Origin of the sequence: Vallitalea pronyensis (assembly GCF_018141445.1) — a bacterium.
Lineage (GTDB): Bacteria > Bacillota > Clostridia > Lachnospirales > Vallitaleaceae > Vallitalea > Vallitalea pronyensis.
The window spans coordinates 3,088,573-3,146,243 of sequence record NZ_CP058649.1 but is presented as its reverse complement, the minus strand read 5'-3'; the positions used below and the strand labels follow the sequence as shown (position 1 = coordinate 3,146,243).

Genomic DNA, 57,671 nt, shown 5'->3' with positions numbered 1-57,671 from the left:
TTCTCTATCACCTGTAATGGTTATGTCAGAAGTTGGAGGGCGGTTATTGGTAGTAGCTAGGGTATACAGCACTTTCTTTGGCATGCTCACACCTACTTCTGCATCATCCAGAAGGGTATCTCCTAAATATCGGAATATCCCTCGCTTCATCTCTGTAGCAGCTTCCTCTTCTCTATCTGTAATATAAAAATTAATTTTAAAATCCATGTCGCCAGCTTTTCTACCATCAACCCGAATACTTAATAAGTTTAATACATTTGCTAATGGAATATTGTCTAAAGTGTCCTCACTAATGGTTGTTACCGATAAGGGTAACTTTCCATACCTAAGTTCAAAAGCTCCCATGAGAAAGATGTTTCGCCATGGTCCTGACTCCGCGACATAACCCAGTTGCTCAAGAGCATCAGCACATAACATCTTAGCATCGTCATTATATGGATTAGCAAATATAACTTGTTTCATCACCTGAGCTACCCATTGGTATTCGCCTTCATCAAAAGATTTTTTAGCCTTCTCAATGACACGCTCTTCTCCGCCCATGTAGGTTACATATCGAGAGGCAGAATCTTGTGGCAATAATGGATTAAGGTCAACTGGATTACCATTAAACCATCCCATATATTTCTGATAGATTGCTTTAACATTATGATTAATCGTGCCGTAAAAAGGGCTATTATACCATTCATCTGATAAACTCTCTGGGAATTCAAGCAATCTGCCCACCTCATCAATGGTGTAGCCTTTATTGATTAGACGTAGTGTTTGATCATTCATATATTGATAGAGGTCTCTTTGCTTTGACATATAGTCAATGCAATAATCATGACCAAATCTTGGCCAATTATGTACTGAAAATACTGTTGTTAAGTCATTACCAAATAAGTCAATGGCTTCTTGGATGTGGTCTGCCCATGCAACAGGATCTCTTACTTCTGCTCCTCTTAAGGTATAAACATTATGCAGACTTGCAGTACACATCTCAGCGATACATAAGGTGGTCTCAGAAGGAATATAAAAGCTCATTTCAGAGGGTGCTTCTGAATTAGGCGATAGATGAAATTGAATGGTGATACCATCAATTATTTTTTCACAGTATTTTTCATTATTGCCTCTTCTAATGGTTTTTAAATTATCCCATAATGTAATGGTCCCAATGGATGCATATTTCCCTATGCCGCAATCAATCTGCCCTTTTTCGTCACGTAACAGTATTTCACCGTACATATAGTCACTTCGTCTAGACATAGCAACACCAGCATTAACATTTTCATCAATGACAGCGTCTGTAAACCCTTGTGGTACGTATACTTTAAGATGATTAACTGGGTTATAATTCAAGACACCTAATACACCACCGTAGTGATCCACATGAGAATGGGTAATAATAATAGCGCTAATGGGCCAATCTGGAAATTTTTTATGAACCAAGTCAAGTGCAGCTTCTGCTGTTTCCTGGCATGTTAAGCAATCAATAACAATCCACCCTGTTTTTCCTCTAACAAGACTCATATTGGCTAAGTCATAGCCACGTACTTGATAGATGTTTTCTGTTACTTGAAATAGCCCTGTGGTAATATTCATTTTTCCTTGTTCCCATAACTTAGGATGTACAGTATCTGCCATTTGGTCCTTTAGGAGAAATGCATACCTTTTTAAATCCCATACGGGAATAAAGGAGTTGGCATTTCCTACGACTGGTAAACCACCATCAATGATGCGATTTTTGTTTGCCAACTGCTTTTCCTCTTCTAGTTTAGTCCAATTAATCTGGTCATAGGCTTCCTTATTCATTAATTTTGTTTTTACTGTAGCATCTTTTCTCAAATAATTTTCCATGAAACCACCTCCAACTATACTAATTTATTCTAGCAGGTGGCTAAATATGTTCTATTTTAAAACGCCTAGCAAGTCCATTCAACTTACTAGGCGTTTATATTCATGCATATGGTTTATTATATAGACTAAATCATGCCGTCTCCTCAGCATCTAATTTTTCAAAAGGCTCTGCTCGAACACCATCTTCGTCTTTATCTTTTGGTAAGATAAGGTTCATTAGGAAGGCTACAAGACCTGTTGCAAATATCTTATCTTGGAAGATAAATTTAAATACTTCTGGGTAAGACTCAAAGATGTCTTTGTGAAGACCAATAGCTGTCGCTAGTCCAAATCCTATACCTAATGATACGGCAAGGATAATAGCGTTTCTACCTGTTAGATTGGTACGGGCAATCATACGGATACCCGTCACTGTAATCAGGGCGAATACCACAATTACAGCTCCACCAAGTACACTGGCTGGCATAACAGATACAACTGCTGCAAGCTTAGGTACAAAGGATAATAGCATTAATACAGCAATACCTATAGCAACAGTAAAACGGTTAACACATTTTGTAAGGGCCACGATACCTACATTCTGGCTAAAGGATGTATTAGGAAGTAAACCAAAAATAGCCGCAAGAGAACTTCCAAGACCATCTGCAAACAAAGAACCTCTTACCTCTTCAGGTGTTGCTGGACGGTCAAGACCACCGACTGTCACACCATGGGTATCACCAATGGTCTCCACTGCCGTTATTAAGAACAGTGCTACAAAAAGTATAATGGCTTCCCACTCAAAAGCTATACCCATTTTGAACGGAATAGCTGGAAATGCAAACCACGCAGCTTCCTTAACAGGTGTGAAATCAATAATACCCATAATAGCCGCTACTATGTAGCCAATCACTAAAGAAATTAAAATGGCTGAAGACTTAAGCATGCCTTTACCAAAGGCTGTAAGCAGGATAAATAGGGCAAATACTGAGGTTCCTAATAACATATTTTGTACGGAACCATAATTCTCTGAACCTGCACCACCTGCAAAATAATCGGCCCCCACACCGATTAGCGTTAGTCCAATACCCATCACGACAATACCCGATACAATTGGTGGAAAGAACTTCTTAACACGCACGAAAACAGTACCTACAAGCATTTCAAAAATACCACCTATTAGACAGGCACCTATAACGGCTTCATAACCATATTTTCCCCCCATGGCTATAGCCGCACCTAAAAATGTAAAGCTTGTCCCCATAACAATAGGTAAGCCAGAACCAATAGGACCTAATTTGAAAAGTTGAATCAATGTAACAACACCAGCGATAAACATAGCTGCTTGAACAAGATAAATCCTATCCTCGCTTTGAAAGCCTAGTGCAAGCGAAACAATAATAATTGGAGCTAGATTTCCAGTAAACATTGCCAATACATGTTGCAACCCTAAGGGTACTGCTTTACTTAGAGGGGGTTTACCTTCTAAGCTGTATAACATTGATTTTTCTTGCATACGTTCTCCTCCCTTTCTGAGTTATCAGATTATACGTACATGTTTAATTATATATGAATTATGAACTTATGACAACATGCTTCATGGTGTTAATTATTTTCATATAGTTAATAATATTATAATTAATTCCCCACTATATACAACCATTTATTGTTAGTCAATAACCCCAATATATTATTTATAATAACCCATTAGCATGGTATTCTCCTAGTAGTTAAAGTTTCTTTCCATGAATAGTAATGTTTCCACAAAAAAACAAACAATAACATGAAGTTTTCACTCAAAACTTATGTACTGTTTGTCGTACTACTAATGTAATATTATTAATATCTACAGAAAAACAACCTAATACATCTGACGTTCCGTTTCCATATATTACTTAATTAAAGGAAACTGAATGGTGAATACAGACCCCTTCTTAAGCTGACTGTCTACTGTAATCATACCTTCATGTACTTTAACTAATTCTTTAACAATGGACAATCCAATCCCTGCACCACCAGTCTTACGACTTCTGGAATCATCACTTCGATAAAACCGTTGGAAAACATAAGGCAATTCTTCTTCTTTTATACCAATGCCTGAGTCTTTAAACCGAATCATTGCTTTATCATTTTCTTGACATAGTTGGACCCATACTTGGCCACCCTCATTGGTGTATTTATAGGCATTTGTTAGCAGGTTTGTAAAAATCTGTTTTAGCCGGTCTTTGTCACCCATAATGGTTAACGGACTATCCAAATCTCGGTGAAGGGTGATCTGTTTACTATCCATCAAGGGTACAAAGTTATCTAAAACCGGATTTAATATGTCTTTTATATGAACCCTTTCCATGTGAAGGGGCAAGTTTTCGCTTTCCACAACCACTAATTCATTTAAATCATTAATCAATTTTGTCATGCGCAATATCTCATCATGAAGTTTACTTAATCGTTCATGAGTAGGCTCTAAGACCCCATCCATGATGGCTTCAATTTGACTCCTAAGCACTGCAATAGGACTTCTTAATTCATGGGATATATCATTACTTAACCGTTTTCTTAACTGTTCTTGTTCATTCAGTTGTCTGGCTAATTCTTGTATAGACGTGGCTAAAGCATGCACTTCCAATGTATCTGTATGAACATGTTTTACATTGTCATAATGCCCTTTTGCAATGTGATGCGTGCTATTCTTAATAGCAATAATAGGCCTGGTTAAACGCTTTGAAAATAAGATACTGAGTATAACAGCAACAATAACTGCTATCATAAAGGAAACGGCATACAAGACGTTAATGGCGTAGATAAAATCATTGTCAGCCTTACTATCAATGACTGATTTACTGTGGCCAATCTCCAAATACCCAATGACTTCATCCTCATAAAAAATGGACTGTGTGGCATACGTATAATCGTCTCGATAGATGTTACGAGCCATATGATGTCCCTTACCGCTATTCATACCCATCCCCATAGAACTGTTAAATATAATCTCTTGATCTGTATCCCGTAGAAGAACTTCTACATTTTTAAATCTGGCCTGTTGTCTTAAATAAGATAATTCTCTTTGATCCAATAGACCATCTGTTTCGATACTGTTGTTCACATAACTGATGATTTCTTTATCGCTTTTTGCATATTGCTTTTGTATATAATCTATAAAGTAATAGCGTATGCCAATATTGGATAACACGGTAATAACCACCACTGTCATGATGGATATACCAATATAATTTCGCATTATTCTCTTACCTAGACTAATCATCCATAAGCACATCCATTCTAATCTTGTTTGCCTTTAAACTTATAACCCACGCCATATACCGTTACAATATATTGGGGGTCTTTTATATCATCTTCTACTTTCCTGCGCAAGTTCTTAATATGGGCATCAATGGTTCGATCATACCCTACGAATGCATAACCAAGTGCCACATCAATAATCTGTCCTCTTGTAAAAACTTTATGAGGATGTTTGACAAGAAGCATTAGAATGTCATATTCATTGGGTGTAATACCAATAATCTCCCCGGATTTCATCACCGTATGCTCCTCTTGATTAATCACAAGATCGCCATCATTGTAGGAGATTATACTGGAATCTAAAGGGTCTTCTTTCTGGGTTCGTCGCAGTATAGCTTTAACCCTAAGCACCAGCTCTCTTGGGCTAAATGGTTTCGTCAAATAATCATCAGCCCCTAGTGAGAGACCATGTATACGGTCTTCTTCCAAAGTCTTAGCTGTCAACATCAATATGGGTACATCAGAGCCTTCCCGTATATTCTCACATATTTTTTCGCCGGATAAATCCGGCAGCATTAAGTCCAGTATCACCATATCTGGCTTTTCTTTTAAAAATAAGGCATAACCTTCTAATCCATTATCTGAGGTTATAACATCATAATTTTCTTTTTTTAGATAAGCTTCTACAACTTCAAGTAAACCATGTTCATCATCTATAACAAGAAGTTTTGTGGGCATGATCAACCTCCTATCTTCCTTCATATCCTTACGTTAATCCTAATGATTAAACTTAAGGGAATGGCTCATGTAAGCAATAACCCATGATTCAAGTCACATATGATTTCCATACATCACATCACCATCATTATGCTCCATGAGACATCCCCCTCATTAACTACTTACAGCCTAATCCAAGTCCTCGTTGACCTCTTCCATAACCGTTTCCTCTGTTACCACCACATGTTCCATTACCATAACCCTTTCCATTGCCTTGACGTAAATGATATTGACGTCCAAGTCTCTGAGGATTACTTGGGTCACAGTTACCCATGTTTTCTTTTAAGGCAGCGATAAATGCATCTGCATCTTCTCTCGTCATTAACCCTTCTTCAACACGTTGTTCAATTAACGCAATCTTTTCTTCCTGCATCTTTTGGATAAATTCTTCGTAAACATCTGCTTCTTGAGCAAGTTCACCATAGGTTTTGCCTTCTTGTCTTTGTTGAATGGCTTCCTCTTCTGTAACACCTGCCAGTTCTGAATAGATATCAACTGGTGATGCCGCATAAGCCACCACACCAAGAAGCATTGTGGCTAAAATACCAATCACGACTATTTTTGATAGTTTCTTCATATTGTTTCCTCCTTTTGATTTGATAATCCTATTATAAGAAAAGAATATGAAAAAGTTATGAAGGTTAAAAAATATTTTATTGGTCAACACCTTATGTTAATAAGCTAATGGATTCACCATTGATAATTCATGCATAAACATAGGTGATAGATTTTCTTTTTCCATGCGCTTTGTCATCATGGCACATTTGCACAAAAACAAATAGAAGATATTATACCCACTGCCACATAAGGACTCAAAATTACCTTGACCTTTCGCAATAATGACGTCTGCTTGATTAAACTTATCTTTAAAAGCATGAGATACTTCATTAAGGTCTGTTCCTGGAATATCTGTCCCATTATTGATGATTGTTGCATATTCTTGTATCCCTACATCATAGGCATCTTTTTCAGTCGCATCATTAAGGGCGGGCTTACCTCTAGTTGCTAGATAGATATCAAGGCTAGGGTACTTCTTTTTAATCTCTGCTAGAAACAATTTGTCAAATACAATTTCACCGGTATTGTCGGATAAATAGACAAGGGTACGTGCATCTTGTAAAGCTGTTAATAACTTTTCATATGTATCATGCTCAATAGAGCTGTCGATGGTCTTTTCCATAATGGCTTTTACTCTGTCGATGGTCATATGACTATAAGCACCAAAATCCACAACATTACCTGCCATAGCTAGTTTAAGGGTATCTAGGAAACAATCATCAGCCTTAGATAGTATACGTTTAATATCTTCCTCCATATCCAGCATCTGATGGTTAAATAACTGCTTTTCTTCTGCATAAAAATCAGATATACCTGTTATATCCGTTAATAGTCGCATCACCCTTGATATAACGTATGGTGCCATCTTTTCCTCATCTGTCTGAGCGATCTCTAACAATACCTTATTAATAAAACTATATTTATCCCTTTTACGGGTTATGTACTTGTCAGCTAATTCATTGGCTTTGTTCACAATGCATGCAATGCAATCCACATGTGAGTTCATATAATCCCTTCCTTTCTACGAAAAAACTGTCTTATCATAAACACTGTAAAATGTTTTGACAAGACAGCCTTTATTTATTCTTGAACAAATTTAACAGCTGTTCCATAGACAATAACTTCTGCTGCACCTTGCATAATCGCACTGGATGCATAACGAATATTAATAACACCATCTGCATCTAAGTTTTGCGCTTCTGTTACCATACGCTTTGTAGCAAGAGCACGGGCTTCGTTCATCATTTCATTGTAAGCCTTTAACTCACCACCAACCAATGTTTTGAAAGAACTCATGATATCTTTACCTGCATGTTTTGATTGAATGGTAGAGCCTTTTACAATGGTTAATGTCTCTAATTTTTTGCCGGATATAAAATCAGTATTGACTAAGATCATTATCCTTATCCTCCTTATTAATTTCCTGATATCGTCTAACTAAATTTATGATAAGCGCTGTCACAACGCCTATTACACATATGCCAAAAATAAGTCCGAATATGATAACAATCCACTCACCAGTTAAAATACTCATAACGGCTATTGGTCCAAAAAAAGCTAAACAAATGATACAAGCAATAATCGTAATTAATGTAGGTGCAAACTTTTTATTCATACCATATGCCCCTCCTTACTATGCCCATTACATGACAGACTATTTATAAAAATATTCACCATCAATCTTTTTGTAAAAATCTTTTGCTTTGGACTTAAACGGTCTGTTATTAAAGAATAAACATGCTGAAATATTATTCGTACCTTCTAATGCCATTTTAGCTGCAATGATACTGTCTTTTGATGGTACTTTTGAAGCAAAACTGGTTTTATGGGCTGGTGGAAATTGTATGCAATAGTTTTTATCATAGATAACATCTTTTATGGTATTAGGAAATTCTGGACTTTTCTTACGGTTAATGACAACATTTGCAACGGCTATTTTTGCATCAAAATTTATATTACCTGCTTCAACGGTTACAATTCTAGCTAATAAAAGCAAATCATCATCTGTATACCCTCGGTTAATAATGCTTACAGCTGGTACAACAAGATCTTCTTTCGTAATTTCAACAGTATACGTGTTTGCATTCCAATTGACTTGACAATTCATATGTTCTGCAATGAAACGAATAGGTACCAAGGTTCGATTATCAACCACAGGAGGTGCTGTTGGCAATGAGTGAGGCTCATCGTTAACAGTTGCCATATCTGAGTCATGGTTTAGTACGATTGTTGTCTCACCATCAATGATGGTAATGGTCCGTGTAGCTTCCTCCCAGCTAATATCGGCACATAGTGCATTCGCAACAAAACGAATGGGCACATAAGCAGTATCATCCATCATAACAGGCTTGGTATCCATCATAATATACTGTGCATTGACACTAATGGATATTGGTGGGTCTTTTTCAATAGCCATAACAGGTCGATTAAATACGGTGACAAAGATACATATACTGATTAGTAAGCTGCATAATTTTTTCATAACAATTCCTTTCCGAGTGTTACACTTAACATCTTATATGATTTGTTGTTTATTATTATGCTCTTCCCCTATTACTTATTCTTCGTCTTTTGTATCCACTTCTTCAGCTGTTCTTTTTTCAGTTTTATTTTCTTTTTTCTTTAAACCAAAACGGTCCATAAGATTCGGTACCATATCAATGAGTTTAGAAATGCCATCGGTGTTTTTGGCATCCACTAATTTTGTTTGACCATTTTGAATGACCAAGACAGCACTTGGACTAATCTTAGCACCTAAAGCACCACCGCCTACACCTTTTGGTTTTTCCTTACCTTCTTCTGATGCACCAGCTCCTACGCCGAAGCTAACATCCACAAGTGGTAATATAATCGTATCCCCAATATGAATAGCTTCTCCTACAACGGTTTTCGTTGATACAAAGTTTTCCATACCATTAAATAATGACTCAACTGTTTTTTTGAAATTAGATTCCATATCTTTTTCCTCCTTATTATATAAACCAATGCAGTTCTATGATTTTATAGTTTTATATAATTGTCTGACACGTTTATTAAGTATAATACGTAGAGCGTGCCCTACAAGTATGATCAAATAGATTCTTCCTTTTACGTAAATATCACCTTGTATGGTTGATTCACTGAAATGAGGCACAACCTGCAATTTATCACCTGTTACTGTATATAGTATGCTTGCTGCTCCTACAATGTATCCTGTTGTGGCAGGATCACCTGTACCAATGATTACTTTAGCATGAAACTTACGCGGCAGGATATGTTTCAACATAAGTAGTATTCGTTTTTTTACAAACTTTATGACTTTTTTATTATTTTCATCTTGCCAGAAGGAGCGAATACGTTTAAATTTATCCCATATACTCCCTTGATTAGCTTTATCTTTCTTGTTGTCCTTCTTCCTTTTTTTTGACTGTTTTTGCTCTTTGCGCCTTCTATGCTCTTTAATCTTAGCATCAGTCTCTTCAGAATGGACAGACTGGGCATTCCCTTGTTTTGTGACATTGTCATCTGCTTGCTTAACATCAACAATTGTCTCTTCTGTGACGATTTTATCGTCTTTTACAACGGTACCTTCTTTTGCTTTATCTTCTTCTATCTTTTCTTCCGTATTTTCCTGTCGTATAGGTGTTTCACTGACCACTTCATTGGATAAAGCATTATTTTTAAGCTTATTATCTTTCTTGCTTTTTGACGGGTGTTTACGCTTATTATTGTTTGCACTTCTTCTTCTTTTTACTTTCTTTTTTTTCTCTTTCTTTTCACCGTTTATAATTTTCCCAAAAACCTTAACGGTAACCTTGCCCCCATTTTCTAAGCTATATCGCACTGAAATAATATGGCACAACCATGTGACAACTACATTAAGCTTCATGTCCTCATACTTTTCTCCAGATACTTTATAGCGAATAGGTGCACATAAAATAAACGTCAATAAGCCTAATATCAGCAGAATGAGACTAAGTATAATCCACAATATGATTTTTATGATGAACCAAACCACTGACATATAACCACCTGTAATCTATCTATTTGACAAAGCTTCTTAGACTTGGGTAATTGACAGACCTTTTTTTGAATACTTCAATAAGTACCAATATAATGGTCACACTCATAACAAATATGCCTAAGATAATCATCGCTGTTTGGAAAAAGAATACCTCTGGTACCATATTAATCAATATACTGGTATCGGGATCCAATAGCCACAAATCATTATTAAAGAATATCTCATGAAAGATCGTAAAATACTTATTAAAATCTATAAGCAAGAGAGCGCTTAATATTAATATTAACATAATAATACATGCAAATACATATTTTACCATAAAAAGTGTATTTAAAAAGAGCTTTTTGTGGCGGTAGAATAAAACACCTAATAGAAGCACCATCAATATAAAGCAAATATTACGAATATATGTACCCTTAACAAATAAATCTTGTACGTCAACCATATGCTCTTTATCCTGCTGGTCAAAAACCTCTCTCACCTGACCAGCAATGGTTGCCTGCATATCTAGGGATTCTCTTCTTCCCTTGAGATAATCAATCATATGGTCTGTAACCACAACCAAATCATCTAAGGACATTTTGGTTGCTTCCATCACTTCATGCCTTTTGTACTGCCACTTATAATAAGAAGCATTGTATGCAACAACTTGAACAGCAGTAAATAATAGAACAAAAAACAAGCATATACCGACGATAATACCTGTAGTAGTTGATAATATTTTCATACATTTCACCATGACCTTTTACAATTAATAAGAACAGCTATGACGACGACCTAGGGTACATATATGATTTTGGTACGCATGAAGTCCCTTATTGTCATGAAAAATAGCTGTTAAGATTCACATCTAATGTGGCTTGATACACATCATCAATTAACACTCTTACAAGCTCAACAGCTTCACCCATATCCTCTGCCAAACCAACCAAACGAATGTTTTCATTTCGATTCATCATGCGACCAAGTTCATGAATATCGACTATTTCAAGTGGATTTTTACTGGAGCTTCTCTGGATAAGAAAATGATATAATCCATCATATTTGCCTTTATTAACCTTTTTAATAATTCCCCGAGCTTTTTTATCTGTAATGCCCTGACTTAGATAGAGCTCTTTAACAACATCCATAAAATACACCTTATTTCATATTTTGGTAATAAAAACTTATTATCTATAGTATAGCAAAAAAACAAGATATTACAATATATTTTTAACAACGTTCCGGGCTATTCTATGAATAGCTTTAAATGATTCAAAAAGAAGCTGTCACAAGACAGCCACTTAAAGTGATGGATACATATTATCTAAGAGCTTTTTCAAGTTGAGGTATTTTATTCACTGGAAATACCCTTAACATTTGCATGTATTGATTCTCCGATAAATCTTGTGTGGAACAATAAAGTTCAATTTTTTTATCCACATCGGCGTTTTTATAATCCTGAAAAAATCGGTTAAATTGTTTTTGATCCATAATAGTCTACCTTTCTAAAATATGCTCCTATACGATTTTATAAGCACATATTTTCCTTAATCTTATCCGTTAATAGCAAAATAATGCGTTGTAAAACCTAGATTAAACTTATACCATGAAGTATATAAGACTATTATGCCCATAATTAGCCATTCTATTTCTGTTATGGCATTAAATTAGAAGCTATGAGAAGCACCCTACGCATAGGTGTCCATAAAATCCAGTAAAATTTCTATAGCGGCATTCTTTTCCACCTTATTGGTACATTGATGAAGGGACTGCAACATGTAATCGTGTATATCCTTTGGGGTAGTGAAACTAACAGGTAACAAATAGAACAATTTACTCATGATACTCCGTCGATAAACTGCTGACTTATCACCCATGGCTTTGTCAATAAGCATTAACAGCTTTTCTTTTTTAAGGGCTAACACCTGATCATCTACCCGTTCTTCTTTTATATCTTCTTCCTGATTAAGCACATCAATAAAATAACTGGTAGACGTTGCCATATATGCTAGTCGTTCCACATGATGATAGCTCTTCGTTAAGTCATACGTTGTTAGTTGATTTTGATACTTATCCATTGCCTGCTGTATAAGGCCATTAAACCTAACAGCCTGTTCCAAGTTTTCTTCAATGACCCCTTCTAAGCCTTCTAGAGCCTTAGCCATTAACTCATCCAGTTCAAACTGTTCCACCCTATTGCTCATACGGTTAATCATATCCTGTGCAAGAACGATATCTTGATCCTCTTGGTAATATTCTGTAAAATCACATAAGGATAATTCAATGAAATTATTAATAATATTCACGGCCAATGTATACACTGCTGCCAAACAATTAAGCTTATCTGACAATTCACATTTCAAAGCATACATGGATTCAAAGGTCTTTTGATCCATATCTTTATAGGAGGTATGTCCAAGGGCTTCTAATGTTTTCTGTATGGTCTTAAAATTACCTTGATAAGCTTTGGAATCATCCGGCATAATAGCATCCTTCACCATAGCCACATATTGATCAATATCATGCACACTTGACCCTTTAAATAGCTCCATGGCTTCATCCACATAAGCAAAAAACTTATTTTTTGTCATACGTATGGGCAGCTGACTAAGAACAGTTTTCATTTTTTCGCTGATAATAAAATTGTTTTCTTCTGAGAAAATAAAACCTACCAGATCCCCTGCTAATGTCTCATCATCTACTATCTGTTCTTGCTGCTCCATATAGGCACCTTCCATACGATTAATGATATACTCGTACTGGTCAAGGGCATCCGTATAGCTTGTGATAGCTGTCATTTTAATTTCCAATGTCTTTCTAAAAGCCAGTAATTCCTCTGTGTTGAATGTCAAACTTGATAAATCTTGGTATGATTTTAATGGTTCAAGCATAAAACGCAAAAATGTATCAGATTCTTCATCCAGTTGTAAATCTTCCATGATGGATGCATCGTGGATTGTTTCTAAAAAGGTTATATAATGAAACAGCATATTATATAACGCTACTTTATAATAATGACTTTGCCCTTTAATGGCTAATTGCTTAAGGGTTTTTTCAAGGTTCTTTCCTTTTTTTAAGTCTTCTTTTATTGCACCATAAGTCATTGTTTCCATTTTAATACCACCTTTTATGTAGATTCATTATTTTACTTTTCTTCACATGATTCAGTATACATGTAACAACAAGTAGTATGGCAGAATACAGCAGACAGTATCCAATATATTCGCCTGGAACAACTGCCTCATTTCCTAACGCTAAGTTATCGATTAGGGCATTCATGGTTAAGTAATGCGGTATCATGTAGGCTATATTCTTTAAGCCACTTGTAATCACATCTATGCTAAAAAAGCTGCCACTCATCACACCCATTATTAAAATAATAATGGATAAAATCAACATATGGTTACCTACTGTAGGAACCACATGGGCAAAGAATAGAACCATGGCAGATATACTCATGACAAATAGCAAGAGTATCAGCGTGGTCTGGATAAAGTTTTCTCCTTGCATGAAACTTAGTATACCAAATAAAATGCTTACCAATCCACCGGATAGCATTAAACTAAGATATTGACCCAGTAAAATCCCTATAGGATGGGTAGACGTAACCCTTAATCGACTTTCCAAGTGGGTCTCTCTATCCTTTACAATACCAATTGACGCAAATAAAATATAAAACGCAATAAAAGAAAGAATCATGCCCAAAATCATTTTTTTGTATAGAATGCTTTTATCGATGTTCTCACTTTCTATGTTCATGTTATCTTTTATAAATTCTACCTGGACATAATACTGATGATCACTATAATCTTGCATACTTAAACCTGTTTGGAAGGCTTTTTTCAACACCATGTCTTTATTGTGATCACCCATTTGATGTTGATCCATAGCTCTATCCAATAAGTGAACACTTTTAATTAAACTCAAATCTCTCAATACTTTTTCTGCAAATAAATCACCAATAAACTTCGAAATGGTATTTCCCTTTAGGTAGTATACATCAATGATGTCCTCGTCCTTTTCCATCTTAACGTGTTCTTCAAGCCCATCCTTTAATACATATACAGCCTGTACTTTATCTTGTTTTAGAAGTGCCATGGCTTCTGATTCAGACATTTCCATGCTATGAAGAATGGTATCATTTTCTAGGTGCTTAAGAATTCTACCTGTCATAGCTGTTTGATCTTGATCCACAACAGCAACTGTAATTCTTCTGTCCTCATCTGCTTCGCTATATAAAGTGCTCATAAGCACAGCAAAAAGACCAATGACAATAACTGTTAAACCCATCATGGTTTTGCTCTTATACATAATGATTAATCGATATTTTACAATGTTTAGAAACCCACTCATCTCCATCACCTATTTCCCATGATTACTATCGATTTAACTTTAATAGCTAAATAGCACTTTCATGTTGATAACTTCTATATGCAATAAATATAAATACCATACTCATGATGAAGAAGCTGCCTGCAATCTGCATACCATATGCAATATTGTAACCACTTTCTATGTAGAGCATGCCTTTAATCATCCAGTAATTCGGTGTAAAAACTGCCAGCCTTTGCAGGATGTTAGGCATATAGTGCAACGGGATAATACTTCCCCCTATAATGGCATTAACAAATATAAAGACATGACTAACCAAAACGACACCTTCATCCCGTTTGAACAGACCCGATATGCATATAGCTAAACTTACTGCAAGCATGATACAACTCAGTAAATAGAGCACAATATAGAGCGTATTTCCCGAGAGATTAAGGGGTGTAAGAAAGGATAGCAACACAAACCAACTTAATACAAATAGACCTATAAATATAGTCGACATGAAGAGTTTACTCATCAGGTATTCGTAGATAGAAACCCGAGCAATTTTCAAACGTCTAAAACACATATTTTCACGTTCACGTATCAGGTCTATTGCTATAAAAACAGATATATACAAAAGAAACATCATCATGATGGCTATAAAAAAATAGTTAACAGATGTGGTGGATGGGATATTCACCCATTCATGATACTGAAAGAATCGGTTTCTGCCAAGTGCAGTCATGATTAAATCATAAGAGATTTCAATATTATATATTGAAATCTCTCTATCTGACATATTAAGGGCTTCCATTTCATTATACAGAAGTTCAACACCTACTTGAACAGAGGTGATGAACTTCTCATAGCTTTCCATAACATGCTTAAACAACACTGCTTTTAATGGATCTGAGTAAGCTACTTTTACCTGAACAGGTACTTTTTCAAAATGCATAAGATGTTCAGCAAAGTTTTGGGGAATTTCAATCAAAGCATCGTATTGACCAGCATTAAAATCATGAATGATTTCATCCTTACCCACCGTGATTTCAATAAAATCAGTAAACGATTCGTTATTCTTGTAATTCTCTACTAATGCATTACTATAGAAACTCTTATCCTGATCAACAACACCTATCTTTATGGGTTGTAGGAATGATTTTTCCACATCACTGCCAGCAAAGAACATTAAAATCACAATAATAATGGTAAGTGGTAATATAAACATAAGGCTATTACGTTTTTTTTGCTTTAACAAATCGCGGATGTTCTTGTGACATAGTCCCCAAAAAGTTTTACTCATTAATATTAAAATCCTCCCATTAATCCTTGTAGATAAGGATTTTCTAAGGCATTCTTTTGTATTGTTTCTTCAATTTGCATCTCAAGCTCTAATAATTCCTCTTCACTCATTTTAAGTGGATTAATGCTATTTTCTTTGTCAATCCCTTTAAAATCTATCTTCTTGTCGAAGGAATTAATCACTGTGGAAACCTTAAGTTCAAGGTCAACACCCATTTCACGCATATCAAAACCTTGCATAACATCCATTTTTCGAATCTTGTTATTCTTATCTAAATAGATATCCATATCAATATTAAGTCGAGTAAGCATAAGCTCCATGGCCATTTTCATCTGAGCATATTCCATGTCAGCATTTGCCTGGGCAAATATATCCTCAAGGGTCATGCCTTCTTTACCAAAATCATTAATCATTTCTTTGACTTTATCCATGCCTGCTTTGAATTCTTCTTCCGTCATATCAAACTCATCGTATGCATTTTCATTGGCTATACCTTCTGCAAAACCGTCAATGACTTCAAGGAGAAGTGCTCTTGACTTCTCATCCTTTAAGAAGTTCTCAATCACTTCAATGCCAAGCTCCATGGCTTCACTACCAGTGAAAGAAATAGGATATTTCGTACATTTTACACTGGTATCACCAATTTTTATAGCTTCTTTTGAAACTGTTTTCAGATTCTCTTTGATAAATGCTTTAACTGGTTTATTCATGATATTTTCATCTAGATCCTTAAATGACTCATATGTACTTAAGTCAAAAAGATCTAAATTGGTTAAAAATGCCATATTATCAGCATCATCTGGTATCTGTCCCTTGATATCATCCATGGTTACATAGAAACCTTTTTCATGAATAAATGGTACATGAAGACCTAATTCTTGGTTATCTAAATAATAATCAGCACGAAGCAATTCGTTTTCTTGTACATCAATAACCAATGCGCCTTCAAAGGTCTTAGAGGTCATATCTGAACGCATATCGATTTTTAGCACAAAATCTTTTAAAATTTGATCAGCTAACGCTGACGCCATTGGGTCAATTTGAGCATCCATCATAAACTCCGTAATGGAGATTTCCATGGATATATCTTTTGTTGGTGCAGCATAATATTGATTATAAGCTTCAACAATGATATCTTCTGGTTCACCGCTTTTAAAAAGCTGCTTACCAAAAGCTAAAACAGAAGCTAAAGCAAGTAGTGCAACGATACCTGTTATAACTAATCCTACAACTAACTTGTTTCCCTTTTTATTGTTGCCCTCTCCCCCATGCTCTCCTTGTAAAGAAGTATCGTCATCTGTCATGGTATCCTCTGTTACTTCATACACATGATCTGTCTGAGCTTCATCAGAGATTGGTGCTTCATCTTTTACTTCTTCATTCTGAAAACCTGCTGGTTCCTCATTCATTATTTCTGGCTGTGTGGTTTCTTCCATAAAATCAAAGCCACAGCTATCACAAATTTTCTGGTCGTCTAAACAATTCGCGTTACATTTTGGACATTTTTTCATACTTCACCTCGTCATCTAATTATTGGAGAATTATATTGGCTATGTCATTTAAATCTCTCCAATAGACTAAAGGGAATCAATTGGTCAACCCTTTGTAGTCTATCGTTAAATAATTATGACATAAATCATAAGTATTTTCAATAGATATTTAGATATCTTTGGTTTTCATCAAGGGTTAAATGGATGACAAATTAGGGCTAACATTTTAACTAATGGACTTAAGAAATGCCTTAGTTATAGCCTTTATCGTCATTTATTATGTGCAAGCCATTTGGCAATATTGACAAAAAGTGTATTATAACATGACCAATTAACAAATTTTGGCGAACCCCAATGGGGTGCTATGTCACTTGCAAATGCAAATGTTCTTCCTTTTCCATATGTCCCAGCAGCCATAAATACATGGTCGCCACATTTGGCTATGACTTGTGACCCCTCTTTTTCTCTAAGAATATTATAGCCAAGAAAATGCGGCCATTCTTTTGAAACCCCTTCAAGTATAGGATGTGCATCCATCATAATCTCAGGTATAACCCCTTCTGGAGCTTCTAATCGATCATCAGTCTCCATCATATGAACAGGTAGAATCTCTTCAATGGGTGATTGGGCATATTTAGCTTTTCCATCAATACCTTGGAATGAGAAGTACCCTCCCATCATGGCAAAACTGCCACCTTTTTCTACATATTCTTGTACAATTTTTAATCGGTTTGGTGTTATCTTTCCTTTTGAGAACGTATCCTGGTGTAACAAGAATGTATTACTTCCAATATCACTAAATACCACCACATCATAGACTGCTAATTTTTCTACTGTATCTGGAAATGATGAAGCCGCTATATGGGCAGGCATATAGTCCACTTCAATACCACCGCTTTCAAAGGCATCCTTCAAAGATTTTCCACCCTCTTCATAAGTAGTCGTTGTAAAAGCGTCAAATCCTTTCATATGAACAGAATGGATAACCCAAGATTCGCCAACATATAATAATTTCATCGTATGCATCTCCTTTATAGGTATATTTTTAGTTATTTACTTCTCATTTCATTGAGGATTATGGGTAAAAATTTCTGCGTACTCACATCAACTAAACCCATATCCGTTAACCGTACATGTGGTATGACGGGTAAAGAAAAGGATGCTACCTGTAATAGTGGGCAAGCACTTTGAATGCCTAACATGCGAATTTTCTCCTTAAGCTTTGCTGTTTTGGGGGCCAGTTCTTCAATGGTTTCATGTGACATAAGACCTGCTATTGGTAACTCTACAAGTGCCTCAATGCTGCCATTAGCCACACATACGATTCCCCCACCTGTTTCACACAACGTTTTAATAGCAATGAGCATATCTTCTTCATTTTTGCCGACCACCACCAGGTTATGTGAATCGTGAGACACCGTGCTTGCTATAGCACCGTGTGTTAAACCCAAATCTTTTACAAAACAGGTGGAGCGATTACCATTTTTACCATGACGTTCAAATACGGAAAGTATAGCTAAGTCATCCCGTTCACTGATATCCACATATCCTTCTATTGTAGGAAGGGTGACTTGTATTGGCTTGGTTACAATGGGAATATCCTTATTAAAAGCTATCACATGCATGGATATGCTGGGTGCATCAGCTTTTATCTTGAGGTCTTCTTTGGTAGGTTGTTTACGAAGCATCACAGTGTTTCGCTTTTCTAGGGGGTATTCTTTTTTTGTCAATGGTTTTACCAGCTTGCCCTTTTGGGCTATTAACTGGCCTTTAACAAACACCTCATCCACCACGAATGTATCCAAATTATCTAAGAGCAATATATTGGCATACCTGCCTGGTGTTAATAAACCAATATTGTCTTGTTTCAGTAATTTTGAAGCATTATAAGTACCCATTTTAACAGCTTCAATAGGTGGTATACCTTCTTTAATCGCAACACGTATCACGTGGTCCAGATGCCCTTCTAATAAAAGGTCATCCGGTTCTCTATCGTCAGTACAAAAAGTGGTTGTGTCTGGATAATGACATGCTTTTATAACAGGTGCAAGGGTTTTGATATCATGGACAATGGAGCTTTCGCGGCATTCCAGTGTCATACCTGCTCGTAACTTGTAAAGAGCTTCCTCTGTAAAACTTGTTTCATGGCAAGATGTTATACCTGAGGATAAATAAGCCGATAACTCCCTTCCCATTAAAGATGGTGCATGACCTTGAAGAAATCTTGTATGCTTTTTAGCGGCATCGAGAACTGCCATCATACGCTCACTTTGATTGAGAACACCTGGATAATCCATGACTTCTCCAAGTCCTGCCACGGCGTCCATTTGCATAAGCTCATCTATTTCAGCTTTACCAAACTCAGCACCTGCTGTTTCCACTCCCATAACTGCTGGTATACATGAAGGTATGAGTACATGGGTCATGAGGGGCGTATCTTTACTGGATGCCATGATATACTTAACACCTTCAACCCCAAGGACATTACCAATTTCATGTGGGTCACATGCAATGGATGTTGTGCCGTGAACTAAGATAGCTTCTGCTAGGTTGGCAACGGTCATCATACTACTTTCTGTATGGATATGGGTATCGATAAGACCTGGTATAGCATATTTCTCCATGGCATCGTAGATTTCTTTCCCTGATAGGGATGCCTCACCCGGTTGATTTACATGCCCAACTTTTCCTTGAATAATACCTATTTCTGACTTGTATATTTCGCCAGTCAATACATTAACAAAGTTGACATTCTTAATGACCAGGTCAAAGGGTATATGACCTCGAATTGCTTCATTCACTTTATCTTGTTTCAAGATAAAACCTCCTTTTCCTATTAGCATGTGTAAAACCTGGATATTTTGCTCATGTAAACGCTTACTTCTGAGGGTATAAGTTATACTTGAAAGTTGATATTCTTCAACCTTCAAGTAAGTTTATAGAGGTGATGATGTACTATCCCTTACGATAAGCTTTGGTTCAAATGTCATAAAAGGTTCATTCATTGGCTTCTTGTGGATCATGTCCATCAACATGGTTGCAGCAGCCTGCCCCATTTCATAGGTCGGCTGAGATACACTTGTAAATGCAAAATGATTAGCTGGTATGTCAAGAATATCATCAAACCCTACAATGGATATATCTTCTGGAACTCTTTTTCCATGTGCCACTACAGCTTTATAAGCTCCTAAAGCGTTAAAATCATTGGCACAAAATAAAGCCGTTACATGTGGAAAGTCTTTTAATATGCTTTCAGCACTTTTATAACCTGAGTCCGCTTTATAAGAACCTTTTAAAATAAGGTCCTTATTAATGGGTAACCCTGCTTCCATAAGTGCTTTTTTGTAACCGTCAACTCGGTTCAAATTGGTGATGCTTGTGGAGGGCCCTGATAAACAAGCAATGTGTTTATGCCCTAGTTGGATAAGGTGTTTCGTGGCTTGATAAGCGCCTAATGTGTTATCCACACATACACAATTCACTTCTTCTGCTATTTCGTCTAGAAACACAAAAGGTATATCGCCTTTTGTCAATTGAGCGATATACGCTCTGTCTATACCATTGCTTACGGTAATTATAATACCATCCACTCGTTTTTCTCTAAGGGTGGCTATATAGTCTTTTTCTCTATTTAAATCTTCATCGGTGTTACACAAGAGAACCATATAGCCATGATTGTATGCCACATGTTCCACACCACTGACCATCTTAGGAAAAAAGGGGTTACGTATATCCTGTATGACCAAACCTATGGTATAGGTTTTTTTTGTTACCATACCCCGTGCTAAATGACTCGGTGTATAACCCATTTCATCAATGACCTTTTGGACATGCTGACGCATTTCTTCTGTTATGCCCTCCGACTTATTGTTAATAACCCTTGATACAGTAGCTGTTGAAACATTTGCTTTTTTTGCAACATCTTTGATTGTCATAAAATCACCAGAATTCTTCAATCATTATTTTTATTTCATGTAAGCGTTTACGTAAACGTTTACATGTATTACTATACCATATCATCATACTATGGTCAAATAGTATGATAAAAATCTATGACATAAAAAAGCATCTCACTCTTACTGTTCGGATGGAGTGTGATGCCCTTTATGGTTTTATTCTTTAAAGTTATCCATAATGCCTGCAAAAACATCTTTTAAACTGGTTGTGATATCACTGTCATCATTAAATTTTTGGAATTCAGCTTTATCCACGTCATCTTTTGCAGCTTTAATACTAAGTTTTATTTTCTTGCCTTTTTCATCAATACCGATTAGTTTCACTTTTACTTTGTCACCGATGGCTAGTTCATCTTCTGGCTTTTCAATACGTTTGTCAGCTATCTCTGACACATGAACCAAACCTTCAACACCACCATCCAACATCACAAAAGCACCAAAGCTTACAAGACGTGTCACACTTCCATCATATACGTGACCCTCTGCATATTTCTCTTTGATGTTGAGCCATGGATCATCATTTACATTTTTTAAGCCTAGAGAAATACGTTCTTTTTCTCGATTAACTTCAAGAACCGTTACTTCAACATTGTCGCCTACACTTACCACATCTGATGGATGCTTAACGCGCTTCCATGATAAATCATTGATATGTATTAGCCCATCAATACCGCCGATATCAACAAAAGCACCAAAATTAGTGAGTCGCTTAACAACACCTGTAATACGGTCATTCTTACTAATATTTTGTAATAATTCTTTTTTCTTTTTATTGAGTTCTTCTTTTTCTAATTCTTTTCTGGATAAGATAACTTTTTTCTTCTCTACATCAAAATCAATCACTTTCACTTTAAGTGGTTGACCCACAAAATCACTTAAATTCTCAACATAGTTGACAGATAACCTTGAAGCAGGAATAAATGCACGTATACCTTGGATCTGACATACGAGACCACCTTTAACAACTTCTTTAGGCACAACGTCAAGCACTTTCCCATTATCAAAAGCATCTTGCAACTCATCCCAAATAACAATAGCTGCTGCTTTCTTAATGGATAAGAGCACATTCCCCTCTGCATCATGTAAACTGACAACCATAGCTTTGATTTCATCATCGGTCTTATATAAATCCACAAGAGGCTTATCTTCATCATTGATAACTTCTTCGGATGGCACAATACCATCTGAGATATAACCGATATTGACAAGGATTTCTGTTTCTGTAACAGATAATACCTTACCATCAACAATATCGCCCTCTGATAACTTAACAAAAGTATTGTTTAACTCTTCTGCATAATCATCCATAGATGGTGTCTCAGCAACTTCCTCTGTCTTAGCAGCATCTGAATCTTCAGTATCTGTTTCCACTTTGTCTGCCTCTACATTCTCTGTTTCTACAACTTCTGATTCTACAGCAGCAGTCTCAGCAGCATTTGTTTCTAAAGTCTCATGCTCAACAGTCTCTGCTTCTACAGCCTCTGCCTCCACAGCTTCATTTGCTGACTTGTTAGTAACTTTATCGTCCATTATGATTACTTCTCCTTTCCTTCATTACAAACTTCTATAAAAGTCCGTAAATATAAATATACCTTATTATATAATACATGAAAATGATTGCAATGAAAAGAGTTTTTCATCAATTTCAGGACCAAACTTCTTTAATCAATAATTTGCTTTGCCTTTTTATTGCCTGTTTTTGCTTTGCCCTGAATCTCTGGTACAATCCTCATATCATTCTTTGGATCCCTTTGCTTATGATTGCTCTCCGTTCCATGAGGTTCCTCTGTATCGGGACGACGCATACCTGCTTTAGCCATTTCTGGCACCTCCTCTTCACTTTATATTATTAAAATGATCGACCACACTATTTATTATGATTAATTTCTCTTATTTTTATTAAATAATCATGCTAAACCTCGCATTTATCAAAAAAAAATTAATCTGTACTCTCAATAAAATTTATTTTAATCGTCCATTATGATGCATATTTATATTGCGAGAATCAGATACTAACTAAGGCATCATATACATGTCAAAAAAATTATCGTAGGAGGTTATTATGACAACAAAAGAGTTAGATTATATCAATGATACCCTTATGCAAACAAAAGTCTTAGTTGACAAATACCATGATTATAGTAATCAAGTTCAAGATGCAAGTTTAAAAGACTTATGTACACGTATGGCTGATAAGCATATGCAATGCTACAATAGTCTCTATAATCAATTAAATAGCTAATAAGGAGGATAACGCAATGCGTAAAGATGAAGATTTAATCAATGACTGTCTGGTATCTGAAAAACAATTGTGCTCAACCCTGTCAACAGCTGTAACGGAAGCAGCTACACCTAATGTACGGAATGAGTTCCAACAAACATTATCCAATTGTTTCTGCACACAAGACGAAGTGTATAAAGAGATGACTAAAAAAGGCTGGTATAAAACAGAAGCAGCTCAGCAAAATAAAATCTCAGAAGCAAAAACAAAATATGCCAATAAACCTATGCAATAAGATTATAAGGACTGCTGACCAGCAGTCCTTTATCTATTTAATCCTTATTAAAATTGAATTTTGATAACGAATCCGCAAAAGCATTATTTAATGGCTTATCCGCTTCTTTTTTCATTTTTTTCATGTACTGATTGACTTGTCTTTTATCCATTTTTTGGTTAGCAGTTTGCTTCCGCTTGTTCCATGCTTGGAGCTTTTCTTTAAAGCCACAATTTTGACAAATGAATGTTTTCTTATCCCCTTCCCCAACCATAATCATTTTCTTATGGCATTCTGGACAACGGGCATTGGTTAATTGATTCACTTTACGTTTATAGCCGCATTCACGATCTTTGCAAACCAACATTTCGCCGTTTTTATTCTTAACTCTTAAAAGATAACCGCCACAATCCGGACATTTTTCTCCTGTTATGTTATCGTGTTTGAATGTGGTTGCATCTGACTTAACTTGTTCTACCAGTTTTTTTGTATAAGTTTTAATTTGGTCAATAAAAACAGATTCTTTTGCTTTTCCTTTACTGATATCTGTTAAAGTCATTTCCCATTTAGCTGTTAATAGGGGAGATTTCATCTCTGGTGGTACCAATTCCACCACCTGCTTACCTTTTAGTGTTGGGAATAATTTACCTTCTTTGTTTTCAATATAATAGGTGTTGTACAATTTCTCAATGATATCTGCACGGGTAGCAACTGTACCGATGCCCCCCACTTGAGAGAGTGTTGTCTGCATGGCTTTTTCGTCCACGAACTTCTTAGGGTTCTCCATATCCGCAAGTAATGTAGCTTCTGTATAGCGTGAAGGTGGTGTTGTTAAACCTTCTGTATAATAGATGTTGCTTATCTTGACTTTCTCATGACTTTTAAATGCAACAACCTGCTTGGATTGCTCTTCCTTCTGATCTCCAATACTTTTCCATCCTTGATCTAAGGTACGCTTATAGGTCACACCAAAACATTCATTCTTAATGGCTATCTTAACTTTTGTCTCTTCATAGACATAAGGCTTGGATAACACTTCCAAAAACCGCTTGACAATCAATTCATAAATTTTGCGTTCATCACCTGACATATCATTAACAAAAGCGACTTCCTCAGTAGGTATGATGGCATGGTGGTCTGTCACCTTCTTATCATCTACAAAACGGTTTGTTATATGGAGGGATGATTGCATAAGACTTCTTGCATAGCCTTTGTAGCTTTTCGTTGTAATGCTTTCAAGACGCTCTTTTAATGTAGGTACAATATCCTGAGAGATATATTTTGAATCTGTACGAGGATAGGTCACTACTTTATAATGTTCATATAATTGCTGCATGAGCTTTAATGTCCTTTTAGCAGAGAAACCGTATTTATTATTGGCATCGATCTGTAGAGTAGTGAGATCATAAGCCTGTGGTGCAGGTACTTTCTTTGTTTTCGTTTCTACACTTTTTACAACACCTTCTTGATGCCGTAACAATGCAAGTAGCTTATCACGTTTTACTTCGTCAAATATTCGAGCATGGCCACCTTTACCCAAATAGTTAAACGTTACATGATTACTGTCTGCTTTTAATTCGTAATACTTTGCTGGCACAAATTGACGTATGGCTTCCTCACGGCTAACAATCATCTGCAAAGTGGGTGTTTGGACACGACCAGCAGATAACTGAACATTGTGTTTGCATGTAAGGGCCCTTGTAAGATTAAGACCTACATACCAGTCAGCCTTTGATCTTGCTACAGCAGAATGATACAGATTGTCATAAGCTTTTCCATCCTTTAAGTGTTTAAAACCATCTTGAATAGCTTTGTCTGTTTGGGACGATATCCATAGTCTTTTAATGGGTTTTCTTACGTTTGCCTTTTCGATAATCCACCTGGCAACCAGTTCCCCTTCTCTACCCGCATCTGTAGCAATCACAATTTCTTTTATCTCTTTGTCCATCATCCAACGCTTAACGGTGTGGTATTGTTTGGATGTTTTTTTAATCACCACTAATTTCATCTTTTCTGGCAGCATGGGTAGATCCCCCATGTTCCAGTGTTTATAACGTTCATGATAATTCTCTGGATTGGCTAAAGTAATGAGATGGCCCAGTGCCCAAGTGACCACATATTTAGGGCCTATTAAAACGCCATCTGCCTTTTGTTTACATCCTAGGACGCGACCGATTTCCCTTCCTACTGATGGTTTTTCTGCTAATACTAATATTTTGCTCATATTGGTTTCATCCTTCTTTTTTCAATTCATCTATTTGCCAGTCAATTTCTTCCTTATTAATGGTTTTTAATATGTTGTTTGTTTTGGAAAAAGGTTTACTTCCAAAGAAACCTCTGCTTGCAGAAAGAGGGCTTGGGTGAACAGATTTAATGATATGGTGAATGGGATTGGTTATTATTTTGACTTTTGATATGGCATAATTTCCCCATAAGATAAACACAATGGGTTCTTCCCGTTCATTTAGCAATGTAATGACTCTATCTGTAAACATTTGCCAACCTACTTTACTATGAGAGGCTGGGCTTGCTGCTCTTACTGTTAGAGAAGCATTCAGGAGCAATACACCTTGTTTTGCCCATTTGGTCAAATGCCCATGACTAGGAATAGTGCAACCTAAGTCTGCATGGAGCTCTTTATAGATGTTCACCAATGATGGTGGTATCTTAATACCTGGCTTCACCGAAAAACTTAAACCATGCGCTTGATTGGGGCCATGGTAGGGGTCTTGTCCAATGATGACCACCTTTACATCTTTATAAGCCGTATAATGCAGCGCATTAAAGATATCATACATATTGGGATAGATTGTATGATGCTGATATTCATGTTTGAGAAATTGACGTAATTTCAAATAATAGTCTTGCTCAAATTCTTGTTCCAGTAATGCTTGCCAGTCGTTATCAAATATTTTTTTCATTGGTATTCATTCCTTACTTGAGAACAGTAAAACCGCTCTTTAATATGTTATTTTTTTAAAATCACTGCCTGTTGGATTTTGATAAATACGCAGTTCAAAGACATCAAGGATGGCTAAAAGATGATCAAAAATATCGGCCATAATCCCTTCATAATTCGCCCAAGCAGTATCATTCGTAAAGCAATAGACTTCGATTGGTAAACCATGGTCTGTTGAAGCCAGCTGCCGGACTAATAAGGTATAATCTTGATGAATATGCCCATTGGTCTTAAGGTATTCTAAGACATATGCCCTAAAGGTACCAATATTGGTTAGCTTGCGTCCATTGACCTTATTGCTGGTATTGTGTTCCTCATTATATGCCTGAATGTCTGCTTGCTTATGGGTTAAATAATGTTGTAACAGTTCCACTTCCATCAGCCGACCTAACAGATCTTCATCTAAGAATTTGATACTGGTCATATCGATATAAATAGAACGTTTAATACGTCGTCCACCTGCTTCAGACATGCCCTGCCAATTCTTAAAGGATTCATCAATAAACTTATATGCAGGAATATTGGTTAAAGTTTTATCCCAATTGGACACCGTAATATTGGTTAAAGAAATATCAACAACTTCACCATCTGCACCAAATTTGGGCATTTCTATCCAATCTCCTATACGCAGTTGATTATTAGCTGATAATTGTATGCCTGCAACCAACCCCAGGATGGAGTCCTTAAATATCAAAATAATAATGGCTGACATACCACCAATACTACTTAGAAGCGCCCATGCTGTTGATTCTTGGGTAAATATGGCAATCATGAACACACCAATAAAAATGGTGAGCACGATTTTGACGACTTGAATGATCCCTTTAATGGGTCTGCTTTTTGAATATTCTTTGGTCTTATAAACTTCAACAACGGTGTCCAACAACTTAAATGCTGTTAGAGCGACGATAAAAAGTATATAGGCGTATACGATTTTTTGCAGCATATCGCTATAGGAATGAAACCACTCAGAAGCAAAATAGACAACAATTGCTGGAACAATATGGGCTAGATTATGAAATACTTTCTTATCATATAACATCTCATCAATGACATTCTCAGTTTTTAAAACAAACTTTCTAATATTTGTAAGAATAATTTTCTTTGTGATGATATCTGCTATAAAACAAACCAAAAGAATACCCATAATGGTTATGGCTAGACTTACTCCAGATGCCATGTTTGCACCCATTTGATATTCTGTGATTAACCACTTTTCAATATGATCTACCATGTGCGTATATTTCCTTTCCTCATTATCATATGTACACGACCTTTATGAATCATGTCTTGTCCCAAATCCCACTATTTTATGCCTTTAAAGTACATCACATGACACGTATCAACACCAATTAACGGAAAATACTTGTAACATTCATGTGATTATTTTAGTGCAGGTACCGTGTTATACATCACAAAAATTATAGCATATAAATAAAATTTTTTCTAATTTATTTTTCACACATTATGTCCACTAGACATACTATATACTAGGACAAGATAATTAAAGGAGGTTAGAATAAATGGCTGACGGTTATGGATTCCATCATGATCTTGGTAGACTTATAGGTCAAACTGTTACAATCTTTACAACTAGTGGTGGTGCATCTGGATGTGGCTTCACAGGTATCGTTCTTTCTTGTAATGAATGCTTTATTAAGTTATTAACTTGCCCAGGTGGTGCTCCAACTTATCCAATTCAAGGCCCATCAGCAGCATGTTGTGGTCAAGCAGGCAACACTTGTGGACCAAAAGGCGGTTGCTGCGGCGGTTACGGCGGATATGGCTACGGTTACGGCGGATTCGGTGGTTACAACTTCTTAGGATCTGTTACATTGATTCCTTGTGACAAGATTGCATCTTTCGTTCAAAACGCAGTTCAATAATCATAATAAAAAAGCAGGGTTTTTACCCTGCTTTTATTCATGTAAATATATTATCATAAGTGAGTGCCTGCATTCTCATCATAGCCCATGTAATAATTATAGCCATCCATTAATATAATTAATCACAGATAGTTATACAGCCATTGATGCTGCTCATACTATAGAATAATTGGTGATTAATATGTTAGATAATATGTTTGCTGAACGCCTTCATAAATACCTCTATAAAACCGTCACTGTACACACAGTTGGCAGCAACGAGCACGCCCTTGATTTTACTGGGACTTTAGCATCCATCCATGAAGATTATATCACCATCATTCTCACATTAGGTACCGTCAAGAAGCCTGAAGAAACACCCCGCAATGTGATTAATTTTAACCGTACCTTTCACTCCAGACCTGTACTATGCCAGCCTGGTTCTATTGCAGATATCCCCATATCCAAAATCGCAGCCATTGTTCATTACCCTGGATAATTGTGTCATTATGAATCCAACACATGTTCTATCTTCTCTTTTTCGCTCTTTTTTAACTTGCTAAAAACCAGCTTATAGGATTTATCGATAAGTTCCTTTATCATGTCATCGGTGATGCTTCCATCCACATAAACGGTGTTCCAATGTTTTTTATTCATATGATACCCAGGTATAATGGCTTCAAAACTGTCTCTTAGATAAAGAGCCTCATTGGGGTCACTTTTAAGATTAATGCTGACTTTATCTTTATCCCCATTAAGAAGTGCAAACATCTTATTAGCCACTTTAAAGACGGGTACATCTTCACCAAAAGGAAAATCCTCAAAAGCCCCTTTTTGACTTAATATATACGTGCGAACTTCTTCTCTTGTTAACATGCTTTTACCCTCCATTTATTTGCTCTATGATTATGAATACCTGCTTTATAGGATTTATTTTCCATTGTATCCATTCTATCACATCTTATTCATCGACTCAAGAACAAATGTTCTATTCTATGACCCTTTCCATGTCTTTTACATATTTGCGTCCCATGGCATGCTTTTTCTTTCTGTTTTCCTTTGTTTCAAGGACAATGTCCATATCATAATCATCCGGATATAATTCTTTTCTGTTAATGAAAGGTGATAACCTTTTAGACACCACCAGCATCTTTTTATCCCTTACCTTAACCCCTACTTCACCCTTTTTATTAAGAGGTGCATAGACAATTCCTCGTTGCTTAATGGTATTCACATAAACCATATCACCTATTTCGTAAGTGTGTTCTTCTTCCGTTTTATCATCTTTTGTCACGGGTTCAGGTTCTTGCCTTATTGGTTTGGGTCGCTGTATCTTGGGCTTGGTTTTAATAATAGGCTTCTTATGTGCTTCTGTTAATGGTACATAGTCTTTTTTCTCATGGTAAGTGATCTGGTGAGCCCTTTCAATGACTTCGCGTTCTATTCCCAACCGTAGGGCAATGATAAAAGCGTTACTTTCCCCTGCCTCTCCAATAACTAATGCATACATAGGTTTTAGCGTATTGATATCAAATGCCATGCGCCCATTTTTAAACCCTTCATAGTCAGATGCGAAAGTTTTTACTTTACTATAATGAGACGTTGCAATAATGGTGGCACCTTTTTTATAAAGTTCCTCAAGAATCGCTACGGCTAACCCTTCACCTTCTGCAGGGTCCGTTCCTGCACCCAGTTCATCTAGAATAACCAATGTATACTTGTTTGCAAGGTTGATAATCTTCGTCATATTGGTGACATGAGCAGAAAAGGTACTCAGAGATTGCTCAATACTCTGACCATCACCAATATCAACAAGGATGTCACTGAATACAGCAAACTCACTGCTTGCTTCAACAGGCACATGGAGCCCCGATTGAACCATTGCGGTGAATAAACCAACTGTTTTTAATGCTACGGTTTTCCCTCCTGTATTAGGCCCAGTAATCACTAAGGCTTTGTAATCGTTGCCAATTTCAAAATCAAGAGGTACCCCTTCATGGCCAAGCATAGGATGCCTGCCTGTATGGATATTGATTATACCTTCTGTATTAATGCCAACTGTTTGCCCATTGATGGCTTTGCTGTATTTTCCTTTTGCAAAAATATAATCATAGTAAGCCATGGTTTCTACATTAATATTGATCTCTCGTGTATAAGACTCAATCATATAAGTCAGGTATAATCTGATCTGATACTCTTCTTTTTCTTCATCGATTTTTTGTAGTTCCAGTTCACTCTGCAATTTTCGAACGGCCTCCGGCTCAATAAATAGAGTTGACCCTGTTGATGACTTGTCAATGACACTTCCACTGACTTGATGCCTGTATTCGCTTTTTACAGCAATGACCTGTCTGCCTTGCCTGGTACTGACATAGGTTTCTTGTAAATACTTTCGATAAGTTGGTGACTTTAAGATGTCATCCAGTTTGGTTTTAATGCGATTCTCGGCAATGTACACTTTCTTTCTAATTTTTTCTAACTGTGGACTTGCTTTATCATCAACACGATTATTGACAATACATCTTGCTATTTCATCCATCACATCTTTTAGTTCGTACATGGAAAGACCGTAACTGCTAATGGTTGGCGCTAAATATTGTCGTTCTTCCATAAAATGTTTAATCTTACCTGTGCTATGCAATAAACCAAGTATCATTTGTAAATCTTCAGGGTTAAGTGCAATACCTTTACCCAGCTTCTCTATAACTTTCTCTATACCTACCAGATTCTGAATAGGTACTGAGGAGCTTTTATCCATGATTTTTCTTGCTTCTGTGGTTTCCATTAACTGCCGTCGAATACGTTCTGCATCATTTGATGGTTGAAGTTCTTCTACCAATTCCTTACCAAGTTCTGATACCACGCATGCTTTTAATGCTTCTTTAATCTTGTAATATTCTAGTTGCTCTAAAGCTTTTACATTCAATGTTTTTCCCTCCATATGGCGTTTTTAAACGCAAAAAAGCTGAAAATGAATCATATCTTCATTTTCAGCTATAATTATTCTAATGTATTCTACCTGCATAGACATCTGATGACCCTAATACAAGTGGACTATACTTAACAACGTCAAAGCATAAATCACACCTTCAGTAAATCATAAATGTCTAAAACGTATTATGATAATTATAGTATATAAATGTTCTTTCTATATCATTCATTCTAAGCCCAACGCTGACACAGCATCAAACTTATTTTAATATCAAAAAAAGACACATGTCTATTTCTTAAACACCAAACGCCATTAATAGCGTTGATTAAAAAATAGCTGCAATATCTACTTCTTGATATAACTATGAAATTTGATTAGTTAAAGAACACCATCGTCATAAAACATTCCTCTTAATATTATATACTTAATTATCATAGAAGATTATATATTATCTTCCATACACATTTTAATGTTTTTTTGCTTGTTTGTCAAGGATAATTGCTTGATAACCCTGTGATTGTAGGATTGCTCATAATTATATCTTATGTTTACAAATGAATTAAAGCGTGATAATATGATGCATTTGACATAAAAAACAACTGGGACAAGAATGTCACATACTTGTCCTATCATTCATATAGTATAGTAGAACATAGTAAGAAGGGAGGACATAGTTAGTGGAACGTTATTTCGATTGGCTTGATGACGAACTAGATTTAGATGATTACCTAGATGAATTAGATTTAGATGACGACGATGATGATTACGATTGGGGCAAAAAGAAATGCCATAAACATAAACGTCGCGGAGATTTACGTGTTTGTCGATGTATCATGTTATGCAGATGTCGTAAAATAAAAAAACATAAAAAACATCATTGTTAATAAGCAGACATTTTCTTTGTACGATTAATGAAACACCTTAATAATGAAGGGACTGTCTATCAGAATAATGATAACTGCATTACCTAGCATAATACATCCATGACGACAGTCCCTTAATAAGACAAGCTACTAAAAAATTTATACCTGATCATCGCCCTTAATATGCACATGATCATGAAGATGATCCATACAATACTCATGATAACCATGGCATTTTGAACAATATCGAAACTCCAAATCTTTATCATCTAATTCTGTACGGCCACATACCGTACATTTATGATGGTATTCTTTATGAACACTTTTCATATTGGATTGATATGCTTTTTTACGATAGTAACCTGTTGATGCACTTTTTGTATTGGTAACAATATCTTTTCCAAAGAAAATAAAGTAGTTAAGTAATGTTGCAATAATTGCAGCACGGTCAGCAGCCGAACCCTGAATTAATTGTAACCCAAATAGTGCCCAGTTAAACCATGCTAACCACTTCATTTTAACTAGTAAAATAAAAAATATCCTCAGCGTAAAATCAGGGTATAGTCTTGCAAATGCTAGAAACAGTGATAGATTCAAATAAAATGCACTGCCAATCACACTGTTGGATATAAAAGCACTTGCAATAATACCTAGAACACCTAATAAATAGTAGACATTAAATTTAAAACTTCCCCATTGATTTTCAAGAGTATTACCAATCATATAGTATAAGTACAGGGCAAAGGCTAAAAACAATGGGCTAGATGAAGGTGGGTATGCAACAAATGTAATCAACCGCCATATTTCACCTTGTCTTATAAGATAAGGGTTTAAAGCAAGTTTACCTCCCAGCTCTGGAGCAGTATATAAGAAGATGAATGCAGCCACATTCAACACAATAATATATAACATTAAATTTCTTATGGCATAGCGGCCTATTTTCCGATTTAATTGATCAAGTAGTTTCATGAATAATTCTCCTTACCGTATACATCTATCATTTCTCATTTTAAGTATATTTAGTACAATAAATACATGTTACCTCTAACCCTTGTTCAAGTCAAGAAAAAAGTGTGCATGCACACACTTTTATTACGGAATATATTTGTATAGAATTAAACCTCAATCATGCTAATAAACAGCCTAATCCTCAATTACCATGATTTAAAAAATTAAGGTTATCATGATGTTTTTGCATGATGTCATTATCTGAAAACGTTAGCTTGTTATGACGCTTAAGGTTGCATAGATATGCTATATTGTCTCTTATTAAGCTTCTATTAATGACAGGTCCATGACTTATAACAATATGTTTCGCATCCATTTCCAAATAATGTTGCAGTGTTAAGATATATTGTTCCATATCATGCCAACTCAAAGACGGTAATGGCGCTTCCACATTGTCTCCTACAAACAGAATTTTCTCTTGTCTGTCATAACAAGAACTGGAATCTTCAGAATGACCTGGGCTATAGAAGAACTCAACCTCATCGTCTTCAAATACCATACTGTGGGAAAAGGTTACGTTTGGCAATACAATCTCCACTTGTTCTTTGGCATAACTGTCAGCATGAGCCTTCATTTCTTCCTCACCTTCTAACTGAATGAATGCCCTGCATTTCTCATGGGATACAATTAAATGGTTATGAAATAGGCTGTTACCCCATATATGATCCCAGTGACTATGGGAATTGAAAATCACATAGTCTTTTTTACCATAATGGCTTTCTAGATAAGTAAGGATAGGTGTCATATAATATGCTCCTAAATACGTATCACAAACATAATATCGCTTGTGTCCCATAAGGATAAACACATTCGTGGTACAATAATAGGGTGCTTTATTTAATTCATCAAATGAAAACAATAAACCTCTACGCCCTACTTTTGTCATATTCACTGTCACATTCACTCCTTAATCTTCTTCTCTATAATCAATGCCTCTAATAACGTCTAAATAATCCTCAAGGTTTTCACCTTCTACCACAACATCAGGTTGAATGCCTTTACCGTCTATATTCTCTTGAAGAACATTCCAATAATTACTTACTAAGAAAAGTGCTGTTTTATTATTGCGGTCTATAAAAATATGTTGCGCTACGCCTTTACCGTATGTTTTTCTCCCAACAAGTGTCACATCATCACCAAACTTTTTAAGAGACAATGCTACAATCTCAGATGAACTTGCCGACTGTTCATCCATTAACACAAAAATACGTCTAAAGGGTTGGTAGAGCATATCCGATGTAGCCTCAAACGTTTCACCATCCCGGTCAATCAAGTAGACACTGGTACACTCTCCTAGTAGTGCATCAAGTATGGTAGCTGCTGCTTGTATAGCACCTCCACCATTCCCTCTTAAGTCAAGAACAAGATCTTTATCATACGTATCTTCCATGTTCTCAAGGGCTTCTACAGCTTTATTTCCTGTATCCGGTAGGAAACTGTTTATCTGAATATATTCTGTCCTATCATCCAGTTGCCTGTAAACAACATCTTCCGTGGCGGTTTCATTCATTAATCGGTCAAATTCTTCTCCTTGAATAAGCCATGTAAAAGGGTCATCTTTTAATTTAATGGTGTCATAAAATGCTTTGACTTCTTCAGGTGTGGCATTATCTTTGTTGTCAAATGCGGTAATTTTGTCTTCAAAATTCTTAATGCTTTTACGATATAAATAATGGTCATCAACGAAACTGCTTAATTTTTTATTAATGGGTAAACGACCATACTTAATCATGTCTACAAGAGCTTCCTTTGCATTGGTTATATACGCATCATCACCATTGGCTGATATCTTTTTCGTATGTTTTTCAGCTTGGTCATAATTTTCTATTGCGCAGTAAATATAAGCCATATACATATGAATAGCATCTTCTGTGATGTTCGTGTTTTTTTCTTCTGGATAAGCCATGGATTTTTTTAGAAGTTCCAGCCCTTTTTCTGGATTGCCTATGTTATAATAGGCAACACCTTTATAGTACCACATGGCCCGGCTTTCCTTAAGAAGTTCTGTATACTCATCAGCTAATGCAATAGCCTCCTTATATTCATCTGTATTGACATAAGCACCTATTCTTCCAACTAAAGCCTCTTCATGAAGGGGTTCTTCAGCTAATACATCATCAAGATAGAATGAAGCTGTGTACCCGTTATGTAATTCCAGCTGAGATATACCCATAATAAGGTTCATTCTAAGAGATAATTCGTCCACACGACTCATGTTTTCATACACACTATCAATAGCATTCGAATAATCACCTTGAGAAAAATAGCACTCCGCTAATGTTTCGTACACGTCAGCCTCTACAGATTCCTTATTCAGATGACCACCTATGTAGTGGGTTAAATGTTCAATGGCTTCTAATATGTCATTTTGCACATAAGCTACTTGACCAAGCACTAAATAAGCTTCTTTGTTTAATGCATAGGCATCTAGCGCCTGTTGACTTAGCTTAACGGCTGAAGCATACTGCTCTTTTTCTATAGCCTTATTGGCTGACTCTATATATGTGGTGGATTTTTCTTTTTGCCTAATAAGGTTATAGAATTCTTGGGGTATGGTAACTTTGCCTTTATTATACTGAATGGTTATATCTGCTTTCGCATGATACTTACCGCTATAATCTTCACCTGTAGCTTTCATCTTAATACGCTCTATTAGCTGACTCTTCTTATTCACATACATAAAGACTTCTGTATTGGATGAAAGGTTACCCTCATCCTCTGTCAACCCAAGATCGGAACCTAATAATAAATCAAAACTATTTTCGCCGTCCTTTATGTATATGATATATTGTTCCTGTGACTCTCTAAGGGTGGCACCTCGTAACAGTGTAAATATATCTGTATCGCCAAATAAGCTGTTGTTTCTTATATCTGCATTTCTTTGGGAAATATCCTTACCATAAAAATGCGCATACTCTTCTTGATTTGGCATAAGGTCTTGCATATCTTCGTTTAACGCCATAAACATGTCATCGTTATCCACAAACCAATAATCCATTGTCACATCTAATAGGTCAAGATGCATAGAAACCGTTTCATGGGCATGGTCAATCTGAATACGTAATTCTAAATCTGTTTTTTCCGCGTCTTCAAAGTAACCTCTCTCCATGAGCATGTTGTAATCCGATTGTTTAACTGCTTTATAGCTCTCTTCCGATTGGTTTACAATACTTTTTAAGGTATCATAATGGGCATAGTGTTTCGGTACAATACGTTTTTCATCCATTGTATCAAGATCGACTTGCCATATTTCACCCACATCTTCTGTTTCAAGGCTAAAAATTAACTGTCCATCGGTAATGATGTATTCATGCATCAAGCTCGTGCCATAGACGGTTTCTTCTTTGTATGTTTCAAAAGATGTACAAAGCATGTTACCATCCTCTTCAACATACACATGACCATCATAGAGTTGTATGTCATCATAATAATATGGAGGGAAGCCCTCTATGATAGGTTCTATTTTCTCACCATTTAAAGCGATCTTAAGCAAACTACTGCCATCTTCTCTGTCACCAAGGGTGTAGATATGGTTATCCTGTATAATAAATGTTGACCAATAATCATAGCTCTCATCGAAAGTATTGAATCCTTCACCATCACGATCTATTCGTGCTAACATACCATCTGTTGACAAATAGATATGTTCACCGTATACAGTAAAAGCGGATGCACGCTCATTGTAGACTTCCTCTAATAGACTACCATCTGTTTTCATGCGAAGTATACCAACTTCATCATCCTCTTTAAAATATACCCAATCTTCTATTACAATCATGTTGACTGCATATTTATCACTTATTCTTTCATAAGTCTTATCTTCAATGTTAAGCTTATATATACCCTGTTTTGCACCATCTTCTGAATGCACATAGCCATAAATATAGCCATGCATCACATTAATCTGTGTCATGTTCCCTTTATAGAGGATTTCCTTTTCTTGGGTTTTGATATGACGTCTTTCCAGTTGTTGATTACCATTAATAAAATAAACCCAATCTTCTTTATAGACAAGATCAATACCTTTCATGGCACTTCTAGGGGTTTTTCCTAATGTTTGTGCTACCGTTTGCTTAGCATCTGGCTCTGCATGAACCTGAATATGGAAGTAACTCCCCATTATGAATAACGCTATACACATAACGATTATTTTTCTTTTCAACACGTTGTCCTCCTACTTTTAATCTTTGCTTTTGACATGGTAACAAATTCAAGGAATTTTATCAATATATGCCATTTTATAGTCTTTTATAACATTATGTGATGGTTTTACTTTCCACCCATGCAGCATTGTAAAGATACATGTGCATGATATCTTCCCATTTTCCATTAATCATGATATAGTTCTTAATGAGATGTTCATCCTGAAAGCCAAGCTTGCGCATCACATGACCACTCTTTGGATTATTGGGACTATAACCAGCTGTTATTCGCATCAAATTAAGTGCTCTAAATAGGTACTGGGTAGCTATTTTTAGAGCCTCGGACATATATCCTTTGTCTTGTTCGTGTTCATCCATGCTATAGCCTAAATCACATGCATATATGGGATTTAATTTTATAAATTCAAAAGTAACTGTTCCAATAACGCGTCCCTTATCCTCTTTTTTAAACATAAAAAGCCGTAGCGCTTTATGATTTCTGGCATCTTCTATACTTTTTGGAATGAATCTATCCCAGTATTTCTTGGTAAAAAAAGCATCCGGTTTTAATGGTTCATATGGAGCCAAATACGCCTTATTTCTAACAACATAATCAAAAATGGCATCCTTATCGTTTTCGGTTGCTAGACGTAACACTAAACGATCACTTTCAATATAAAACTGTTTATCCATTTCTTCTCCCTTTTAATCCCTTCACATCAATCTTTTATTGGTGACATGCTTCCATTGTTCAGTATACCATAAACGATTACCAAATACATCCATTAACTTCATCTCATTGATCAATCATTCACTGGCATACGACCTAAAAATAACCAACTATTCATACACCTTTAGGTCATGAAATAGTTGGTTATGCTATGTTTAATACACTTACGTGAGCTACTTATCTAATAACTCTGTGATAATACTTTTAAAGTACTCATAATCACTGCTACCTGGCACAAACTTTTCTAACACCTTTCCTTCTTTATTAACTATCAATGTAACAGGAATATAATCAAATTGATTCATAACGTCCTGCAGTCCTTTATCTGGTATGATATTGGTATATGTAACACCTTTCTTTTTTAAAACCTCTTTCACACCTTCCATATCTGTATCGTCTACTATGCCCACAACACTAACCTTTCCTTTGTAATCATTCGCTATTTTTTCAAGTTCAGGCAGTTCTTCAACACAGGGTGGGCAATGAATGGACCATAGATTCAGTAATGTTAGTTGTTGTTCTCCAAAAATACTGTTATCTACCTTATTATCATCCATATCCGTTGTCTTGAATTCAAGCTGCTTCCCTGCTACTGGATTCTTTCCTTGTGGACCCATTGCATGCTCACCAAAAATAGGATTATCCTGAGCACCATTGGTATTTTCTTCATAATACGGATTCCCTTCCATACCATGATCACCTACTATACCCGGATTAATAGCAATAACACAGATGAATATACCTAACACAATCACTAACACAGAATAAACTATATTTTTTTTCATTAAAACCTTCCTTTCTCTACATGTAATAAATGTGTTTATACGTTTTACATGGCATAGACCATCATCAATGAATAGATCACTGAAATGGCTGTTGCTAACATAAGGGGCCATTCCACAAATGTTATGGTATGATTTAATGCATCACTTGCCTCTATGCTATTATCAGAAGCATCCATACTTTCTATAGCACTATTATTGGATAGCCTCTTCAACCATATCAGTAATAAAATGGTTGCACATATGGACACAATTGCTAATAAAATTAACAGCACCATGTTGGTTTCATACCAAATAGTAAAGTTGGCATATAGACTGGTTGGGTATTTTTCCATGAGTACACTTAATGCATTCATAACAAAATGCATAAGGATTGCAGGATAGATGGAGTTGGTGAAGACCACAACATATGTTAGGATGATACCCACGATACTGGTATAGGATAATTGCATAAAATTATTATGGAACAGTCCAAATAAGACCCCATTCATGATCGCAGTTTTCCAAAGAGGTATGTGTCGATAGCCATCTAGCACCACGCCTCGCATAAAAACTTCTTCACATATAGCAGGTGTGACTGCAATGATGAATAAAGACATAAATAAATTACCGCTGCCGTTGGCTGACATGTCTCCCATAGGAGGAAAAAATCCATGACCAAGAAGATGCTCCATGATTCTAGCAGCTAGAGCTGTCATAGGCTGGATAGCTAGTATCAGTAGCATGGTAATAAATATCTGTTGAGGACTGACTTTATGAAGTCTAAGCACTTTTTTAAAACTTTTCTTACGGATAAGGATATAAAGAATGACTGGTAGTAAAATAAATAGATACATAAAGGATATTTCCATAAAGTTATCATTTACGCCAAGCCTGCTCATTAGGAAATTACCTAATGGCAAAATGATAATGACACTTAAATAGAAAAAATTACTTTTGAATCTCTCGTATATCATAAACCTCTTCCTTTCTTACATTTTTCATTTGCTGACCATGTTTATATGTAAATAATAATGCCTTTGTAGGGCATTTTCCTAAACATGTACCACATCGAATACATTCAACAACATTAGGGTCTATAAATGGTACAACTTCCATCTTACAAACTTTTTTACATGTACTACAGGATATACATGCCTCTTTGTTAAGATTTATTTTTCCAAAACTTATGCGGTTCATTAACCCATAGATGACACCAAGGGGACATAATATCTTGCAAAATGGTCTATAGATGATAACAGCTGTTAATAGAATGATGATAAGTATGGTTAACTTGTAATAAAACAAAAAACCGACTATCGTCTGCAGAGCCTTATTTGTAGATACTAAAAATATGCCGCCTTCTAATGTACCAATGGGACAAACATATTTACAGTAGTAAGGATCACCAACACCAATATCATTGGTTAGAAACATGGGTAAGAGAATAACCAACAATACAAGCAAGCCATATTTTATATACGTAAAAGGCTGATAAACCTTGAACTTTTTGCTGGGTATTTTATGAATCATGTCTTGTATGAAACCAAAGGGACATAAAAAACCACATATAAGTCTCCCAAATAAAATACCAACAAGTAATAAAAAGCCTGTTATATAGAGGGATACATACTTTTTTCTACTTCCTAAAACAGCTTGAAGACCGCCTATGGGGCAAGAAAACCTTGCTCCTGGGCATGAATAACAATTCATAAAAGGAACACATACAGCTTTTGTATTTCCCTTATAGATGGTTTTATGCATAAAACCTGTAAAATAAGAGTTACTGCCAATGAGTGTCATCATCTGAATAAATCTTCTAAGGATGACTACTTTTAATTTACCCAATTCCTATACACTCCAAACATATACGTACACCTTTACTGAGCACAATTTTTGCTTCATGATGATACACACCTGCGAACATCATCATAACTGCGAATGCTAAAAGACCATATTTCTTTTTCATATAGACCTCCTTTTTTGTTTATTCTTACTATGTGCATAATAATGCCTCTAATTTAAATAGAACTTAATTCAATCTTAAATTAACCTTATAATTTTTATTTTGCTATTTCTATTAGGGTTAGGAAAGGGTATAATAAAGCATATTTTTCTTTTAGTAGATACGTCTGTATAAACGTTGCTACCATACATGGATTAAAATACGTTGAATGAGGTAATAAAATGGACACACAAACAATACTAATAGCAGAAGATGATTGTGATATTCGCCAGTTGCTAAAAATTCATATAGAACATGCTGGTTACAAAGTAATTGAAGCAAAAGATGGTGTTGAAGCCCTTGAATGGATACGCAATGAGGCCATTCACCTGTTGCTGTTGGATATCATGATGCCCCGTTGTAATGGATTTGATGTGATTAAAACCCTTAGAGGAAAATCCATCTACTTACCCATTATTGTGCTAACGGCTCGAGAAGAAGAAGATCATAAAATCCTTGGTTTACAGCTAGGTGCAGATGATTACATCTGTAAACCCTTTAGCTATCGTGAAGTATTAGGAAGAATTAATGGACAACTAAGACGATATGTTCACTACAATAACACTTATGATCATGAGTCCCATACAATCATTAAAAATGGTCCCATAGAAGTGGATACATCTAAGTTTACTGCTACCAAAAAGGGTATCCAACTGACGCTTAATCCAAAGGAAATGAAATTATTAGAAGTGTTTATTCATCATCTTGATCGGGTTTTTACGAAGAAGCAATTGTATGAAATGGTATGGGAAGATACGTATTATGGTGATGATAATACCATTATGGTACATATCAGTAAGCTACGGGAAAAAATTGAGGATAATCCCAAAAAACCTACATTTATTCAAACCATAAAGGGTATTGGTTATAGGATGGTATGTTATGATAAAACATAAAATTGTGAATAAAATAGAACGCCAGTTATTTGTTAATTACATAAAAATCTTCGTTATTGAAGCCATATTAGTTATTCTCTTACTCTACATAAGCAGTATCTTAGTCGATAAACATATTAACACGACACTGTATAATCCAGATAATATCCTTTTTCAAACCACTTCTGTTCATTTAGAAAACATACGTCAAGATACGTTGCCTAAACATGTATACATTGAACAGCTCTCAAATGATTATGTGGTATTGGATAGTGTTAACAGCCCTCATGCTATCGGTTATCGATACAGTAAAGAAGAACTTTTATCCTTTGATAGCTCTACCCATATTATTTTCTATGAAGATGATATGATGGATGGTGATATCTATAAGAGCGGTATGTATCTGATTAAGTCCCCCTGGGAAGATAAGCTTCTGGAGATTAACCGATATTATAACACCATTACCGTGTTAATCTTACTCCTATGCCTTATCATCACATTTGTCGTTTTATCCAAAACTACGGCTAAGGACTTTCTTATACCTATTAAAAAACTCTTAGTGGGATTTGAAGCGTTTCAGAAACATCACTATCACCATCGCATAAGCTTTGACTCAAGTAATGAATTAGACGCGTTAAAGGATGCCTTTAACCAAATGTCTGAAACTGTCTATCAAGAGATGGTTCTAAGGGAAAAAGCAGAAAAGAATAAAGAACAGCTTATACTGGATATAACCCATGACATAAAAACACCCTTAACCAGCATAACAGGCTACTGTGAGGTTCTGAAAAATGATGCCTTGGATATGGATACACGAAAAAAGTTTCTCAATATTATTATTGAAAACAGCAACCGGATTAATCATCTTATGCGGAGCCTTCATGAAGTGTCTTATGCAGACCAAGAAAATCTGGACCTTGAAGATATGGATCTGTCAGAAATGTTACGGGAATTATTAATTGATTTTATTCCTATGCTAGAAAATAATCACATGACTTACGTCTTTAACATACCTGAGGAAGCCCTCAATTGTCAAATAGATGGGATTAAACTTAGGCGAGCTATCGGTAACATTATCCATAACAGTATAAAATATAGTGGCCCCCATACCACTTTGACTGTGGATTTGATACAGCAAAACACTGCCCTGATTATCACCATAAAAGATAATGGAAAGGGCATGCAAAAACACCTGTTAAACACCGTTTTTGAACCATTTGTACGGGGTGACTTAGCGCGTGATTCCCATGCAGAAGGCAGTGGCATCGGGCTAACCATCGCTAAGAAATATATTGATATGCATCATGGTAGCATAGCCATTCATTCTGGTATAAACCAAGGATGTCAAGTTATCATAACGCTCCCTATGACTATAACTAACACGTGAGAAAAAAGAAGGAACTGTTTCCTCAAAGCATCATGATAGCCTATGCTTTGACGAATCAGCTCCTTCTTCTACTTGTATCTATTTTAATAAACTCTCAGGATCAAAATACGCAAGGTCCATAGCCGTTGCTACATTTTCATAAGTTACTTTACCATCAAATGTATTAAGTCCTAGTAATAAACGTTTGTCATCCAGTAAAGCTTCTTTTACACCTTTATTAGCCATATCTAATAAATAAGGTAATGTAACCCCTGTGAGGGCATAAGTTGATGTTCTTGGTACAGCTCCTGGCATATTCGCTACGCTATAGTGTATAACCCCATGCTTTTCATAGCAAGGATTGTCATGTGTTGTAATACGATCAATTGTCTCAATGGAACCACCTTGGTCAATGGCAACATCCACAATAACAGAACCTTTTTTCATTGTTTTCACTAAGTCTTCTGTGACAATCTTAGGTGCTTTTGCTCCTGGTACAAGAACAGCTCCAATTAATAAATCGGCTTTCTTAACCATTTCTGCAACATTATAATCATGACAGAATAACGTGTTAACTCTGCCACCAAACAAGTCATCCAACTCTGCAAGTCGACGAGCACTAATATCAAGAATCGTTACATTAGCTCCAAGTCCTACTGCCATCTTTGCTGCATTGGTTCCTACAATACCACCGCCAATAATAACAACTTCAGCAGGTAATACACCAGGTACGCCGCCTAATAATACGCCCATACCACCATTATATTTTTGAAGTAAATGTGCCCCAACTTGGGTTGACATTCTTCCAGCAACTTCGCTCATTGGGATAAGAAGTGGTAAAGCACCACTTGTCTCTTCAACTGTTTCATAAGCCACACCTGTAATTTTCTTACGAAGCAATGCTTTTGTAAGGGGCTCATTAGGTGCTAAATGAAGATACGTATAAAGTGTCTGACCATCTTTGAATAAATCATATTCACATGCTAGTGGCTCTTTTACTTTCACGATAATATCTGCTTTGTCAAAGACATCTGTATTTTTTTCTAAGATAACCCCACCAGCTTCAACATATTCTTTGTCTGTAATACCACTACCAAGCCCTGCTTTTGTTTCTACATACACGGTATGACCATTTTTCACAAGTGCACTGACACCTGCAGGTGTTAATCCAACTCTGTTTTCATTGTTTTTAATTTCTTTTAACACACCAATAATCATATTTTTCTCCTCCTAATTAATCACTTTCTTTATATATAGCGGCGGCGTTAGCCTCCATGTTTATGTAATACAGTTAATGTAATCTTCCTTTATTAACTGTTTACAACCTTTTATTCTTCCTCAATGGAAGGAACAACAGAATGGGCATTTTTAACCGTTGAAAGGACCACATTGGTCTTTGTCTTTTTGATACCATTAATGGCTTTTATCTGATTTAATAACCGTTCCAAAGTGAAGGTATCTTTGGTCACTATTTTTAACGAATAGTCATACTCACCTGCTATGTACAAACAATCCAATATCTCATCATTTTCTTTCACAAAATCTGTAAAAGCATCTGTGTATTGTGGACGATCGATGGCAATGAACATAATAGCCGTTAATTTTCGATGGAGTACATTTGGATTAATAATGGCTGTATACTGTTCAATGATGCCTGTAGATTCCAATTTTTTTAACCGGTCACTGACAGCAGATATGGATAAGTTTATCTGATGGCTGATTTCCGATACCGTTACACGAGCATTCTTTTGTAATAACCTTAAAATTTGAAGATCAATGGTATCCATAATTACCTCTCATCTATAAGATTTTTGTCGATTAATATATTTTCTTGGTTAGCGTATATTATCCGTAATTTTTTCGATATTATACCGTTCAAACAATAATTATTTTGGTTATAGAGGAATAATACTTTATGTTTTTTTGTTTATTTTCCTTATACTGTTAGTATATACGATACCCCTCTTTTTTTAAATATATTATAAGAATTTCAGTAATTATTTTTGTGTTTTGACCGTTTATGCATATTTTTTTTCCTATATGGCTGATTCTCTTAATTAAATAAAATGCAATAAATGAGGGATACAATCTGTTAGAATTTTAACAGATTGTATCCCTTCTCTACATGCTATTTGTGGACTTTCATCCACATACTATCTATAGGGGCTGTTTCAAAAAAAAATAACGTCAATATCGTAGGCAACTATAAGAGGTTAAGCGTAAAGCGCAGCCATGGACGGCGGAGTGCAGACCCTCTAAACACGGACGTTTAGGGGTCTGAAAAGCTTAACCTCTTATAGTTGCCAGAAACTTCTAGCCAACAAAATTGCTTTATGAGACAGCCCCTTCCATTATTTCTTTTTTGGCAGACTATGAATGCCCAAATCAAGAACATCTAATGCAGCCTCATGAATGGCTTCTGCCAAAGTTGGATGTGCATGGATGGTCTCTATCATATCTTCTATTTTCAAACCATTCTGAATGGCCAAGACCCCTTCATGAATAAGGTCAGAAGCATGGGGTCCTAATATATGCATACCCAAAACGTCATGGGTCTCTTCATGGGCAATAAGCTTAACGAAGCCTTCATCTTTACCCAGTGTCATGGCTTTTCCATTAGCAGAAAACATAAATTTTCCAACACGTACTGGAATATCCTGCTCTTTTGCTTCGTCTTCTGTTATACCTGCATAGGCGATTTCAGGAAAGACGAAGATACAACTGGGTACAACTTTTTCTTCTTTGTGAGCCATACCCATAATATGCTCAACCACATGTACACCCTGATGGGATGCTACATGGGCTAACATACTTTTACCATTAACATCACCAATGGCGTAAATACCTTTTACGCTGGTTTCATAATTTTCATTGACTTGAATACCCTTTTTAGTATAGGCTATACCTAAACCATCAAGCTCTAATCCTGCTAGATTAGCTCGACGTCCTGCGGCAACAAGGACTTTGTCTGCACTTAGGATATGTTCTTTACCCTTACACCTATAGTGTATGTCTAAGCCATCTGTTGTTTTGACAATCTTTTTAACTTCTGCTTGAGTGGTAATGGCGATACCGCTTTTCTTCGCCATGGATTTAAAACGTTTGGAAATAGCAGAATCTACTTGATTTAGTATTTGAGGCAAATATTCCAGCACAGAAACATCTGAACCAAAGCCATTGAATATACTGGCAAACTCCATACCAACAACACCACCGCCAATGATGGCCAGTTTTTCAGGTACTTCCTCAAAGGCAAGAATATCATTGGTGTTCCACACACCTTCTTCATCTATACCTTCAAGAGGCAGTGTATCCGGCAGAGAACCTGTTGCGATAATCAGGTGCTTACCTTCTATTTCTTCTATGGTGCCATCTTCTTTTTCCACAATGACGTGATGTGCATCTTTCATGATGCCTTTTCCTTTAATCACCTCTACATGATTGCTTTTTAAGAGCTGCTGTACACCACCTACTAGCTTATCCACAATGGTCTGTTTCCTCTCCTGCACTTGTTGTACATCCATTGCATAGGCTTCCACATGAATACCATAAGTGTTACTTTTATCTAAAGTACGTAAAATCTCTGCATGTTTGTATAGGGCCTTTGTAGGTATGCAACCCCAATTAAGACAGGTGCCACCTACACGGTCCATTTCAATAAGGCAAACACGAGCACCTAACTGTGCACCTCGAATAGCGGCCACATAACCTCCAGGGCCCCCACCAATAATGACAATGTCTCTCATCTTATCCACTCCTTCAACTAATCATAAAGGGGTTATCTTATCTAAGCAGACTGGATGCTATCGCCATACGATATGATAAGATACCCCTCTCTATTCTTTATCCTTGATAACGAAGTATGGGCTTTCTAGCCGCTGTTACTTCATCTAAACGCCTTACCGGCATATCACATGGCGCATTTTTCAAAGCTTCCGGATTGGTCGCTACTTCTTCTTTTATGGCTTTTAGAGCGTTTATAAAAGCATCTAGGTTTTCTTTACTCTCTGTTTCCGTCGGCTCAATCATAAGTGCCTGCTCAATAATCAATGGGAAGTAGATGGTTGGTGGATGAAAACCATAATCAATTAACCGTTTTGCAATATCCAGGGTTATAACATGTGCATCATTTTCTGGAAGTCCTGCTAACACAAATTCATGTTTACACACCTCATCAATGGGTAGAATATAATCATCTTTAAGGGCGTCTTTCATGTAATTTGCATTGAGCACTGCCAATTGACTGGCTTTCTTTAATCCTTCAGCTCCCATGGTTAAAATATACGTATAAGCACGTACCAGCACACCAAAGTTACCATAGAAATGTTTAACCGCTCCAATAGACAAATCACTGGCGTACTGTAAACGATAGTTATCGGCTTGTTTTTCAACCAACGGCATGGGTAAGTATGGTGCCAGATCCTCACGAACACCTACGGGTCCACTACCAGGTCCTCCCCCACCATGAGGTGTTGAGAACGTTTTATGTAGATTAAGGTGAACAATATCAAATCCCATATCACCTGGACGAGTAATACCTAGATTGGCATTCATATTGGCGCCATCATAATAGAGTAAACCACCTGCTTCATGTACAAGAGAAGCAATGGTCTTAATATCCTTTTCAAATAAACCCAAAGTATTGGGGTTGGTTAACATGAGCCCTGCCACATCGTCATCCAGTACAGCTTTTAATGCTTCAAGATCAATGGTGCCTTTATCATTGGATGCAATTTCTACTGACGTAAACCCTGCCATGGTAGCACTGGCTGGATTGGTTCCATGGGCTGAATCGGGTATAATAATTTTTTTTCTATGGGTGTCACCGTTTTTATTATGATAAGCTTTTACAATCATCAAGCCAGTAAGTTCCCCTTGGGAGCCTGCTGCTGGTTGAAGGGAAACCTTATGCATACCTGTTATTTCCTGTAACATGTCCTGTAGCTCATACATCATCTTAAGAGCACCTTGCACCGTTTGTTCCGGCTGCAATGGGTGTAAAGCCGTAAACCCAGGTAGTGATGCCATATCCTCATTTATCTTAGGATTATATTTCATGGTACATGAACCAAGTGGGTAAAAACCTGTATCCACACCAAAATTCTTGTTGGATAGTAATGTAAAATGCCGTACTACATCTACCTCGCTCACTTCTGGCAACATGGCATCTGTTTCACGTAACATATTCTTTGGAATGAGTTCTGATGCAGATATAGTTGGTACATCACAATCTGGAAGGTCATAGCTTTTTCTTCCTTCTTTGGATAATTCAAATATGAGTTTGTTATACCCTTTCATCATTCATCTCCTCCAATACATGAGCCAGCTGATCAATCTGTTGCTTCGTCCGCTTTTCTGTTACACATAGAAGCATGGACTGTTTATAGGTGTCATATGCTTTATCCAGTTCATATCCACCTAGGACACCTACTTGTAACAAGGTATCATTCACCTTTGCAATTTCTGTATCACTGGTGACAACAAATTCTTTGAAGAATGGCTGGTCAAATTGTAACTTGTAACCATCCAGTGCTGTAATTTTTTTTGCGGCATAGTGTGCTTTTTGTAAACAAAGATTGGCCACTTCTTTTAATCCTTCTTTGCCAAGTGTGGTTAAGTATATAGCTGCGGCAAGGGCATTAAGGGCTTGGTTAGATGTAATATTGGATGTGGCTTTTTCTCTTCTAATATGCTGCTCTCTTGCCTGTAGCGTTAGGACGAAACCACGTTTACCTTCTATATCTTCTGTTTCTCCAACGATTCTGCCTGGAAGCTTACGCATAAGCTTCTTGGTACAAGCGATGAATCCAAGATAAGGTCCACCATAATTCAGCGGATTACCTAACCCCTGTCCTTCGCCAACAACAATATCAGCACCGCAATCCCCTGGCGATTTTAATATAGCCAGTGAAATAGGGTCCACATGCAGCATGAGCAAACCTTTTACATCATGGGTTATGGTCTCTACTTCGGTGACATCTTCAATAATACCAAAAAAGTTAGGACTCTGAATGATGACACCAGCTACTTCTTTATTCATTTTTGTGCGTAAATCTTGGATATCTGTCACACCATGGGCCTCTTCAATCTCAATGAGCTCAATGTCTTTATAGGCCATATAGGTTTTAAGGACTTTGCGTACTTGTGGGTTAACTGTTTTGGAAACAGCTATCTTATCTCTTCTGGTAGATGCGCAGGCCATAAATGCACCTTCAGCCGCAGCTGTTGCACCATCATATAGGGATGCATTGGACACGTCCATGCCTGTTAATTCACACATCATGGATTGGTATTCAAAGATAACCTGCAACGTACCTTGGCTAATCTCAGGTTGATAGGGCGTATAAGCCGTATAAAATTCTGACCTGGATGTGAGATGATGGATGATACTCGGAATGTAATGATCGTAAGCACCGGCTCCTAGAAAACACACCAAATCCTCAACACCCAGATTACGTCCTGATAGTTCCTTCATTTTCTTAGACACTTCTAGCTCACTCATAGGACTGTGTAATTGTAAGCGTTTATTTAATCGAATGCTTTCCGGTATATCTTCAAATAAATCTTCCAAGCAGTTGACACCAATGGTTGAAAGCATACTAGCTATATCTTCTTTCGTATGTGGTAAATAAGATTGCATCCCATACCCCTCCTTTAACATATTTAATCGTCATTATAAAGACTCACAATAAGCGCCATATGCCTCTGCATCCATTAAATTATCTAACTCTGTCATATCCTCTAACTCTATTTTACAAATATAGTGGGCATAAGGGTCTTCATTAATCAGTTCGGGTTCATCTTCTAATACCTCATTAACTTCTGTAACTGTACCACTTGCAGGCATATAGATATCCGATGCTGCTTTTACAGATTCTACAACGCTAAAAGCATCTTCTTGTGCAAATGAATCATCTGCCTCTGGCAGTTCTACAAATACAATCTGTCCCATGGCATCTTGAGCATAATCTGACACACCAACCCATCCTTCGTTACCTTCTACTCTAATCCATTCATGATTCTTGGTGTAATAGCAATTATCCATAATCTTCATTGTTCATTCCTCCTATAACATGTAAACGTTTTATTATTATTGTAGTATTCCTTGTTACTTAGCGTAATTTTTCTTATAGAACTTCTTGCTGACAACCTTTGCTGGCACTTGTTTTTTTCTAATCTGAACCACCACATCTGAACCTAGCTTCGTAAAAGGTTTATCTACAACAGCTAAGGCAATGGTTTTATCAAGTGAAGGTGACTTGTAACCTGTTGTGATTTCACCTATTTTCTCACCCGTTGGTGATAAGACTTCATACCCATGTCTGGCGATACCTTTTCCAAGGAGTTCAAGTCCTACCACTCTTCTTGTCAACCCTGTTTCTTTTTGATTAACGAGTACATCTTTGCCTACAAAGTCCGTATCCAGTTTAACAAAGTAGGATAATCCCGCTTCAAGGGGTGTAATATCCTTATGAATTTCATTACCATAGAGAGGTAATGCCACTTCAAAACGCAATGTATCGCGAGCACCAAGTCCAGCAGGCTGTAACCCTTCCTCTTGACCAGCTTCCATGAGTTTCTCCCATACATGGGCTATGTTTTCTAGGGTTGTGTAGATTTCAAAGCCATCTTCTCCTGTATAACCTGTACGGGATACAAGACACTTCTTACCATCAATCAACACATCCACTTTGAAAGTAAAGAATGTAATACTGCTTACATCGGTATCCGTAAGCTTTTGAAGAATCTTCTCGGCTTTTGGTCCTTGGAGAGCCACCTCTGCTATGGCATCACTGATGTTCTTCAACGTCACATCAAATGCTTCTCCTTGTTTTTTAATCCAAGCATAGTCTTTATCAATATTGCTGGCATTAATGACCAATAAGTATTTGGTTGAGGTGTATTTGTAGACCAATAGATCATCAACCACACCACCGTCTTCATAACACATCAGCGCATACATGACGCCACCTTCATCAATCTGTGTTATATCATTGGTAACAAGATGCTGTATGTAACCCTCTGCTTCTTCTCCTTCAACAGTAACTTCACCCATGTGGCTTACATCAAATATACCTGCATGGTGACGAACCGCTTGATGCTCATTGATAATGGAATCATAATACAAAGGCATCTCATATCCAGCAAAATCTACCATGTTGCCATTGTGCTTATGATGCACGTCATATAGAGCCGTTCTTTTTACTTCACCCATGTGCACATAACCTCCTCTTATTCTAAAATAATATAAAGCTCGTGAAAAATCATACAAAAAAGGATAAGGAGACACTCTGAACGAATGCCTTCTTATCCTGTATCTTTACCTGAGAGATTCTATCTTATACTCTATTTGCTGAAATTGTAACCCTTCAACTAATAGACGGATATTGCTCCTTCGGTGCTACTTGGTAGCTTTCCAGAATTCCTATCCCATAGCGATCCTTTTGCCTGAAAGATTCTATAAAAAGTTGGCTGCTTTTTATATTGCTTCTTCGGCTCCACTTCTGGTATCTCTCGCTATTTTCATTTAGGTTTTCTATTCAATTGTAAAGTATCCTATACTTAAGGATATGACCATAAGCTTATCCATGATACCCCTCTTATTTATAGTTTCATATTAAAGGATAATGCCATATATTGCAAGTGTTTTTTATTCTAATTTAATCTATTTTTACCTTATATGAATCATCATGATAAATATAAGCCCTTTTATCGTCATCATTAAAGCTTGTTCGCAGCTTTTTCAATTTTTTCTCTTACTCTTTTTAATTGTTCCATGATTGCCAGGGGTGTATTGGTGACTTCATCTATGGTTGTTGATGTGGCTACTTCCCTTTGAACCAATTGCTTATTTTTAACTAAAACCTTACCATCCACAATAACGGTATCCACATTACTTGGGTTGGCCGAATAAACCAATACGGAATAATAATCATAAATGGGCTGCATGTTGACAGAAGATGTTTCAACTAAAACTAAATCAGCTTTTTTTCCAACTTCAATAGAGCCTATATCTTTATCTAAGTTTAAGGCTCTAGCGCCCCCAATGGTAGCCATCTCCAGTATTTCACTGGCTGGAAATAGACGACGGTCATGATTGAATAATTTATGCACTTTTCCAACCAATGACATCTGGGTGACGATATCCAGGGTGTTTCCACTCATGGGTCCATCTGTTCCTAAACCAACCTTCATCCCTCTATGAAACATTTCCGTAATGGGGGCAACGCCTTTTGCTCCTTTTGAATTGGCACCAACATTATGAGCAATACCCACTTTTCTTTTTTCCAATATATCGATATCTTCCTCTGTTACCAATATACCATGAGCAACTAAAAACCTGTCACTCAGCACACCAATGCTATCCAAATACTTTACTGGTGTCATATGATGTTCTTCTATACATTGCTTATATTCATATTCCATTTCTGCAACGTGCATCATCATGGGTACATGATACTTATCTGATAATGCCGCAGCCATTTGCAAATGTTCCTTATCATTGGTATACAGTGCATGAGGTGCTACAGCCGGAATAATTAAGTCATCATCTTTCCATTTTTCTATAAACCATTTACTGTATGCCAATCCTCCATAAGGTTCTTCTGAATCTGGCGAGGGAAAATTCATGATGGTCTCTCCTAAAACCCCTCGAATGCCAAGTTCTTTCGCTGCTTTAGCCACTTCATCTTCATAAAAATACATGTCTGTAAATGTGGTAACACCACCTAAAAGCATTTCTAAGATACCATATTTTGCACCTAAATAAACCAACCCTTTATCCACCAGCATTTTTTCTAAGGGAAATAGATACCTTTTTAATCGATTGGGTACATCATCCCCAAGACTTCTAAAAACCACCATGGAAGTATGGGTATGGGTATTAATCATACCTGGTATAAGCATACCATTTTTGCCATCTATGATATGATCACATGGATATTGATCTAATAATTCTTCATTACCTATATCATGAATGATATGGTCGTCTAATACGACAACACCATTTTCAATGATATCTTTCTCTTTATTCATTGTAAGCACATTCACATTTTTTATCACCATGAAAGCCATATTGTTCTCTCCTATCACTTCTTCAATCAAATCCAAATCCTATTCTACAAACAAATGAACTATTTTTTGCTCGACAACATCGATTAATCCCTTATCGGATATTTTTAAACTTGGACTCACTGGAAGGGATAATGTACTAAATGACATGATATTGTTGTGATGCCTATATCCTAATCTTTCCATGCTATCTCTTACTTGCTTTAATTTCTTACCTAATATGTCTATTCTTTCTTCTGATAGAATACCACCTACTGGCAGTTCTACACCAGCAATAACTTTTCCATTGTTTACGACACAATAACCTCCATGATGGTCTATAATCCAGTTGGCTGCTACGGACATGTCCTTTGTGTTCTTACCCATAATCATCAGATTATGATGGTCATGTGCATAGGTCGTGGCAATAGCTCCTTCCTTAATGATGCTTCCTGTTACCAGTCCAAATGACGTATGGCTTCCTTTATCATACCGCTCACATACAGTCATTAAACAATAGGGGCTTACCTGCCATTGTAATTTTCCTTTTTCTATGGCTAACGTATCATGCTCTTCTTTTGTAAAGGTCGTATTGGGCATCACCCGTATGATTCTACAGGTAACCTGACCATTTTCAATGGGAACAGGAACGTCAAAGTCTGCTTCAGCTAACTTATTCCGTTTTATACTGTGATAGAACTCTTCTGGAAATGTATGCTTTGTTTCTTTATATTGAACGTCACCGTTAAATACTAATGCACCATCTTTATAGACGCTGTCGATTTCAAAATTCTCAATAGCATTCAGTAAGATAAAATCTGCTATTTTACCCGGAGCTATGGCTCCTCTATCATTCAAAAGCATTCTTCTTGCAGGGGTATAGGTACTCACATAGATGGCCATTTCTTTTGGCATACCCATTTCTATTGCCTTTTTGACAAGATTGTTTAGATGTCCGTCCATGAGCTGATCCGCCATCACATCATCTGTCACAAGACAAAAGTGTTCATATAGCTCATTTTCCACAAGATAGTTTATGTTTTCTTCTGTCATTGACTTCTGTTGGATTTCTATAAACATACCATTTTTTATTTTCTCTTCTAATGATTCCGGGGTTTGTTGAGTATGATCTGCATCTACACCTTGATAAATATATTTGGCTAAGTCTACACCCGATATTTTAGGGCAATGCCCCTCAATTCTCAGATGTGGTTTTTCATTTTTTACCTTTTTAATGATTTGATTGATTAATGATGCTTTATCATGAATCAAATCCTTGAAGTTCATGACTTCTCCAAGACAGCATATTTGGTCATAGGCAAGAAGTTTCGGAACATCTTCTACCGTTATGTTGCCTCCAGTTGTTTCAAGTTGTTCCATTGTAGAAGGAACAGAACTGGGAATGCCATAGAACACATCTACCACATTGTCTGTAGTACAATCTATCATGGCAGTTATGCCTTCTATACCAAAAACATTGGCTATTTCATGAGGGTCAGCAACCACTGTAGTGACACCATGTGGTATAATTGCTTGAGAGAACTGAAAAGGAGTCGTCATGGAACTTTCAACATGCATGTGAATATCAACCAATCCAGGAATCATATACTTACCATGACCGTCAATGACTTCTTCGGCATGCCATTCATCCTGAACCTGTTGATCTGTTTTTCCAATGTATAAAAACTTGTTATCCCGTATAACCACATCACCATGAATAAATTTTTTAACATATGCATTATATACTTGAACGTTTTTTATGATTAACTTCACTTCCATACAATTCTCCACTTTCCTTATTAAGGCTATTTTAGAATAACGTACAACATCTATGGCAGATGGAACTGCACATAGATGTTGTTTATCCCTATCTTATTATTGATTTAAAGTCCTATTCCACCTATCAATCCATTGTGTTTTTATGGCATTAATAAATTCATGATCAACGGTGTTGGACTGATTAATCACATCGCCATAGGTTAAGTTTTCTGCTTCTTCCTCCGTTAATTCTACTTCTGTATTAATGGGTGATTCACCTAATGCTTTGGCAGTTCGTGTTTGTACTTCTGTACTTAAAGCATAATCAATAAACTTAAGTGCTAATTCTTTATTCTTAGAAGCTTTAACAATATTAATGGTATTGAAGTTAATGTATGCGCCTTCTTCTGGATTAACAAAAACCACATCAGGTGCCCCATCCTTAACTCTTCCATAGGCAAAATCAGCAGTAATAGCCACTGCAATTTCTTCATTAGCAAACATATTGGCTAAATCTGATGATTTTGAATAGGTTTTTACCAAGTTAGGTTTTAGCTCTTCTAATGCTACGAATGCCGCATCACCATTATCCGATGTAATATCAATAGCCTTATAGTTGGACGCAACATACATGGTTGATGGTCCAAAAGTTGTTGTAATCTCTGGTATAGATACTTTTCCTTTCAAATCAGCATGCCACAAATCATCCCATGATTGAATGTCAAAACCAACTTTATTAGGGTCATATGCAATAGCTGCACGGTTTAATGTGTAGGCTGGACCATAACCTGCTTCAATTAAATACGCTGCTTTTTCACCCACTTTATCACTGTTTGTCACTTTATCATAATCAATTTTTTCAAATAATCCTGCTTCAATACCTTCTTGAGCAAATGCTTCTGCTAAATAAATAAGATCGATATTGCTGTCGGGGTTACTCTTTAATTTAATTAATCTTTCTGAGTTATTCCCTGTTTCTAATATGATTTTTACATTATTTGCTTCTTCAAAAGGTGTAAATACATTTTCCCATAGCAGGTCTTCGCTGTAGCCCCATGTTGAAATGACTAACTCCGTTGGCGCTTGTTCTTGATCGCCTTCTTTTACCTCATCTGTTTTACTGCATCCTACAACACTTACTAATAATAACATGATTACAAGAATAATTGATAATTTTTTCATGATATCCCTCCTAATTTAATATGCCTATTATGTCTTAAATATCTATTGGAATACATGGTAGACGGTACTAATCCATTACCTCCACCATGTATTACAAACACCTTTACCTCTACTGGAGAACCCAAACATCTATTAAACTAAAATTAATTTATTGCTTGGTAAGTATAGTCTCACTTGATCCCCTTGATTGTATTTCTTGCTGTTACCAGCATTGGCTAATAGCGTACCCACTTCCGTTTGAATAGCGTATTGATATTCTTTCCCTAAATAGGTTCTTACTTCAACAACGCCATCTAACCTATTGGTTTCTAACGTCCTATCATCATCTAAGATTTGAATATCATCGGGTCTAATTGTTCCGATGACCTTCTCATCTATTTTAATATGCTCATGGTTAGCGTCATTAACAAATGTCACACCTGATGTTGACTGGTATCGATTATCTTCTTTTTTTGTTAGAGTAACAAAATTTTCAAATCCTACAAAACGTGCTACAAACTCACTGGCTGGATGTGCATATATTTTTTCAGGTGTATCATATTGTTCAATAATACCCCCATTCATGACCGCTACCTTGTCCGAAATGGAAAAGCATTCTTCCTGATCGTGGGTCACAAAAATTGTGGTAATGCCTAATTTTTGTTGTAGTTTTCTAATTTCCGCTCTCATTTTCAATCTTAATTTTGCATCTAAATTACTTAAGGGTTCATCTAACAAAAGTAATTTGGGTTGAACGACTAAAGCCCTTGCCAAGGCTACTCTTTGCCTTTGTCCTCCAGATAATTCCTTAGGGTAACGTGAGCTATAACCCTCCAAATCAACAACGTTTAATATGTCGTTCACAGCCTTTTTGATGTCTTTCTTATGCATTTTCTTCATCTTCAATCCAAAAGCAACATTATCAAATACACTTAAATGTGGAAACAATGCATAGCTTTGAAAAACCAAACCAAAATTTCTTTTATGAACAGGAATGGCTGTATAATCGTCTTGGTCAAATATGAACTGTCCACTTTTGGGTTGAATAAACCCTGCAATGACTCTCAACGTTGTCGTTTTTCCGCACCCGCTTGGCCCAAGCAAAGAAATCAATTCACCCTTTTGTATATCCATATTTAATTTATTTAGAATATCCACTTTGCCATCATAGGAAACCGTAATATCTTTTAAATTTATTAATGACATGTTATACCTCCATCTCTTATTTAGAAAAGTAGTTAAGCCCTAAGGTTCTCTCAACAA

General features: G+C 36.3%; 55 protein-coding genes and 2 riboswitches (2 of these 57 only partly in view). Of the genes, 7 read left to right on the top strand and 48 right to left on the bottom strand.

Features of this window, described 5'->3' with window-relative positions; all coding sequences use genetic code 11:
• The 23 genes from HZI73_RS13145 to HZI73_RS13035 form a co-directional block, all read right to left on the bottom strand.
• On the bottom strand, positions 1 to 1,836 hold the 5' portion of the coding sequence (locus tag HZI73_RS13145; protein ID WP_212693853.1) for an alkyl/aryl-sulfatase. 84 nt of this gene lie to the left of the window's left edge; 1,836 of the gene's 1,920 nt are visible here — the first part of the coding sequence; its start codon is at positions 1,834 to 1,836; the stop codon falls past the left edge of the window.
• 130 nt (positions 1,837 to 1,966) lie between these two features.
• On the bottom strand, positions 1,967 to 3,331 hold the full coding sequence (locus tag HZI73_RS13140; RefSeq protein ID WP_212693852.1) for a uracil-xanthine permease family protein: 1,365 nt from the start codon (positions 3,329 to 3,331) through the stop codon (positions 1,967 to 1,969).
• Positions 3,332 to 3,706: 375 nt separating this feature from the next.
• Positions 3,707 to 5,053: a sensor histidine kinase gene (locus HZI73_RS13135; RefSeq protein ID WP_212693851.1), complete on the bottom strand. Its 1,347-nt coding sequence runs from the start codon at positions 5,051 to 5,053 to the stop codon at positions 3,707 to 3,709.
• A 41-nt stretch (positions 5,054 to 5,094) separates the two neighbouring features.
• Complete coding sequence (locus tag HZI73_RS13130) at positions 5,095 to 5,793, bottom strand: response regulator transcription factor (RefSeq protein WP_246552137.1); 699 nt, start codon at positions 5,791 to 5,793, stop codon at positions 5,095 to 5,097.
• A gap of 157 nt (positions 5,794 to 5,950) precedes the next feature.
• Positions 5,951 to 6,409, bottom strand: coding sequence for a hypothetical protein (locus tag HZI73_RS13125; protein WP_212693849.1), 459 nt, complete (start codon positions 6,407 to 6,409; stop codon positions 5,951 to 5,953).
• Positions 6,410 to 6,505: 96 nt separating this feature from the next.
• Entirely contained in the window at positions 6,506 to 7,396 is an 891-nt protein-coding gene (locus tag HZI73_RS13120) for a damage-control phosphatase ARMT1 family protein (RefSeq protein WP_212693848.1), read from the bottom strand.
• 74 nt (positions 7,397 to 7,470) lie between these two features.
• The gene (locus HZI73_RS13115; RefSeq protein ID WP_212693847.1) at positions 7,471 to 7,788 is read right to left on the bottom strand and encodes a YbjQ family protein; all 318 of its coding nucleotides are present in this window, start codon (positions 7,786 to 7,788) and stop codon (positions 7,471 to 7,473) included.
• Entirely contained in the window at positions 7,769 to 8,005 is a 237-nt protein-coding gene (locus HZI73_RS13110) for a hypothetical protein (protein WP_212693846.1), read from the bottom strand. The genes HZI73_RS13115 and HZI73_RS13110 overlap by 20 nt, the downstream gene beginning before the upstream one ends.
• Positions 8,006 to 8,044: 39 nt before the next feature.
• Complete coding sequence (locus HZI73_RS13105) at positions 8,045 to 8,872, bottom strand: stalk domain-containing protein (protein WP_212693845.1); 828 nt, start codon at positions 8,870 to 8,872, stop codon at positions 8,045 to 8,047.
• Between the two features lie 75 nt (positions 8,873 to 8,947).
• Entirely contained in the window at positions 8,948 to 9,346 is a 399-nt protein-coding gene (locus tag HZI73_RS13100) for a GerW family sporulation protein (RefSeq protein ID WP_212693844.1), read from the bottom strand.
• A gap of 36 nt (positions 9,347 to 9,382) precedes the next feature.
• Positions 9,383 to 10,393, bottom strand: a complete 1,011-nt coding sequence (locus HZI73_RS13095) for a DUF2953 domain-containing protein (RefSeq protein WP_212693843.1) — start codon at positions 10,391 to 10,393, stop codon at positions 9,383 to 9,385.
• Positions 10,394 to 10,412: 19 nt separating this feature from the next.
• Positions 10,413 to 11,120, bottom strand: coding sequence for a TIGR01906 family membrane protein (locus HZI73_RS13090; protein WP_212693842.1), 708 nt, complete (start codon positions 11,118 to 11,120; stop codon positions 10,413 to 10,415).
• Between the two features lie 94 nt (positions 11,121 to 11,214).
• Positions 11,215 to 11,523: a hypothetical protein gene (locus tag HZI73_RS13085; RefSeq protein WP_212693841.1), complete on the bottom strand. Its 309-nt coding sequence runs from the start codon at positions 11,521 to 11,523 to the stop codon at positions 11,215 to 11,217.
• A 172-nt stretch (positions 11,524 to 11,695) separates the two neighbouring features.
• Complete coding sequence (locus tag HZI73_RS13080) at positions 11,696 to 11,866, bottom strand: hypothetical protein (protein ID WP_212693840.1); 171 nt, start codon at positions 11,864 to 11,866, stop codon at positions 11,696 to 11,698.
• Positions 11,867 to 12,063: 197 nt separating this feature from the next.
• Positions 12,064 to 13,488 (bottom strand): hypothetical protein, encoded by a 1,425-nt coding sequence (locus HZI73_RS13075; protein ID WP_212693839.1) that lies wholly within the window; start codon positions 13,486 to 13,488, stop codon positions 12,064 to 12,066.
• 1 nt (position 13,489) lies between these two features.
• Positions 13,490 to 14,728, bottom strand: a complete 1,239-nt coding sequence (locus HZI73_RS13070; protein WP_212693838.1) for an ABC transporter permease — start codon at positions 14,726 to 14,728, stop codon at positions 13,490 to 13,492.
• A gap of 46 nt (positions 14,729 to 14,774) precedes the next feature.
• Positions 14,775 to 15,992 (bottom strand): ABC transporter permease, encoded by a 1,218-nt coding sequence (locus HZI73_RS13065; RefSeq protein ID WP_212693837.1) that lies wholly within the window; start codon positions 15,990 to 15,992, stop codon positions 14,775 to 14,777.
• A 5-nt stretch (positions 15,993 to 15,997) separates the two neighbouring features.
• Positions 15,998 to 17,503 (bottom strand): zinc ribbon domain-containing protein, encoded by a 1,506-nt coding sequence (locus HZI73_RS13060; protein ID WP_212693836.1) that lies wholly within the window; start codon positions 17,501 to 17,503, stop codon positions 15,998 to 16,000.
• A 249-nt stretch (positions 17,504 to 17,752) separates the two neighbouring features.
• Positions 17,753 to 18,499, bottom strand: coding sequence for a glutamine amidotransferase (locus HZI73_RS13055; RefSeq protein WP_212693835.1), 747 nt, complete (start codon positions 18,497 to 18,499; stop codon positions 17,753 to 17,755).
• Positions 18,500 to 18,531: 32 nt separating this feature from the next.
• Positions 18,532 to 20,298: an adenine deaminase gene (ade, locus tag HZI73_RS13050; protein ID WP_212693834.1), complete on the bottom strand. Its 1,767-nt coding sequence runs from the start codon at positions 20,296 to 20,298 to the stop codon at positions 18,532 to 18,534.
• Between the two features lie 120 nt (positions 20,299 to 20,418).
• On the bottom strand, positions 20,419 to 21,417 hold the full coding sequence (locus tag HZI73_RS13045; RefSeq protein ID WP_212693833.1) for a LacI family DNA-binding transcriptional regulator: 999 nt from the start codon (positions 21,415 to 21,417) through the stop codon (positions 20,419 to 20,421).
• 177 nt (positions 21,418 to 21,594) lie between these two features.
• Positions 21,595 to 22,968 (bottom strand): 30S ribosomal protein S1, encoded by a 1,374-nt coding sequence (rpsA, locus tag HZI73_RS13040; RefSeq protein ID WP_246552498.1) that lies wholly within the window; start codon positions 22,966 to 22,968, stop codon positions 21,595 to 21,597.
• Positions 22,969 to 23,099: 131 nt separating this feature from the next.
• On the bottom strand, positions 23,100 to 23,258 hold the full coding sequence (locus HZI73_RS13035; protein ID WP_212698654.1) for a hypothetical protein: 159 nt from the start codon (positions 23,256 to 23,258) through the stop codon (positions 23,100 to 23,102).
• 242 nt (positions 23,259 to 23,500) lie between these two features.
• Here HZI73_RS13035 and HZI73_RS13030 point away from each other — a divergent pair, with 242 nt between their 5' ends.
• Both HZI73_RS13030 and HZI73_RS13025 read left to right on the top strand, forming a co-directional pair.
• Positions 23,501 to 23,680 (top strand): hypothetical protein, encoded by a 180-nt coding sequence (locus HZI73_RS13030; RefSeq protein ID WP_212698653.1) that lies wholly within the window; start codon positions 23,501 to 23,503, stop codon positions 23,678 to 23,680.
• Positions 23,681 to 23,696: 16 nt separating this feature from the next.
• A complete protein-coding gene (locus HZI73_RS13025; protein ID WP_212698652.1) occupies positions 23,697 to 23,954 on the top strand; it encodes a spore coat protein in 258 nt (85 codons plus the stop codon).
• Positions 23,955 to 23,991: 37 nt separating this feature from the next.
• Here the strand turns inward: HZI73_RS13025 and HZI73_RS13020 are convergent, their stop codons facing one another.
• The 3 genes from HZI73_RS13020 to HZI73_RS13010 are packed head-to-tail and all read right to left on the bottom strand — an operon-like array spanning position 23,992 to position 28,126.
• Entirely contained in the window at positions 23,992 to 26,157 is a 2,166-nt protein-coding gene (locus tag HZI73_RS13020; RefSeq protein WP_212698651.1) for a DNA topoisomerase III, read from the bottom strand.
• Positions 26,158 to 26,164: 7 nt separating this feature from the next.
• Positions 26,165 to 26,854: a uracil-DNA glycosylase gene (locus tag HZI73_RS13015; RefSeq protein WP_212698650.1), complete on the bottom strand. Its 690-nt coding sequence runs from the start codon at positions 26,852 to 26,854 to the stop codon at positions 26,165 to 26,167.
• Between the two features lie 39 nt (positions 26,855 to 26,893).
• Entirely contained in the window at positions 26,894 to 28,126 is a 1,233-nt protein-coding gene (locus HZI73_RS13010) for a mechanosensitive ion channel family protein (RefSeq protein ID WP_212698649.1), read from the bottom strand.
• 289 nt (positions 28,127 to 28,415) lie between these two features.
• Between HZI73_RS13010 and HZI73_RS13005 the strand changes: the two genes are divergently transcribed.
• Both HZI73_RS13005 and HZI73_RS13000 read left to right on the top strand, forming a co-directional pair.
• Positions 28,416 to 28,778 (top strand): hypothetical protein, encoded by a 363-nt coding sequence (locus tag HZI73_RS13005; protein WP_212698648.1) that lies wholly within the window; start codon positions 28,416 to 28,418, stop codon positions 28,776 to 28,778.
• Positions 28,779 to 28,959: 181 nt separating this feature from the next.
• On the top strand, positions 28,960 to 29,256 hold the full coding sequence (locus HZI73_RS13000) for a hypothetical protein (RefSeq protein ID WP_212698647.1): 297 nt from the start codon (positions 28,960 to 28,962) through the stop codon (positions 29,254 to 29,256).
• A gap of 8 nt (positions 29,257 to 29,264) precedes the next feature.
• Here the strand turns inward: HZI73_RS13000 and HZI73_RS12995 are convergent, their stop codons facing one another.
• Positions 29,265 to 29,633, bottom strand: a complete 369-nt coding sequence (locus tag HZI73_RS12995; RefSeq protein WP_212698646.1) for an MmcQ/YjbR family DNA-binding protein — start codon at positions 29,631 to 29,633, stop codon at positions 29,265 to 29,267.
• A gap of 112 nt (positions 29,634 to 29,745) precedes the next feature.
• Complete coding sequence (locus tag HZI73_RS12990; protein ID WP_212698645.1) at positions 29,746 to 31,683, bottom strand: endonuclease MutS2; 1,938 nt, start codon at positions 31,681 to 31,683, stop codon at positions 29,746 to 29,748.
• Positions 31,684 to 32,366: 683 nt separating this feature from the next.
• On the opposite strand from HZI73_RS12990, the gene HZI73_RS12985 reads away from it, so the two are divergent.
• On the top strand, positions 32,367 to 32,573 hold the full coding sequence (locus HZI73_RS12985) for a hypothetical protein (protein WP_212698644.1): 207 nt from the start codon (positions 32,367 to 32,369) through the stop codon (positions 32,571 to 32,573).
• Positions 32,574 to 32,711: 138 nt separating this feature from the next.
• On the opposite strand, the gene HZI73_RS12980 is transcribed toward HZI73_RS12985, so the two are convergent.
• From HZI73_RS12980 to HZI73_RS26705, 8 genes are all read right to left on the bottom strand, one after another.
• Positions 32,712 to 33,521: a hypothetical protein gene (locus HZI73_RS12980; protein ID WP_212698643.1), complete on the bottom strand. Its 810-nt coding sequence runs from the start codon at positions 33,519 to 33,521 to the stop codon at positions 32,712 to 32,714.
• Positions 33,522 to 33,702: 181 nt separating this feature from the next.
• Complete coding sequence (locus HZI73_RS12975; RefSeq protein ID WP_212698642.1) at positions 33,703 to 34,458, bottom strand: MBL fold metallo-hydrolase; 756 nt, start codon at positions 34,456 to 34,458, stop codon at positions 33,703 to 33,705.
• Positions 34,459 to 34,467: 9 nt separating this feature from the next.
• Entirely contained in the window at positions 34,468 to 37,722 is a 3,255-nt protein-coding gene (locus tag HZI73_RS12970) for a S41 family peptidase (RefSeq protein ID WP_212698641.1), read from the bottom strand.
• 94 nt (positions 37,723 to 37,816) lie between these two features.
• Positions 37,817 to 38,395, bottom strand: coding sequence for a GNAT family N-acetyltransferase (locus tag HZI73_RS12965; protein ID WP_212698640.1), 579 nt, complete (start codon positions 38,393 to 38,395; stop codon positions 37,817 to 37,819).
• 210 nt (positions 38,396 to 38,605) lie between these two features.
• Positions 38,606 to 39,217, bottom strand: a complete 612-nt coding sequence (locus HZI73_RS12960) for a TlpA family protein disulfide reductase (RefSeq protein ID WP_212698639.1) — start codon at positions 39,215 to 39,217, stop codon at positions 38,606 to 38,608.
• 44 nt (positions 39,218 to 39,261) lie between these two features.
• Entirely contained in the window at positions 39,262 to 40,050 is a 789-nt protein-coding gene (locus tag HZI73_RS12955) for a CPBP family intramembrane glutamic endopeptidase (protein ID WP_212698638.1), read from the bottom strand.
• A gap of 94 nt (positions 40,051 to 40,144) precedes the next feature.
• Positions 40,145 to 41,041, bottom strand: coding sequence for a 4Fe-4S binding protein (locus HZI73_RS12950; RefSeq protein ID WP_212698637.1), 897 nt, complete (start codon positions 41,039 to 41,041; stop codon positions 40,145 to 40,147).
• Positions 41,034 to 41,162 carry a CD1871A family CXXC motif-containing protein gene (locus tag HZI73_RS26705; RefSeq protein WP_281418887.1) on the bottom strand — a complete coding sequence of 43 codons (129 nt, stop codon included), beginning with the start codon at positions 41,160 to 41,162 and terminating at the stop codon, positions 41,034 to 41,036. The genes HZI73_RS12950 and HZI73_RS26705 overlap by 8 nt, the downstream gene beginning before the upstream one ends.
• A gap of 218 nt (positions 41,163 to 41,380) precedes the next feature.
• Between HZI73_RS26705 and HZI73_RS12945 the strand changes: the two genes are divergently transcribed.
• On the top strand, positions 41,381 to 42,094 hold the full coding sequence (locus tag HZI73_RS12945; RefSeq protein WP_212698636.1) for a response regulator transcription factor: 714 nt from the start codon (positions 41,381 to 41,383) through the stop codon (positions 42,092 to 42,094).
• On the top strand, positions 42,081 to 43,460 hold the full coding sequence (locus HZI73_RS12940; RefSeq protein ID WP_212698635.1) for a HAMP domain-containing sensor histidine kinase: 1,380 nt from the start codon (positions 42,081 to 42,083) through the stop codon (positions 43,458 to 43,460). The genes HZI73_RS12945 and HZI73_RS12940 overlap by 14 nt, the downstream gene beginning before the upstream one ends.
• 78 nt (positions 43,461 to 43,538) lie before the next feature.
• On the opposite strand, the gene ald is transcribed toward HZI73_RS12940, so the two are convergent.
• The 12 genes from ald to HZI73_RS12880 form a co-directional block, all read right to left on the bottom strand.
• Positions 43,539 to 44,657, bottom strand: coding sequence for an alanine dehydrogenase (gene ald / locus HZI73_RS12935; protein ID WP_212698634.1), 1,119 nt, complete (start codon positions 44,655 to 44,657; stop codon positions 43,539 to 43,541).
• 110 nt (positions 44,658 to 44,767) lie between these two features.
• Complete coding sequence (locus tag HZI73_RS12930; protein ID WP_212698633.1) at positions 44,768 to 45,226, bottom strand: Lrp/AsnC family transcriptional regulator; 459 nt, start codon at positions 45,224 to 45,226, stop codon at positions 44,768 to 44,770.
• Positions 45,227 to 45,790: 564 nt separating this feature from the next.
• Positions 45,791 to 47,185, bottom strand: coding sequence for a dihydrolipoyl dehydrogenase (lpdA, locus tag HZI73_RS12925; RefSeq protein WP_212698632.1), 1,395 nt, complete (start codon positions 47,183 to 47,185; stop codon positions 45,791 to 45,793).
• A gap of 97 nt (positions 47,186 to 47,282) precedes the next feature.
• On the bottom strand, positions 47,283 to 48,740 hold the full coding sequence (gene gcvPB / locus HZI73_RS12920) for an aminomethyl-transferring glycine dehydrogenase subunit GcvPB (protein ID WP_330619744.1): 1,458 nt from the start codon (positions 48,738 to 48,740) through the stop codon (positions 47,283 to 47,285).
• Positions 48,724 to 50,079 carry an aminomethyl-transferring glycine dehydrogenase subunit GcvPA gene (gene gcvPA / locus HZI73_RS12915; RefSeq protein ID WP_212698631.1) on the bottom strand — a complete coding sequence of 452 codons (1,356 nt, stop codon included), beginning with the start codon at positions 50,077 to 50,079 and terminating at the stop codon, positions 48,724 to 48,726. Before gcvPA ends, gcvPB begins: the two co-directional genes overlap by 17 nt.
• Before the next feature lie 33 nt (positions 50,080 to 50,112).
• Positions 50,113 to 50,493: a glycine cleavage system protein GcvH gene (gcvH, locus tag HZI73_RS12910; RefSeq protein ID WP_212698630.1), complete on the bottom strand. Its 381-nt coding sequence runs from the start codon at positions 50,491 to 50,493 to the stop codon at positions 50,113 to 50,115.
• A gap of 54 nt (positions 50,494 to 50,547) precedes the next feature.
• Complete coding sequence (gene gcvT / locus HZI73_RS12905; RefSeq protein WP_212698629.1) at positions 50,548 to 51,654, bottom strand: glycine cleavage system aminomethyltransferase GcvT; 1,107 nt, start codon at positions 51,652 to 51,654, stop codon at positions 50,548 to 50,550.
• Between the two features lie 87 nt (positions 51,655 to 51,741).
• A riboswitch (glycine riboswitch) is annotated at positions 51,742 to 51,865 on the bottom strand.
• Positions 51,866 to 51,966, bottom strand: a riboswitch (glycine riboswitch).
• Positions 51,967 to 52,160: 194 nt separating this feature from the next.
• A complete protein-coding gene (locus tag HZI73_RS12900) occupies positions 52,161 to 53,513 on the bottom strand; it encodes an amidohydrolase (protein ID WP_212698628.1) in 1,353 nt (450 codons plus the stop codon).
• Between the two features lie 39 nt (positions 53,514 to 53,552).
• On the bottom strand, positions 53,553 to 55,268 hold the full coding sequence (locus HZI73_RS12895) for an adenine deaminase C-terminal domain-containing protein (protein WP_212698627.1): 1,716 nt from the start codon (positions 55,266 to 55,268) through the stop codon (positions 53,553 to 53,555).
• Between the two features lie 96 nt (positions 55,269 to 55,364).
• Complete coding sequence (locus tag HZI73_RS12890; RefSeq protein ID WP_212698626.1) at positions 55,365 to 56,429, bottom strand: ABC transporter substrate-binding protein; 1,065 nt, start codon at positions 56,427 to 56,429, stop codon at positions 55,365 to 55,367.
• Positions 56,430 to 56,561: 132 nt separating this feature from the next.
• Positions 56,562 to 57,614: an ABC transporter ATP-binding protein gene (locus HZI73_RS12885; protein WP_212698625.1), complete on the bottom strand. Its 1,053-nt coding sequence runs from the start codon at positions 57,612 to 57,614 to the stop codon at positions 56,562 to 56,564.
• A 16-nt stretch (positions 57,615 to 57,630) separates the two neighbouring features.
• Positions 57,631 to 57,671, bottom strand: the 3' portion of a protein-coding gene (locus tag HZI73_RS12880; RefSeq protein ID WP_212698624.1) for an ABC transporter permease. It continues 742 nt past the right edge of the window; the window shows 41 of its 783 coding nt (coding positions 743-783); the start codon falls outside the window, past its right edge; its stop codon occupies positions 57,631 to 57,633.

Excerpts from the sequence above, each read along its gene's own strand:
- HZI73_RS13140 (WP_212693852.1), bottom strand. The coding sequence starts at position 3,331 with ATGCAAGAAAAATCAATGTTATACAGCTTAGAAGGTAAACCCCCTCTA.
- HZI73_RS13135 (WP_212693851.1), bottom strand. The coding sequence starts at position 5,053 with ATGCGAAATTATATTGGTATATCCATCATGACAGTGGTGGTTATTACC.
- HZI73_RS13130 (WP_246552137.1), bottom strand. The coding sequence starts at position 5,793 with ATGCCCACAAAACTTCTTGTTATAGATGATGAACATGGTTTACTTGAA.
- HZI73_RS13125 (WP_212693849.1), bottom strand. The coding sequence starts at position 6,409 with ATGAAGAAACTATCAAAAATAGTCGTGATTGGTATTTTAGCCACAATG.
- HZI73_RS13120 (WP_212693848.1), bottom strand. The coding sequence starts at position 7,396 with ATGAACTCACATGTGGATTGCATTGCATGCATTGTGAACAAAGCCAAT.
- HZI73_RS13115 (WP_212693847.1), bottom strand. The coding sequence starts at position 7,788 with ATGATCTTAGTCAATACTGATTTTATATCCGGCAAAAAATTAGAGACA.
- HZI73_RS13110 (WP_212693846.1), bottom strand. The coding sequence starts at position 8,005 with ATGAATAAAAAGTTTGCACCTACATTAATTACGATTATTGCTTGTATC.
- HZI73_RS13105 (WP_212693845.1), bottom strand. The coding sequence starts at position 8,872 with ATGAAAAAATTATGCAGCTTACTAATCAGTATATGTATCTTTGTCACC.
- HZI73_RS13100 (WP_212693844.1), bottom strand. The coding sequence starts at position 9,346 with ATGGAATCTAATTTCAAAAAAACAGTTGAGTCATTATTTAATGGTATG.
- HZI73_RS13095 (WP_212693843.1), bottom strand. The coding sequence starts at position 10,393 with ATGTCAGTGGTTTGGTTCATCATAAAAATCATATTGTGGATTATACTT.
- HZI73_RS13090 (WP_212693842.1), bottom strand. The coding sequence starts at position 11,120 with ATGAAAATATTATCAACTACTACAGGTATTATCGTCGGTATATGCTTG.
- HZI73_RS13085 (WP_212693841.1), bottom strand. The coding sequence starts at position 11,523 with ATGGATGTTGTTAAAGAGCTCTATCTAAGTCAGGGCATTACAGATAAA.
- HZI73_RS13080 (WP_212693840.1), bottom strand. The coding sequence starts at position 11,866 with ATGGATCAAAAACAATTTAACCGATTTTTTCAGGATTATAAAAACGCC.
- HZI73_RS13075 (WP_212693839.1), bottom strand. The coding sequence starts at position 13,488 with ATGGAAACAATGACTTATGGTGCAATAAAAGAAGACTTAAAAAAAGGA.
- HZI73_RS13070 (WP_212693838.1), bottom strand. The coding sequence starts at position 14,728 with ATGAGTGGGTTTCTAAACATTGTAAAATATCGATTAATCATTATGTAT.
- HZI73_RS13065 (WP_212693837.1), bottom strand. The coding sequence starts at position 15,992 with ATGAGTAAAACTTTTTGGGGACTATGTCACAAGAACATCCGCGATTTG.
- HZI73_RS13060 (WP_212693836.1), bottom strand. The coding sequence starts at position 17,503 with ATGAAAAAATGTCCAAAATGTAACGCGAATTGTTTAGACGACCAGAAA.
- HZI73_RS13055 (WP_212693835.1), bottom strand. The coding sequence starts at position 18,499 with ATGAAATTATTATATGTTGGCGAATCTTGGGTTATCCATTCTGTTCAT.
- HZI73_RS13045 (WP_212693833.1), bottom strand. The coding sequence starts at position 21,417 with ATGACAATCAAAGATGTTGCAAAAAAAGCAAATGTTTCAACAGCTACT.
- rpsA (WP_246552498.1), bottom strand. The coding sequence starts at position 22,968 with ATGGACGATAAAGTTACTAACAAGTCAGCAAATGAAGCTGTGGAGGCA.
- HZI73_RS13035 (WP_212698654.1), bottom strand. The coding sequence starts at position 23,258 with ATGGCTAAAGCAGGTATGCGTCGTCCCGATACAGAGGAACCTCATGGA.
- HZI73_RS13030 (WP_212698653.1), top strand. The coding sequence starts at position 23,501 with ATGACAACAAAAGAGTTAGATTATATCAATGATACCCTTATGCAAACA.
- HZI73_RS13025 (WP_212698652.1), top strand. The coding sequence starts at position 23,697 with ATGCGTAAAGATGAAGATTTAATCAATGACTGTCTGGTATCTGAAAAA.
- HZI73_RS13020 (WP_212698651.1), bottom strand. The coding sequence starts at position 26,157 with ATGAGCAAAATATTAGTATTAGCAGAAAAACCATCAGTAGGAAGGGAA.
- HZI73_RS13015 (WP_212698650.1), bottom strand. The coding sequence starts at position 26,854 with ATGAAAAAAATATTTGATAACGACTGGCAAGCATTACTGGAACAAGAA.
- HZI73_RS13010 (WP_212698649.1), bottom strand. The coding sequence starts at position 28,126 with ATGGTAGATCATATTGAAAAGTGGTTAATCACAGAATATCAAATGGGT.
- HZI73_RS13005 (WP_212698648.1), top strand. The coding sequence starts at position 28,416 with ATGGCTGACGGTTATGGATTCCATCATGATCTTGGTAGACTTATAGGT.
- HZI73_RS13000 (WP_212698647.1), top strand. The coding sequence starts at position 28,960 with ATGTTAGATAATATGTTTGCTGAACGCCTTCATAAATACCTCTATAAA.
- HZI73_RS12995 (WP_212698646.1), bottom strand. The coding sequence starts at position 29,633 with ATGTTAACAAGAGAAGAAGTTCGCACGTATATATTAAGTCAAAAAGGG.
- HZI73_RS12980 (WP_212698643.1), bottom strand. The coding sequence starts at position 33,521 with ATGAAACTACTTGATCAATTAAATCGGAAAATAGGCCGCTATGCCATA.
- HZI73_RS12965 (WP_212698640.1), bottom strand. The coding sequence starts at position 38,395 with ATGGATAAACAGTTTTATATTGAAAGTGATCGTTTAGTGTTACGTCTA.
- HZI73_RS12960 (WP_212698639.1), bottom strand. The coding sequence starts at position 39,217 with ATGAAAAAAAATATAGTTTATTCTGTGTTAGTGATTGTGTTAGGTATA.
- HZI73_RS12955 (WP_212698638.1), bottom strand. The coding sequence starts at position 40,050 with ATGTATCTATTTATTTTACTACCAGTCATTCTTTATATCCTTATCCGT.
- HZI73_RS26705 (WP_281418887.1), bottom strand. The coding sequence starts at position 41,162 with ATGAAAAAGAAATATGGTCTTTTAGCATTCGCAGTTATGATGATGTTC.
- HZI73_RS12945 (WP_212698636.1), top strand. The coding sequence starts at position 41,381 with ATGGACACACAAACAATACTAATAGCAGAAGATGATTGTGATATTCGC.
- HZI73_RS12940 (WP_212698635.1), top strand. The coding sequence starts at position 42,081 with ATGATAAAACATAAAATTGTGAATAAAATAGAACGCCAGTTATTTGTT.
- ald (WP_212698634.1), bottom strand. The coding sequence starts at position 44,657 with ATGATTATTGGTGTGTTAAAAGAAATTAAAAACAATGAAAACAGAGTT.
- HZI73_RS12930 (WP_212698633.1), bottom strand. The coding sequence starts at position 45,226 with ATGGATACCATTGATCTTCAAATTTTAAGGTTATTACAAAAGAATGCT.
- lpdA (WP_212698632.1), bottom strand. The coding sequence starts at position 47,185 with ATGAGAGACATTGTCATTATTGGTGGGGGCCCTGGAGGTTATGTGGCC.
- gcvPB (WP_330619744.1), bottom strand. The coding sequence starts at position 48,740 with ATGATGAAAGGGTATAACAAACTCATATTTGAATTATCCAAAGAAGGA.
- gcvPA (WP_212698631.1), bottom strand. The coding sequence starts at position 50,079 with ATGCAATCTTATTTACCACATACGAAAGAAGATATAGCTAGTATGCTT.
- gcvH (WP_212698630.1), bottom strand. The coding sequence starts at position 50,493 with ATGAAGATTATGGATAATTGCTATTACACCAAGAATCATGAATGGATT.
- gcvT (WP_212698629.1), bottom strand. The coding sequence starts at position 51,654 with ATGGGTGAAGTAAAAAGAACGGCTCTATATGACGTGCATCATAAGCAC.
- HZI73_RS12900 (WP_212698628.1), bottom strand. The coding sequence starts at position 53,513 with ATGGCTTTCATGGTGATAAAAAATGTGAATGTGCTTACAATGAATAAA.
- HZI73_RS12895 (WP_212698627.1), bottom strand. The coding sequence starts at position 55,268 with ATGGAAGTGAAGTTAATCATAAAAAACGTTCAAGTATATAATGCATAT.
- HZI73_RS12890 (WP_212698626.1), bottom strand. The coding sequence starts at position 56,429 with ATGAAAAAATTATCAATTATTCTTGTAATCATGTTATTATTAGTAAGT.
- HZI73_RS12885 (WP_212698625.1), bottom strand. The coding sequence starts at position 57,614 with ATGTCATTAATAAATTTAAAAGATATTACGGTTTCCTATGATGGCAAA.